54 protein-coding genes and 1 tRNA gene (2 of these 55 running past the window's edge) are annotated in these 55,995 nt (G+C 61.1%); 27 read left to right on the top strand and 28 right to left on the bottom strand.

Annotated features, from left to right (window positions below; all coding sequences use genetic code 11):
* The 3 genes from FHT77_RS15460 to rpsU (FHT77_RS15450) all read right to left on the bottom strand — a co-directional run.
* A protein-coding gene (locus FHT77_RS15460; RefSeq protein ID WP_183755840.1) for an FAD-binding oxidoreductase crosses the window boundary here: on the bottom strand, positions 1-394 show its 5' portion. Its footprint begins 671 nt before the window's first position; the window shows 394 of its 1,065 coding nt (coding positions 1-394); the start codon lies at positions 392-394; the stop codon falls past the left edge of the window.
* A 24-nt stretch (positions 395-418) separates the two neighbouring features.
* Positions 419-1,282: a tetratricopeptide repeat protein gene (locus tag FHT77_RS15455; protein ID WP_016557047.1), complete on the bottom strand. Its 864-nt coding sequence runs from the start codon at positions 1,280-1,282 to the stop codon at positions 419-421.
* Positions 1,283-1,417: 135 nt separating this feature from the next.
* Positions 1,418-1,630 carry a 30S ribosomal protein S21 gene (gene rpsU / locus FHT77_RS15450; RefSeq protein WP_003585885.1) on the bottom strand — a complete coding sequence of 71 codons (213 nt, stop codon included), beginning with the start codon at positions 1,628-1,630 and terminating at the stop codon, positions 1,418-1,420.
* A gap of 445 nt (positions 1,631-2,075) precedes the next feature.
* Between rpsU (FHT77_RS15450) and FHT77_RS15445 the strand changes: the two genes are divergently transcribed.
* The 3 genes from FHT77_RS15445 (at position 2,076) to FHT77_RS15435 (ending at position 3,229) form a co-directional block, all read left to right on the top strand.
* On the top strand, positions 2,076-2,285 hold the full coding sequence (locus FHT77_RS15445) for a cold-shock protein (RefSeq protein ID WP_016557048.1): 210 nt from the start codon (positions 2,076-2,078) through the stop codon (positions 2,283-2,285).
* 451 nt (positions 2,286-2,736) lie between these two features.
* Positions 2,737-2,976, top strand: coding sequence for a 30S ribosomal protein S21 (gene rpsU / locus FHT77_RS15440; protein ID WP_007527643.1), 240 nt, complete (start codon positions 2,737-2,739; stop codon positions 2,974-2,976).
* A 34-nt stretch (positions 2,977-3,010) separates the two neighbouring features.
* Positions 3,011-3,229 (top strand): hypothetical protein, encoded by a 219-nt coding sequence (locus FHT77_RS15435; RefSeq protein ID WP_183755839.1) that lies wholly within the window; start codon positions 3,011-3,013, stop codon positions 3,227-3,229.
* A 95-nt stretch (positions 3,230-3,324) separates the two neighbouring features.
* Here the strand turns inward: FHT77_RS15435 and FHT77_RS15430 are convergent, their stop codons facing one another.
* A complete protein-coding gene (locus FHT77_RS15430) occupies positions 3,325-4,761 on the bottom strand; it encodes a DUF1254 domain-containing protein (RefSeq protein WP_183755838.1) in 1,437 nt (478 codons plus the stop codon).
* Positions 4,762-5,184: 423 nt separating this feature from the next.
* On the opposite strand from FHT77_RS15430, the gene FHT77_RS15425 reads away from it, so the two are divergent.
* The 5 genes from FHT77_RS15425 to FHT77_RS15405 all read left to right on the top strand — a co-directional run bounded on the left by FHT77_RS15425 (position 5,185) and on the right by FHT77_RS15405 (position 10,870).
* The gene (locus tag FHT77_RS15425; protein WP_037133489.1) at positions 5,185-6,438 is read left to right on the top strand and encodes a sarcosine oxidase subunit beta family protein; all 1,254 of its coding nucleotides are present in this window, start codon (positions 5,185-5,187) and stop codon (positions 6,436-6,438) included.
* Positions 6,439-6,451: 13 nt separating this feature from the next.
* On the top strand, positions 6,452-6,793 hold the full coding sequence (locus FHT77_RS15420) for a sarcosine oxidase subunit delta (RefSeq protein WP_183755837.1): 342 nt from the start codon (positions 6,452-6,454) through the stop codon (positions 6,791-6,793).
* The gene (locus FHT77_RS15415) at positions 6,790-9,783 is read left to right on the top strand and encodes a sarcosine oxidase subunit alpha (protein ID WP_183755836.1); all 2,994 of its coding nucleotides are present in this window, start codon (positions 6,790-6,792) and stop codon (positions 9,781-9,783) included. The genes FHT77_RS15420 and FHT77_RS15415 overlap by 4 nt, the downstream gene beginning before the upstream one ends.
* Entirely contained in the window at positions 9,776-10,324 is a 549-nt protein-coding gene (locus FHT77_RS15410) for a sarcosine oxidase subunit gamma (RefSeq protein WP_183755835.1), read from the top strand. Before FHT77_RS15415 ends, FHT77_RS15410 begins: the two co-directional genes overlap by 8 nt.
* A 150-nt stretch (positions 10,325-10,474) precedes the next feature.
* Entirely contained in the window at positions 10,475-10,870 is a 396-nt protein-coding gene (locus FHT77_RS15405; protein ID WP_183755834.1) for a VOC family protein, read from the top strand.
* A 36-nt stretch (positions 10,871-10,906) separates the two neighbouring features.
* Here the strand turns inward: FHT77_RS15405 and FHT77_RS15400 are convergent, their stop codons facing one another.
* From FHT77_RS15400 to FHT77_RS15335, 14 genes are all read right to left on the bottom strand, one after another.
* Complete coding sequence (locus FHT77_RS15400) at positions 10,907-11,392, bottom strand: MaoC family dehydratase (RefSeq protein ID WP_016557057.1); 486 nt, start codon at positions 11,390-11,392, stop codon at positions 10,907-10,909.
* Between the two features lie 87 nt (positions 11,393-11,479).
* Entirely contained in the window at positions 11,480-13,447 is a 1,968-nt protein-coding gene (gene glgX, locus FHT77_RS15395) for a glycogen debranching protein GlgX (RefSeq protein ID WP_183755833.1), read from the bottom strand.
* Between the two features lie 7 nt (positions 13,448-13,454).
* Positions 13,455-15,086, bottom strand: a complete 1,632-nt coding sequence (locus FHT77_RS15390) for an alpha-D-glucose phosphate-specific phosphoglucomutase (RefSeq protein ID WP_183755832.1) — start codon at positions 15,084-15,086, stop codon at positions 13,455-13,457.
* A gap of 6 nt (positions 15,087-15,092) precedes the next feature.
* Positions 15,093-16,535 carry a glycogen synthase GlgA gene (glgA, locus tag FHT77_RS15385; RefSeq protein ID WP_183755831.1) on the bottom strand — a complete coding sequence of 481 codons (1,443 nt, stop codon included), beginning with the start codon at positions 16,533-16,535 and terminating at the stop codon, positions 15,093-15,095.
* A gap of 3 nt (positions 16,536-16,538) precedes the next feature.
* A complete protein-coding gene (gene glgC / locus FHT77_RS15380; protein WP_016557061.1) occupies positions 16,539-17,801 on the bottom strand; it encodes a glucose-1-phosphate adenylyltransferase in 1,263 nt (420 codons plus the stop codon).
* 20 nt (positions 17,802-17,821) lie between these two features.
* Positions 17,822-20,029 carry a 1,4-alpha-glucan branching protein GlgB gene (glgB, locus tag FHT77_RS15375; RefSeq protein ID WP_183755830.1) on the bottom strand — a complete coding sequence of 736 codons (2,208 nt, stop codon included), beginning with the start codon at positions 20,027-20,029 and terminating at the stop codon, positions 17,822-17,824.
* A complete protein-coding gene (locus FHT77_RS15370) occupies positions 20,026-22,488 on the bottom strand; it encodes a glycogen/starch/alpha-glucan phosphorylase (protein WP_183755829.1) in 2,463 nt (820 codons plus the stop codon). Before FHT77_RS15370 ends, glgB begins: the two co-directional genes overlap by 4 nt.
* A 275-nt stretch (positions 22,489-22,763) precedes the next feature.
* Positions 22,764-23,951 (bottom strand): vWA domain-containing protein, encoded by a 1,188-nt coding sequence (locus FHT77_RS15365; protein WP_409527458.1) that lies wholly within the window; start codon positions 23,949-23,951, stop codon positions 22,764-22,766.
* A 174-nt stretch (positions 23,952-24,125) separates the two neighbouring features.
* Complete coding sequence (locus FHT77_RS15360) at positions 24,126-25,013, bottom strand: transglutaminase domain-containing protein (RefSeq protein WP_183755827.1); 888 nt, start codon at positions 25,011-25,013, stop codon at positions 24,126-24,128.
* A complete protein-coding gene (locus FHT77_RS15355) occupies positions 25,010-27,427 on the bottom strand; it encodes a circularly permuted type 2 ATP-grasp protein (RefSeq protein WP_183755826.1) in 2,418 nt (805 codons plus the stop codon). The genes FHT77_RS15360 and FHT77_RS15355 overlap by 4 nt, the downstream gene beginning before the upstream one ends.
* 13 nt (positions 27,428-27,440) lie before the next feature.
* Positions 27,441-30,761, bottom strand: a complete 3,321-nt coding sequence (locus FHT77_RS15350; RefSeq protein ID WP_183755825.1) for a DUF2126 domain-containing protein — start codon at positions 30,759-30,761, stop codon at positions 27,441-27,443.
* Between the two features lie 110 nt (positions 30,762-30,871).
* The gene (locus tag FHT77_RS15345; RefSeq protein WP_183755824.1) at positions 30,872-32,254 is read right to left on the bottom strand and encodes a sensor histidine kinase; all 1,383 of its coding nucleotides are present in this window, start codon (positions 32,252-32,254) and stop codon (positions 30,872-30,874) included.
* Positions 32,251-32,928, bottom strand: coding sequence for a response regulator transcription factor (locus FHT77_RS15340; RefSeq protein WP_183755823.1), 678 nt, complete (start codon positions 32,926-32,928; stop codon positions 32,251-32,253). The genes FHT77_RS15345 and FHT77_RS15340 overlap by 4 nt, the downstream gene beginning before the upstream one ends.
* A gap of 71 nt (positions 32,929-32,999) precedes the next feature.
* Positions 33,000-34,853, bottom strand: coding sequence for a TPR end-of-group domain-containing protein (locus tag FHT77_RS15335; protein WP_183755822.1), 1,854 nt, complete (start codon positions 34,851-34,853; stop codon positions 33,000-33,002).
* Positions 34,854-34,973: 120 nt separating this feature from the next.
* On the opposite strand from FHT77_RS15335, the gene FHT77_RS15330 reads away from it, so the two are divergent.
* A complete protein-coding gene (locus FHT77_RS15330; protein WP_183755821.1) occupies positions 34,974-36,041 on the top strand; it encodes an ABC transporter substrate-binding protein in 1,068 nt (355 codons plus the stop codon).
* Between the two features lie 15 nt (positions 36,042-36,056).
* On the opposite strand, the gene FHT77_RS31300 is transcribed toward FHT77_RS15330, so the two are convergent.
* Entirely contained in the window at positions 36,057-36,245 is a 189-nt protein-coding gene (locus tag FHT77_RS31300) for a hypothetical protein (RefSeq protein ID WP_246712607.1), read from the bottom strand.
* Between the two features lie 315 nt (positions 36,246-36,560).
* Here FHT77_RS31300 and FHT77_RS15325 point away from each other — a divergent pair, with 315 nt between their 5' ends.
* From FHT77_RS15325 to FHT77_RS15315, 3 genes are read left to right on the top strand one after another with little or no spacing between them, the layout of a single operon-like run.
* A complete protein-coding gene (locus FHT77_RS15325) occupies positions 36,561-37,505 on the top strand; it encodes a Bug family tripartite tricarboxylate transporter substrate binding protein (protein ID WP_183755820.1) in 945 nt (314 codons plus the stop codon).
* Positions 37,502-37,993: a tripartite tricarboxylate transporter TctB family protein gene (locus FHT77_RS15320; protein ID WP_183755819.1), complete on the top strand. Its 492-nt coding sequence runs from the start codon at positions 37,502-37,504 to the stop codon at positions 37,991-37,993. Before FHT77_RS15325 ends, FHT77_RS15320 begins: the two co-directional genes overlap by 4 nt.
* Before the next feature lie 11 nt (positions 37,994-38,004).
* Positions 38,005-39,522: a tripartite tricarboxylate transporter permease gene (locus tag FHT77_RS15315; RefSeq protein ID WP_183755818.1), complete on the top strand. Its 1,518-nt coding sequence runs from the start codon at positions 38,005-38,007 to the stop codon at positions 39,520-39,522.
* Positions 39,523-39,630: 108 nt separating this feature from the next.
* Here FHT77_RS15315 and FHT77_RS15310 read toward each other — a convergent pair whose 3' ends face one another.
* A complete protein-coding gene (locus FHT77_RS15310) occupies positions 39,631-40,767 on the bottom strand; it encodes a DoxX family membrane protein (RefSeq protein WP_183755817.1) in 1,137 nt (378 codons plus the stop codon).
* Between the two features lie 286 nt (positions 40,768-41,053).
* Complete coding sequence (locus tag FHT77_RS15305; protein WP_183755816.1) at positions 41,054-41,413, bottom strand: NIPSNAP family protein; 360 nt, start codon at positions 41,411-41,413, stop codon at positions 41,054-41,056.
* A 142-nt stretch (positions 41,414-41,555) separates the two neighbouring features.
* On the opposite strand from FHT77_RS15305, the gene FHT77_RS15300 reads away from it, so the two are divergent.
* Positions 41,556-41,723: a hypothetical protein gene (locus tag FHT77_RS15300; RefSeq protein WP_183755815.1), complete on the top strand. Its 168-nt coding sequence runs from the start codon at positions 41,556-41,558 to the stop codon at positions 41,721-41,723.
* Between the two features lie 98 nt (positions 41,724-41,821).
* Here FHT77_RS15300 and FHT77_RS15295 read toward each other — a convergent pair whose 3' ends face one another.
* Both FHT77_RS15295 and FHT77_RS15290 read right to left on the bottom strand, forming a co-directional pair.
* Positions 41,822-42,403, bottom strand: a complete 582-nt coding sequence (locus tag FHT77_RS15295) for a dienelactone hydrolase family protein (protein WP_183755814.1) — start codon at positions 42,401-42,403, stop codon at positions 41,822-41,824.
* A 135-nt stretch (positions 42,404-42,538) separates the two neighbouring features.
* The gene (locus FHT77_RS15290; RefSeq protein WP_183755813.1) at positions 42,539-43,651 is read right to left on the bottom strand and encodes a 2OG-Fe(II) oxygenase; all 1,113 of its coding nucleotides are present in this window, start codon (positions 43,649-43,651) and stop codon (positions 42,539-42,541) included.
* 197 nt (positions 43,652-43,848) lie between these two features.
* On the opposite strand from FHT77_RS15290, the gene FHT77_RS15285 reads away from it, so the two are divergent.
* A complete protein-coding gene (locus FHT77_RS15285; protein WP_183755812.1) occupies positions 43,849-44,016 on the top strand; it encodes a hypothetical protein in 168 nt (55 codons plus the stop codon).
* A gap of 128 nt (positions 44,017-44,144) precedes the next feature.
* On the opposite strand, the gene FHT77_RS15280 is transcribed toward FHT77_RS15285, so the two are convergent.
* On the bottom strand, positions 44,145-45,236 hold the full coding sequence (locus FHT77_RS15280) for a DUF475 domain-containing protein (protein ID WP_183755811.1): 1,092 nt from the start codon (positions 45,234-45,236) through the stop codon (positions 44,145-44,147).
* A 360-nt stretch (positions 45,237-45,596) separates the two neighbouring features.
* Here FHT77_RS15280 and FHT77_RS15275 point away from each other — a divergent pair, with 360 nt between their 5' ends.
* The 3 genes from FHT77_RS15275 (at position 45,597) to FHT77_RS15265 (ending at position 46,925) form a co-directional block, all read left to right on the top strand.
* A complete protein-coding gene (locus FHT77_RS15275; protein ID WP_183755810.1) occupies positions 45,597-45,842 on the top strand; it encodes a hypothetical protein in 246 nt (81 codons plus the stop codon).
* 54 nt (positions 45,843-45,896) lie between these two features.
* A complete protein-coding gene (locus FHT77_RS15270) occupies positions 45,897-46,082 on the top strand; it encodes a hypothetical protein (RefSeq protein WP_183755809.1) in 186 nt (61 codons plus the stop codon).
* A 141-nt stretch (positions 46,083-46,223) separates the two neighbouring features.
* Positions 46,224-46,925 (top strand): hypothetical protein, encoded by a 702-nt coding sequence (locus FHT77_RS15265; RefSeq protein WP_183755808.1) that lies wholly within the window; start codon positions 46,224-46,226, stop codon positions 46,923-46,925.
* A gap of 27 nt (positions 46,926-46,952) precedes the next feature.
* On the opposite strand, the gene FHT77_RS15260 is transcribed toward FHT77_RS15265, so the two are convergent.
* Positions 46,953-47,432 (bottom strand): hypothetical protein, encoded by a 480-nt coding sequence (locus FHT77_RS15260; protein ID WP_183755807.1) that lies wholly within the window; start codon positions 47,430-47,432, stop codon positions 46,953-46,955.
* A gap of 211 nt (positions 47,433-47,643) precedes the next feature.
* Between FHT77_RS15260 and FHT77_RS15255 the strand changes: the two genes are divergently transcribed.
* The 8 genes from FHT77_RS15255 (at position 47,644) to FHT77_RS15220 (ending at position 53,654) form a co-directional block, all read left to right on the top strand.
* Positions 47,644-47,865 (top strand): hypothetical protein, encoded by a 222-nt coding sequence (locus FHT77_RS15255; protein ID WP_183755806.1) that lies wholly within the window; start codon positions 47,644-47,646, stop codon positions 47,863-47,865.
* A 188-nt stretch (positions 47,866-48,053) separates the two neighbouring features.
* Positions 48,054-48,371 (top strand): hypothetical protein, encoded by a 318-nt coding sequence (locus FHT77_RS15250; protein ID WP_183755805.1) that lies wholly within the window; start codon positions 48,054-48,056, stop codon positions 48,369-48,371.
* 181 nt (positions 48,372-48,552) lie between these two features.
* The gene (locus FHT77_RS15245) at positions 48,553-49,230 is read left to right on the top strand and encodes a c-type cytochrome (RefSeq protein ID WP_244919843.1); all 678 of its coding nucleotides are present in this window, start codon (positions 48,553-48,555) and stop codon (positions 49,228-49,230) included.
* Positions 49,227-50,498 carry a cytochrome c gene (locus FHT77_RS15240; RefSeq protein ID WP_183755804.1) on the top strand — a complete coding sequence of 424 codons (1,272 nt, stop codon included), beginning with the start codon at positions 49,227-49,229 and terminating at the stop codon, positions 50,496-50,498. Before FHT77_RS15245 ends, FHT77_RS15240 begins: the two co-directional genes overlap by 4 nt.
* 7 nt (positions 50,499-50,505) lie before the next feature.
* Positions 50,506-50,673, top strand: coding sequence for a hypothetical protein (locus FHT77_RS15235; RefSeq protein ID WP_183755803.1), 168 nt, complete (start codon positions 50,506-50,508; stop codon positions 50,671-50,673).
* Positions 50,673-51,230 (top strand): cytochrome C oxidase subunit II, encoded by a 558-nt coding sequence (locus tag FHT77_RS15230; RefSeq protein WP_183755802.1) that lies wholly within the window; start codon positions 50,673-50,675, stop codon positions 51,228-51,230. The genes FHT77_RS15235 and FHT77_RS15230 overlap by 1 nt, the downstream gene beginning before the upstream one ends.
* The gene (locus FHT77_RS15225; protein ID WP_183755801.1) at positions 51,220-52,842 is read left to right on the top strand and encodes a b(o/a)3-type cytochrome-c oxidase subunit 1; all 1,623 of its coding nucleotides are present in this window, start codon (positions 51,220-51,222) and stop codon (positions 52,840-52,842) included. Before FHT77_RS15230 ends, FHT77_RS15225 begins: the two co-directional genes overlap by 11 nt.
* Positions 52,842-53,654, top strand: coding sequence for a c-type cytochrome (locus FHT77_RS15220; protein ID WP_183755800.1), 813 nt, complete (start codon positions 52,842-52,844; stop codon positions 53,652-53,654). The genes FHT77_RS15225 and FHT77_RS15220 overlap by 1 nt, the downstream gene beginning before the upstream one ends.
* Before the next feature lie 56 nt (positions 53,655-53,710).
* Here the strand turns inward: FHT77_RS15220 and FHT77_RS15215 are convergent, their stop codons facing one another.
* Entirely contained in the window at positions 53,711-53,935 is a 225-nt protein-coding gene (locus FHT77_RS15215; protein WP_183755799.1) for a hypothetical protein, read from the bottom strand.
* Positions 53,936-54,204: 269 nt separating this feature from the next.
* Between FHT77_RS15215 and FHT77_RS15210 the strand changes: the two genes are divergently transcribed.
* Positions 54,205-54,504, top strand: a complete 300-nt coding sequence (locus FHT77_RS15210) for a hypothetical protein (RefSeq protein WP_016557093.1) — start codon at positions 54,205-54,207, stop codon at positions 54,502-54,504.
* A 301-nt stretch (positions 54,505-54,805) separates the two neighbouring features.
* On the opposite strand, the gene FHT77_RS15205 is transcribed toward FHT77_RS15210, so the two are convergent.
* Together FHT77_RS15205 and cpdR1 are read right to left on the bottom strand one after the other, a co-directional pair.
* Positions 54,806-54,880, bottom strand: a tRNA-Val gene (locus tag FHT77_RS15205).
* Between the two features lie 83 nt (positions 54,881-54,963).
* Positions 54,964-55,326 (bottom strand): response regulator CpdR1, encoded by a 363-nt coding sequence (cpdR1, locus tag FHT77_RS15200; protein ID WP_007527565.1) that lies wholly within the window; start codon positions 55,324-55,326, stop codon positions 54,964-54,966.
* Positions 55,327-55,513: 187 nt separating this feature from the next.
* Between cpdR1 and FHT77_RS15195 the strand changes: the two genes are divergently transcribed.
* Positions 55,514-55,995: the 5' portion of an N-formylglutamate amidohydrolase gene (locus FHT77_RS15195; RefSeq protein WP_183755798.1), read on the top strand. The gene runs 400 nt beyond the window's last position; 482 of the gene's 882 nt are visible here — the first part of the coding sequence; its start codon is at positions 55,514-55,516; the stop codon falls past the right edge of the window.

Here is a 55,995-nt window from a genome sequence, read left to right as displayed (position 1 = left end):
GATCGGGAACCTGTGTCAGGTAGGGCTCGCGTGCTGCAATTGCCGCGCCGTCCAACCGCTCGATGCCGTAACCCCACGATGAGTGTTCGACGGCAAAGGCCTCGAGTTGATCGTCCGGCAGATCCCAGCTGATGCCGCCGCACCAGGATAACGGCAGTCCAGGCAGGTCACGGGCCAAGCGCTTCCACTCGGCCATCGCGCGGCGGCGAAAATGAAAATAGAACTCCGGGTTTCCCCAGCTTGCATTGATCCAGGCAAAGGAATTGGGTGTGGCGACACCGCCAATGTCTTCCGCGACCATGGTAACGGCCGCGCCGCTACGGGTCAGGTGCCAGGCAATGGAGGCCCCGACAATGCCGGATCCGACGACGACCACATGCTGTTTCGCTGCCATCGTCGTCTCCGTGCTTTTTATGTCTTAACCGGTCGTCGCAGCGCCCACGCGGGCAAGACCGTCCTTGGCCGGCTGGTACTTCGGATCGAGGCCGATCGCGTGGCGGTAGGAGCGAGCGGCCTTGTCCTTTTCGCCGCGGCGCTCGTAGACCAGCGCCTGGTTGGCCCAGGATTCGGCAATGTTGCCGTTGAGTTCGATCGCATGGTTGAAGTCGGCAAACGCGTTGTCGTCGTCGTTCAGGGCGATGTAGGAAATGCCGCGACCGTTATAAGGCTCCGGCGCGTTCGGCGAGAGCGAGATCGCCTTCGAGAAGTCGTCGATCGCCTTGTCCTGCTGATTGCGCTTCTGATAGATCAGGCCACGATTGTGATAGGCGCGGCCGTCGGTCGTGCCGTTCTGAATCGCCTTGTTGAAATCGTTGAAGGCGGCATCGTCCTGACCGGCGGAGCGGTAGACATTGCCGCGGCCGATCAGGGCCACGTCGTAGTTCGGGTTGATCTGCAGCGCGGAATTGTAATCCTGGATCGCCTGCTGCTGCTGGCCCATGTTGCGGTAGACCAAGGCGCGGTTGGCGTAGGCCTGGTAGAAGCGCGGGTTCAGCTGCAGCGCCGTATTGAAGTCGTTCAGTGCGGCGCGGAAATCGCCGCCACGGCCGTAGGCAGAACCGCGGACGTTGTAGCCTTCCGGATCTTTCGGATTGGCGTTGATGACAGAGGTCAGCGAGGCGATGTTTTCCTGCGAACCCTGTGCCTTGTCGATGCGGATCACGGCATCGGTGGTGTTGCTTGTCGTGCAGCCAGCAAGGCCTAGCGCGGTGACGATTGCGAAAACCGGCAGAACGGCGATTTTCGGCGAACGCAGAGAGCGGGTCTTGGTGATGTCAGCCATGCGGGCTCGTTTTCCCCCAGTGCAGCCGGTCCGTTTCAAGGACGGGCAAGCTTCAGCAGCAAATAAAAAAGCGGTGGCGAACAGATCGCCCCCGCCAACATGCATCTGAAAACGTCGAAATAACGACAGCTACGCTTAGCGTGCGACGAGACCTTCGCGCTGTGCCCGCTTGCGAGCCAGCTTGCGAACACGACGAACGGCTTCGGCCTTTTCGCGAGCGCGCTTCTGCGACGGCTTTTCGTAGTAGTCGCGCATCTTCATTTCGCGGAAAATACCTTCGCGCTGCATCTTTTTCTTGAGAGCGCGGAGAGCCTGATCGACATTGTTATCGCGGACAAGTACCTGCACGAGAATCACGTTCCTTTGGTTTGGTTGATGCCGGCGACGGCAAGACGCCAGAGGCAAAAAAATATACGGTTCGCGCAGCCGGAGCCTTGCGATTGAGGATGCGGATAGCAGAATGGCGGGGGGAAGTCCATATGGTCTCACAGCCTTGCCGCAAAAAACCGCCCGCGGCGCCGCAAAACCACTTTTTTTGAGCGTGGAAGACGGCGACATCAGCATAGCTGGAGCGTCGCCAATGGGGGTTGCACCGCGGCCTTGTGCACGGGGCGGGATCAAAAGCCCGGTTCCTTGCCTTGTTTATTCCGCAGTTTGCCTTATATGTAACCCATCGACTGTTGGTTGTGACCTTTGTCAAAGAGCGCGAAGCTCCGTCAGATTTCCTCTCAAAATCGATCTTAGCCTTGTGAATAAACGCATGGGCAGTAACGACTATTGAAAGGAGATCGTTATGAATTCAGGTACCGTTAAGTGGTTCAACAGCACCAAGGGTTTCGGCTTCATTCAGCCGGACGATGGGAGCACGGACGTTTTCGTTCATATCTCCGCGGTTGAACGTGCTGGTCTAGGAAATCTGTCCGACGGCCAAAAGATCACCTATGATCTCGTTCGCGACAAGAAGTCCGGCAAGAATTCTGCCGACAACCTGCGCTCAGCTTAATTCTCATTCGGCCTGGCTGACCACGGATGTACTGGCAGCCGAGAGCCTGATGGCGAAGGTCGGGATCAAACCCGGCCTTTTATGCTTTTGATGATCAAGACAGTTCGGTGAAACCAAATGGCACCCATGCCAAGATATGCTATCGGCGACAGCATCGTTCTAAAGGGCGGTTTCGTCCGTACCGAACAGGCGAGCAGGACCTGCAGGATCGCGGCGATTCTTCCGTCTGACGGCAGTCGCGCACAATATCGTGTTCGCTTTGAAGGCGAAAACTTTGATCGGCGGATCATTGAGAGCGATATCGACATGAGTCAGTCGGCATCCCCTACGCCGAGAGACGACGCCATTGCGGATATCCAGGGCGGATCCTGGCTGAAAACGTCAAGCCTCAGGGTGAGGAAGTAGTCTCCACTCTGACCAATCGGCAAAGTGCCGCACGAAAGGAAAGAATTTGCAGGTTCTCGTTCGAGACAACAATGTCGACCAGGCGCTCCGCGTCCTGAAGAAGAAGATGCAGCGTGAAGGTCTCTTCCGCGAGTTCAAGGCACGCAGCGCTTACGAAAAGCCCTCCGAGAAGCGTGTTCGTGAGAAGGCCGAAGCCGTTCGCCGTCAGCGCAAGCTGGCGCGCAAGAAGCTTCAGCGTGAAGGTCTTCTTCCGGCTCCGAAGAAGGCAGTGCGCCCGGCCCGCTGACCTGCCGTCTGGCAGGTCTAGACAGAGGAAGCAGATGACTTCAAAAGACGAACTCTTCAATCCGGCCAAGCTCTCTCCGCGCGATAAGGCAGCTGCCACCGATACGACCGCGAAAGCGATCATCACGGCCGAAGCTGCGGCGCGCGAAAAGAAAACGGAGCGACTGAAGGCCTTGCGCCTGCAGCAGGAGGCCGAAGCGCCGCCGGCCGCCGCCCCGGCCAGGAAGCGTCGAACTGCGTCAAAGTCGGCTTAATCCCCAGACAGCCTCGCGCCTTTTGGCGCGAGGGCTCTCATTGGTCGAGCCGAGCTAGGCTCGGAGCGCTAGATGCCGTAGTAGGTGCGGATGCACTACTGTGCGGTAACCTGTTGGAGCGCAGGCACCATTTCTATCGGCGGCGGATTCCATTTCCCCGTGAGCGCTTCGCTTGCCGGTCCGTAAAGGCGCATGGTCAGGTTGAATGACCCGGCGGGTGCCGGTAGCCAGTTCGCTTCCTTGTCCTTGCCTGGGCTCTTGTTCTGGAAATAGAGATCAAGCGACCCGTCGGCGTTGTAGACGAACGGCATCCAGCTGCTGACGGCAAACCGGTTCAGATCGTTGGCGACCTGAAAACCCTCCGGATCATAAAGTGTGACGGACCAGAACGCCTTCACCGGCGGCAGGTTCGACTTGTCGAAGTGAAGCTTGTAGCTGTTCGTTCCGTTCAGCGGGTTTCCCTTCTCGTCGCCGAGGTTGAGGGGATAGATCGCGTCCTCCGGCAGGTTGGCCCCGAGGCCGAGTTGCGCGACAATCGCCCGCTTCAGATAATAATTGCCGTAGACGCCCATCGTGTCGGTGTTCATCGACCAGTTGTTGGCCACGCGCGCAAGCGACGGGACTTTCCATTCCATCAGCTTTTGTGCTGCGGCCGGTACATCCTTCAAAGCGGCGGCGATGTCGGGTGCGATCTTGGTTTTATCGAAGCTCTTTCCCGGTTCGATCCCGATTCGCTTCATCTGGCTGATGATCGGCTGATCGGTGATGTGCGGCGGATTGACCTTCAGCACCTCCGCTGCATAGGCGAAGAAATCCACTGCCGTCATCCCGTCCACTGTCTTCTTTGGCGGGGTTTTCATGTCGATGTCAGGATTGATCGTGACCTTCACCGGCTCAACCGTCTTGCCCCACTGCGACAGCGGCGTCACTGTGTAGCCAGCCTGGATCTTGTGAACGGCGTCGTAATCGGGTGGCCCATCCGTTTTCGTGCGTCCGATGACCCAGACATACGGCGTCGGCGCATCGATGCGTTGTGTTCCGGCGGGAAGCTCTTCGCCTGTCCAGCCAGGCGGGACAACGGCGAAATCGGCCTTCGCCGTTCCTGTTGTGCGCCAACCCGGCGAGGCGAAGACGTCGCTCCACATATCCAGCATGGGCAGCAGATAGAAGCGGCCGTTCGTATCAGGAGCCGAGACGATCATCGGCTCCTTTGTCATATCGAGCCAGGCAACCGAGTAGAGAGTATCGAAGTTGGGCCGAACGACGTCCCTGAAGTCCGCAGTCGGGAATTCGGGGACGTTGACGAACATGTTGGTCGGGCCTCGGCCCATTGTCTTGCCGGCCTCGACGTTGGTTGCCTGCGCGCGGGTGATATCCATGGTGACCAGCGGGTAGAGGTAGAGATAGGCGTCGACGCCGATCGACGCCGCTTCCTCCTTCGTCAGGGCGTCCTCGGCGGCGACGACAGGGCCGCTCAGGCAAGCCCCTGATAAAAGCAGACTAACGGTAAGGGTGATGAAATGCGATTGCATGGCTAATCCTCCCTGAGACCAGACAGCGGGCATCGTGCCGTGTCGGCCGGTTCATTTATGCCAGATCGGACACCAACCCATACGACGCCGGCGTCTGGCCTATGAATGTTGTCATTGCTGCCGACTCGAAACCCTCAACGCGCAAAAGGAGCGCTTGGCAGCAAGTGAACTATGCGCCCAAAAATTGTAAGTGCAAACAGTCTAAAATAACAGAAGTGGCGGGCGAGAGAGGCAACTGCCGGCACTTGCAGCATTCCTGTTCGGCTTGCTTCGACGCGGTGAGATCGCGCGACCTCATTCATTCTTCCCGTCGTGTCAAAACAAAAGCCGGTCCGCGTCGCAAAAGAAACGTTGTGCCGCTTTTGGATTTGCGATTTGTATGCCGACGAGAAGGGACCATTTTCCCGAAGGAGATGAAGGCGGATGCGCAGATACTCGGTTTTTGCCGTGGCAAGGGAGGCCCTCAGAGGCCACAAGGGCTGGGAGAAGCAGTGGACCTCGCCGGAGCCGCGCGCTGAATACGACGTCATCATCATCGGTGGCGGCGGACATGGTCTGGGTGCGGCCTACTATCTCGCCAAGGAGCACGGCATCACCAATGTCGCGGTGCTCGAAAAGGGCTGGCTCGGCGGCGGCAATACCGGCCGCAACACGACCATCATCCGCTCGAACTATCTCTATGAAGAGAGCATGCACATCTACGAGCATTCGATGAAGCTCTGGGAGAACCTGTCACAGGATCTCAACTACAATGTCATGTACTCGCCGCGCGGCGTGATGATGCTGTCGCACAATGTGCACGATCAGCAGTCCTTCAAACGCCATATCCATGCCAACCGCCTCTACGGCATCGACAATGAATGGCTGACGCCGGAGCAGGCCAAGGCTTATTGTCCGCCGCTCGATATTTCCGCCAGCGCCCGCTATCCGATCAACGGTGCGGCTCTCCAGCGTCGCGGCGGCACGGCGCGTCACGACGCGGTGGCCTGGGGCTATGCGCGTGCTGCGTCCGATCGCGGCGTCCACATCATCCAGAACTGCGAAGTGACCGGCATCCGCCGCGGCCCCGATGGGCGCGTCACCGGTGTCGAGACATCGCGCGGCTTCATCGGCGCCAAGAAGGTCGGCGTTTCCGCTGCCGGCCACACGACCACGGTCATGAAGATGGCCGATGTGCGCGTGCCGCTGCAATCGAGCCCGCTGCAGGCGCTGGTCTCCGAACCGCTGAAGCCGATCTTCCCCTGCGTGGTCATGTCCAACACGGTGCATGCCTATATCTCGCAGTCCGACAAGGGTGAGCTCGTCATCGGCGCCGGCACCGACCAGTACAATTCCTACAGCCAGACCGGCGGCCTGCAGATCATCACGCATACGCTCGATGCCATCTGCGAGCTTTTCCCGATGTTCCGCCGCGTCAAGATGATGCGCCAGTGGGGCGGTATCGTCGACAACACGCCGGATCGTTCGGCCATCCAGTCGAAGACACCGGTTCCGGGGCTCTACGTCAACTGCGGCTGGGGCACCGGCGGCTTCAAGGCGACGCCGGGCTCGGCCAATCTCTTCGCGCACCTCATTGCCCGCGACGAGGCGCACAAGTTCAATGCCGGCCTGACGCTGGACCGCTTCCGCACCGGCCGTCTGATCGACGAAGCCGCCGCCGCCGCCGTCGCGCACTGACACGAGGACACCCATGCTTCTTATCTATTGCCCATACTGTCAGGAAGAGCGCTCCGAGCTCGAATTCCGCGGCGCCGGCGATGCGCATATCGCCCGCCCCACCAATATCGCGGACATCTCCGACGAGGCGTTCGAGGAATATTTCTTCCTGCGCGACAACCCGAAGGGGCTGATCTTCGAACGCTGGCGTCACCTCAACGGTTGCGGCCGCTTCTTCAACGCGGCGCGCGACACGATCAGCGACAAGTTCATTATGACCTACAAGGCCGGCGAGCCGAAGCCCACGATCGGCGAGACCGCCGTTCCGCATGCTCCTGTCGAGACCTACGAACAACTCGAAGGAGAGGCACAATGAGCGGCACGAACCGTATCGCTGGCAAGGGCCGCCTGACGCCGGCCAGAACCGCGCGCTTTACCTTCGACGGCAAGAGCTACACCGCGCTCGAGGGTGACACCGTCGCCTCGGCGCTGATTGCCAACAACATCCATCTGGTTGGCCGCTCGTTCAAGTATCACCGCCCGCGCGGCATTCTCTCGGCCGGTGCGGAAGAGCCGAACGCGCTGATCGACGTGGCGCGCGACAGCGCCCGCAAGCAGCCGAACGTGCGCGCCACGGTGCAGGAAGTGTTCGACGGCATGATCGTCGAATCGCAGAACCGTTTCCCGTCGCTTTCCTTCGATATCGGCGGCATCAACAACCTGATGTCCCCCTTCTTCGCGGCCGGCTTCTACTACAAGACCTTCATGTGGCCGAAGGCGGCATGGAAGCATGTCTACGAGCCGATGATCCGCCGTGCGGCTGGTCTCGGCGTCGCGCCCAAGGAAGCCGATCCGGACCACTATGCCAGCCGCTATGCGCATTGCGACGTGCTTGTCGTCGGTGCCGGCGTTGCTGGTCTTTCGGCAGCGCTCGCAGCAGCGCAATCGGGGGCCAGGGTCATCCTCTGCGACGAGCAGGCCGATGTCGGCGGCGCGCTGCGTTTTGACAGCGGCGTCAAGATCGACGGCCTCGATGGTTATGAATGGGCACAGAAGACGGTTGCCAGCCTGAAGGCGATGAGCAACGTGCAGGTTTTGACCCGCACCACCGCTTTCGGCTATTACAATCATAACTTCATCGGTCTCGCCGAGCGCGTGACCGACCATGTCGCAAACCCGAGCCGCCATCTGCCGCGCGAGCGCCTGTGGCAGCTGCGCGCCAAGCGCGTCATCCTCGCCAATGGCGCCATCGAGCGCCACATGGTGTTCCCGAACAATGACCGTCCGGGCATCATGCTGGCATCGGCCGCACGCATGTATCTCAACCAGTACGGCGTCGCCGTCGGCCAGAAGGTTGGCGTCTATACGGCCCATGACTCGGCCTATGAGGCGGCCTTCGACCTGAAGCGATCAGGTGTCGAGATCGCCGCGATCGTCGATTGCAGGCAGACGCCGGGCGCGGCCGTGCTCGCGGAAGCCCGTTCGCTCGGCATCGATGTTCTCGCCGGCCAGTCTGTCATCAACACCTCGGGCAAGCTGCGCATTTCGTCCATGACGGTTGCCCGCAACGGCGGTGGCTCGCCACGCAAGATCGCGGTCGATGCCTTGCTGGTTTCGGCCGGCTGGACGCCTTCGGTACACCTGTTCTCGCAATCGCGCGGCAAGGTCGCTTTCGAGCCGGAAACGCAGCGCTTCCTGCCCGGCACCTATGCGCAGGATTGCCTCTCCGTCGGCGCTTGCAACGGCACCGACGACCTGCAGCAGACGATCGCGGAATCGCTTGCCGCGGGCGAACTGATGGCACAGGCGGCGGGCAAGAAGGCGGGCGGCAAGATCAGCATCTCGTCCGAGCAGGCGCATCAGTGGACGGGTGGCATGATCGGTGCAGCGGAAGGGGCAGGTCCCGAGACCAGCGCCAAGGCGTTCATCGATTTCCAGCACGACGTCTGCGCCAAGGATATCCGCCTTGCCGTGCGCGAGGGGATGCACTCGATCGAGCACATCAAGCGCTTCACGACGAACGGCATGGCCTCCGACCAGGGCAAGCTCTCCAACATGCACGGCCTGGCGATCGCCGCCGAGATGCTGGGCAAGGAGATCCCGCAGGTCGGCCTCACCACCTTCCGCGCACCCTATACGCCGGTCACCTACGGCACGCTGATCGCGCACTCGCGCGGCGATTTGTTCGACCCGACGCGCAAGACGCCGCTGCACCAGTGGGAAGAAGCCCAGGGTGCCGTGTTCGAGGATGTCGGCAACTGGAAGCGTGCGTGGTTCTATCCACGCGCCGGCGAAACCATGCACCAGGCGGTAGCCCGCGAGTGCAAGACGGCGCGTGATGTCGCCGGCGTGTTCGACGCGTCGACGCTCGGCAAGATCGAGGTCGTCGGGCCTGACGCCGCCGAGTTCATGAACCTGATGTATACCAACGCCTGGGACACGCTGAAGCCCGGCAAGTGCCGCTACGGCATCATGACCCGCGACGACGGCTTCGTTTATGACGACGGCGTCGTCGGGCGCCTGGCCGAGGATCGCTTCCACGTGACGACGACGACGGGCGGCGCGCCGCGTGTGCTCAATCACATGGAAGACTATCTGCAGACCGAATTCCCGCATCTGAAGGTGTGGCTGACCTCGGTGACCGAGCAGTGGGCCGTTATCGCCGTGCAGGGTCCGAAGGCGCGCGAGATCATCGCGCCGCTGGTCGAGGGCGTCGATATCTCCAACGAGGCCTTCCCGCATATGAGCGTTGCCGAGTGCACGGTCATGGGCGTTCCGGCACGTCTCTTCCGCGTGTCGTTTACCGGCGAAACCGGCTTCGAAATCAACGTGCCGGCCGATTACGGCCAGTCGGTGCTCGAAGCCGTCTGGGCCAATGCCGAGCCGCTCGGCGCCTGCGTCTACGGCACCGAGACCATGCACGTGCTGCGCGCCGAGAAGGGCTATATCATCGTCGGCCAGGACACGGATGGTACCGTGACGCCTGATGATGCCGGCCTCAACTGGGCGGTATCGAAGAAGAAGACCGACTTCGTCGGCATTCGTGGCCTGAAGCGCCCGGATCTGGTCAAGGAAGGCCGCAAGCAGCTGGTCGGCCTAGTCACCAAGGATCCGAAGATCGTGCTCGAGGAGGGTGCGCAGATCGTTGCCAACCCGAACGAGCCGAAGCCGATGACGATGCTGGGGCACGTCACCTCGTCCTACTGGTCGGAAAACCTCGGAAAGTCGATCGCGTTTGCGCTGGTCGCCGGTGGTCGCAAGCGGATGGGCGAGACGCTCTACGTGCCGATGCCCGACAAGACGATTGCCGTCGAGGTGACGGATATGGTGTTCTTTGACAAGGAAGGAGGCCGCATCAATGGCTGATACGGCAGTTCGCAAGTCGGTGCTTTCCGGCCGTCACGGTGGTTCGGCCACGGTACGGTTGACGGCAGCGCCAGCGGCAACCCGCGTGGCGCTTCGCGCGCCGGCGGAGTCTCTGAAGGCTCTTTCCTCCGCGCTCGGCGTGAAAGTTCCCGCTACCCCGAAAACGTCAGGGCGCAAGGAAGGTCGTGCCGCCCTCTGGCTCGGCCCGGATGAATGGCTCCTTATCGACGAGTCCGGGGCAGACCTGATGGCGCCGCTCGCCAAGTCAGGCGTTCTGCATTCGGCAACCGACGTTTCGCACCGCAACGTCGCGATCATCGTGTCCGGCCCCTGCGCGGAAGCGACGATCTCGGCAGGTTGCCCGCAGGATCTGTCGCTTGAGGCTTTCCCCGTTGGCGCGTGCTCGCGCACGATTTTCGGCAAGGCCGAGATCGTGCTCTTCCGTACCGAGGACGATACGTTCCGCGTCGAGTGCTGGCGTTCGTTTGCCGAATTCGTATTCGGTCTGCTGGCTGAAGGCGCCGAAGACACCGCGCACTAAGCGCAACAAATATGCAATGACTGATCGGAGGCGGTGCTCTTGCGCTGTCCTTCGATCGGCCCACGTTGCGGGACAGCCGACATTCGTGTCATCATCCACCGGGCGCGGTCCTTGTCGGAGCGCCATCGCAACGAATGCGGGGTGTCTTCGATGATGCTGCATCACGTTTCCATTGTCGTCACGGACATCGACCGTTCGGTCGCCTTCTATCGCGATGTCTTCGATCTCGAACAAATTGAGCGGCCAGCGTTCAGTACCGTTGGAGCGTGGTTCGCCTGCGGGGCGCTGCAGGTTCACCTCATCGTCCATCCGACCGGGACCTTCAGGCGCGCAGCCACGATAGACACAGCCGACGGACATTTCGCGTTCCGCACCGATGACTTCGACGGATGCATCCGGGGGCTGATCGCCAAGGGCTTTCGCGAGGATGCGCCCGAGGGCGATCCCTGGCGGCTGCGTCTGAGACGTGACGGGCCGGCAGGTTTTCCGCAAGCCTATCTGCTCGATCCCGATTGCAACATCGTTGAGATCAACGGTGCGCTATAGCCGCGAACCGCGCATGGTCGCTCGTTAAGGTCGGCGCTAGGCGTCCTCAGGCCGGTCCTTTGGGTCGAACTGGATGATGGTGATCCAGCGTGCGGTCAACGCTGGCTTCTTCTCGTTCTCGATCTCGATCGAGACCTCGTAGGTCGTCATCAACATGCCGGCGCCGCGGAAGCGGGCTTCGGCAAGGACGAAGTGACCGCGGATGCGCGCGCCTGACTTCACGGGCGACAGGAAGCGGACGTTCTCGAAGCCGTAGTTGATGCCCATCGTCTGTTCGCGGACCTTGGGCAACCCGTTGTAGTTCATGGCCGAGAGCAGGGAGAGCGTGAGGAAGCCGTGGGCGATTGTGCCGCCAAACGGGCTCGCGGCGGCGCGCTCCGGATCGACGTGGATATACTGATGGTCGTTGGTCGCATGCGCGAACGCATCGATCATTGTCTGATCGACGACGATCCAGTCCGAGAGGCCGGTTTCAGTGCCCACCAGCCCACGGACGTCCGCGAGCGAAATTTCCTTGACCATTGATTCCTCATGAGAAAGCGGCTGCGCAAGCCTTACAATGGGATTGTGACGATTGCGACAAGGAATTGCAGGGTTGAACCCGGCTGATCAACTTTCGAGATAGAAAGCCACCGAACGGCGCGGCACGATGGCCGATGCCACAGACTTCTTGGCGGCATCAGGGGCCAGATGCCGCCAAGAGGCGGAGCCAGGGAGCGTAAAGATTTCCTCGCCGCCCGAGCGATTGAAGAGCACTGCCAAGCGCGTGGCCTTGCCGCCTTGCTGGTCTCGGGTTGCAAGTACCGTGCCGAGCGTCGAAAAATTCGGGGTTTCCCACTCTTGGACGGTCATCGGCTGGCCTGAAGGCGATATCCATTCGACATCGCCGTTGCCGTTGAGGAAGGCTGCTTGAGAGAAGGCCGAGAAGCGCTTGCGCAGGCCGGAGATGAAGGCGGTGTGGGCAACGAGTTCGTCGTCGAGCGCTGCCCAATCCATCCAGGTGATTTCATTGTCCTGGCAGTAGGCATTGTTGTTGCCGCGCTGAGTGCGGCCGGCTTCGTCGCCCGCCGTCAGCATGATGCTGCCGCGGCTAGCAAAGAGTGTCGACAGCAGCGCCTTCAGGTCGTCGCGTCGCCGGCGGATGATATCGGGATAGCGAGTTTCGCCCTCGATGCCGTTATTCCAGGAGTGGTTTTCATTATGGCCGTCGCGGTTTTCCTCGCCGTTCGCCTCGTTGTGCTTGCCGCTGTAGGAGACGAGATCGTTGAGCGTGAAGCCGTCATGCGCCGCGAGGAAATTGACACTGCGCGTCGCCTGTCCGCCGTTGCGGCCGAAGATGTCAGAGGATCCTGCAAGCGCAGTCGCCAATGGGCCGGTCTTCCAGTCGTCGCCGCGCCAGTAACACCTGATATCGTCGCGAACACGGTCGTTCCACTCGAGGAATGGCACCGGGAAATTGCCGAGCTGATAGCCACCGGGGCCGATGTCCCAAGGCTCGGCGATCATCACGCGATCTTTTAGGACCTCGTCGGCGAGCATCGCCGTCAGCGTTTCCCCATTGCCCTCAAAGCCGCTTGCGGTGCGGCCTAGGACGGGGGCAAGGTCGAAGCGGAAGCCGTCTATCCCGGCGCCGAGCACGAAATTCCGCAGGCTGTCGATGATCAACTGCCTGACATAGGGGTGATCGCAGGCGACGGTGTTGCCGGTGCCGGTATCGTTGACCAGATCGCCGGGGCGCTGTGGCAAATGGCGATAGAAGGAGAGATTGTCGAGGCCACGCAGCGACAGCGTCGTGCCAAAGCGATCGCTCTCGCCGGTATGATTGAAGACGAGGTCGAGAATGACGGCAATGCCTTCTCCGTGGAGTTTCGCAACGGTGTCGCGAAGTTCCGCCATGCCGCCCGGCACGAGCCGCGGATCGAGCGCCATGAAGGCGACGGGGTTGTAGCCCCAGCTGTTTCTCAGGCCGAGCGGCGGTAAATGGCGCTCATCGATCCAGGCGGTGATCGGCATGAGCTCGACGGCATCGACGCCGATCCGCTTCAGATGCGCGATCACCGAGGGATGCGCCAAGGCGGCGACCGTGCCGCGCTGGGCTTCGGGTACATCCGGATGCAGCTTGGTAAAGGAGCGAACAGCGACCTCGTAGACGAAGCCACCCGGCTCGAAGAGCGGCTTTGTTTGCTTCACCGGCACATCGCGGGTGACAATAGCCTTCGGCACGAGATGCTGCGTGTCGGCGCCGAAGCTACCGAGCAGCGGATCGTGGCTAAACGGGCGATCGAGTTCCTTGGCATAGGGATCGACGAGAAGCTTCGACGGATCGAACCAGAGGCCGCTATCGGGGGCGTAGACACCGTCGGCACGATAGCCGTAGCGCGCGCCTTCCTTCAATCCGTCGACGAAGAGGCGATGCACGTGGTCATCGCCTCGCTCCATCGGCAAGCGGGCCAGTTCCTTGTCGTCGTCGCCGAACAGGCACAGTTCGATCTGTCCTGAATTATGCGACCACACGGCGAAATCGACGCCGGTCTCAAAGAGGGTTGCTCCGCCTTGCCGGGTCTTGTTCGCCGCCATGTTCCGGTCAGGTAATCACGGAGGGAGCGTCGCGGCCCGTGCGGCTGCGGATATCCGCGATGGTCTCGGCGGCAGCGATAATGTCGGCTAGCGCATGCTGCGTCTCGATGTTGTGACGGGTGGAATCCGCCTCGTATCGCTCGAGATAAACGCGCAGAGTGGCGCCAGATGTTCCGGTTCCGGAAAGGCGGAATACGACACGCGAGCCGCCCTCGAACAGGATGCGAATGCCCTGATGCTCGCTGACCGACTTGTCGACCGGGTCGTGATAGGCAAAATCGTCGGCCTTCTCGACCTTCAGCGGACCGAAGCTCTGGCCTGGCAGCGAAGCGAGCTGGCTGCGCAGATTTGCCACCAGGCCATTTGCTGCCTCGGTGTCCACGCCCTCGTAATCGTGACGCGAATAGTAGTTTCGGCCGTAGGTCTGCCAGTGCTGCATGACGATCTCTTGCACGCTTTCACCACGCACCGCGAGAATATTCAGCCACAGCAGAACCGCCCAAAGGCCATCCTTCTCGCGCACGTGGTTGGAGCCGGTGCCGGCGCTTTCCTCGCCGCAGATCGTCGCCATGCCGGCGTCGAGCAGGTTGCCGAAGAACTTCCAGCCGGTCGGGGTCTCGTACATGCCGATGCCGCGGCGCTCGGCCACGCGGTCGGCAGCGCCTGATGTCGGCATGGAGCGGGCGATGCCGGCGAGGCCGCCAGAATAACCGGGCGCGAGATTGGCGTTGGCGGCGAGAATCGCAAGGCTATCGGAGGGCGTGACGAAGATGCCGCGGCCGATGATCAGATTGCGGTCTCCGTCACCATCGGACGCCGCGCCGAAATCGGGCGCGTCGTCGCCCATCATCTCGTCGTAGAGTTCCTTGGCATGAACCGGATTCGGATCCGGATGGTGGCCGCCGAAATCGGGCAGCGGCATGAAATTGCGGACCGAGCCGGACGGCGCGCCGAGGCGATTTTCGAAGATCTCCTTGGCGTAGGGGCCGGTGACGGCGCTCATCGCGTCGAAGGCGATGCGGAAACCAAGGCTGATGAGGTTGCGGATCGCGGGGAAGTCAAACAGCTCTTCCATGAGTGCAGTGTAATCTTCCACCGAATCGAGCACGGAGAGAATCATGCCGCCCGGCAGTTCGTCCTTGCCGATGCGGTCGAGATTGACGTCTGCGAAATCGGCGATCTTGTAGGTGTCGATCACCTTCGTTCGCGCATAGATCGCGTCGGTGATCTTCTCCGGTGCCGGGCCGCCATTGCTGATGTTGTATTTGATGCCAAAGTCTTCGGTCGGGCCGCCGGGGTTATGGCTGGCCGACAGGATGATGCCGCCAAAAGCCTTGTATTTGCGGATGATGTGCGAGGCTGCCGGGGTGGACAGGATACCGCCCTTGCCGACGATCACCTTACCGAAGCCATTGGCGGCGGCCATCTTGATCGCCTTCTGGATGACTTCGCGATTGTAGTAGCGTCCGTCGCCACCGATGACGAGGCACTTGCCCTGAAACCCTTCCAGCGAATCGAAGATCGACTGGATGAAGTTCTCGGCATAGTTCGGCTGTTGGAATACCGGAACCTTCTTTCGCAGGCCGGACGTGCCCGGCTTTTGATCCTGGTAGGGCGTAGTGGATACGGATTTTATCATTTTCTCTCACTTGCCTTTGGGGGCGAGGCTTGAATAGAGGGCAGCGTAGCGCTCGGCGCTCTTTTCCCACGAGACATCCGATTTCATGCCCTGCTTTTGCAATTGGGTCCAGACTTTTTGATCGGCGTAGAGATGTAACGCACGGCGAATGGCTTGCAACAGGCCCGATGCCGTCACAGGCGAGAATTGTATCCCGGTTGCCACTTTCGCTGCAAGAGCGGCATGATTGGCGTCGATGACAGTGTCGTTCAACCCACCTGTCCGGGCGACGATCGGCACGCAGCCGTAGCGCAGGCCGTAAAGCTGTGTCAGGCCGCAGGGTTCGAAACGCGAGGGGATGATGATGGCGTCGCAGCCGGCCTGCATGAGGTGCGACATCGGCTCGTTGTAACCGATGGAGACGCCGATTCGACCCGGATGGCGGGCCGCGGCGGCAAGCAACGAACCTTCGATTGCTGCATCTCCGGAACCAAGTATCGCAAGCTTTCCGCCCATGTCGACAATCTCATCCGCGGTAGCGGCGATGACGTCCATGCCCTTCTGCCAGGTGAGGCGGCTGATGATGCAGAAAATCGGTGCATTGTCGTTGTGAAGCCCGAAGAACTCGGCAATCGAGGTACGGTTTTCGACGCGGCTCTTCAGCGTCGTGCCATTGTAGTGGGTGTGGACAACTGGATCGGTCGACGGGTTCCAGACGTCGGTATCGATGCCGTTGACGATGCCATGCAAGGAATCAATTCGGCTTGCGATGACGCCCTGGAGGCCCATGCCGAACTCCGGGGTCAGGATCTCGCCGGCGTAGGAGGGACTAACGGTCGTGATGGCGTGGGCGGTTTGCAGGCCGCCCTTCAGGAAGCCGAGATTGCCGTAATATTCGATGCTTTCGGTTGCGAAGGCGTGCGGCGGCAGGCGTAGACCCGGAAAGATATCCGCGCCGAACTGTCCCTGGAACGCGATATTGTGGATCGTCAGAACACTCGGCAACTCCGGCGTCGGGTTGTAGCGCATGTAAACCGAGGTCATCGCCGACTGCCAATCGTGCGTGTGCACGAGATCGGGTCGCCAGCCCGGCATCAAACCCGCGGCAATCTCGGCACCGGCCAGCGACAACGCTGCGAAACGACGCCAGTTGTCGGGATAGTCCCGACCGGTCGCATCGAGATAGGGGCCTCCCGTGCGGTCGTAATAAGCGGGCGCATTGAGCACGAGGATATCGATCCCCTCATGCTCCACTTCGAGGACTGTCGCGGGCTCGCCGAGCAGATCATCGAACTGAAGCCGGACAACCGGATTGCGGATCGCCTTCATCACAGCCGGATAGCCGGGCATGAGGGTCTTGGTCTCGACGCCGAAACGCTTGAGCGCGATCGGCAGGGCGCCCGCCACGTCGGCGAGGCCCCCTGTCTTGATGAGCGGGAAGACTTCGGACGAAACCGAAAGAACTTTCATGTCTCACATACCCAGCTTGTCGATCATCGGCTGCGTAATGAGGCAAATGCCACCCTCGCTGCGGCGGAAGCGCTTGGCGTCGAGGACCGGATCCTCGCCGACGATCAGACCTTCCGGTATGATAACGCCGTGATCGATCACGACGTTGCTGAGTTGCGCGTGCCGTCCGATTTTGACGCTCGGCAGTACGACCGCGCCGTCCAGCTTGGAATACGAGTTGGCGCGCACACCGGTGAAAAGCAGACTTCTGTGAAGGGTCGCGCCGGAGATGATGCAGTCGCCGGCGACGACCGATGACGTCGCCGAGCCACGGCGGCTTTCGTCGTCGTGCACAAACTTGGCCGGCGGTGAGATCTCGGCGTAGGTCCAGATCGGCCAGGACTTGTCGTAAATATCCAGTTCCGGAACCACTGCGGTCAGGTCGATGTTGGCCTGCCAGTAGGCGTCGATCGTGCCGACGTCGCGCCAGTAGGGCTCGTGCTCAAAATCGGAGCGCACGCAGGACTGCGCGAAGCGATGGGCGACGGCCTTACCGTTCTTGACGATGTGGGGGATGATGTCCTTGCCGAAGTCCTTGCTGGAGTTCGGGTCGGCTGCGTCGCGGCGCAGTGCATCGATCAGGAACTTGGTGTGAAAGACGTAGATGCCCATCGAGGCAAGGGCAAAATCCGGATTGCCGGGGATGCCGGGCGGATCCGCGGGCTTTTCGACGAAGTCGATGATCCGGTCGGTTGTGTCGACATGCATGACGCCGAAGCCGACGGCTTCCATGCGCGGCACCTCCAGGCAGCCGATAGTCACATCGGCACCGGAATCCACATGCTGTTGCAGCATGTATTCATAGTCCATCTTGTAGACATGGTCGCCGGCGAGAATGACCATGTATTCGACGCCGTAGTCCTCGATGATGTCGATGTTCTGGTAGACGGCATCGGCTGTACCTTCATACCATTGCGTCTCGGAGACGCGCTGGGAGGCCGGCAGAATGTCGAAGCTTTCGTTTCGCTCGGGGCGGAAGAAGTTCCAGCCGCGCTGCATGTGTCGGATCAGTGAGTGCGCCTTGTACTGGGTGGCGACGCCGATGCGTCGGATACCCGAGTTCAAGGCGTTCGACAGCGCGAAGTCGATGATGCGGGTCTTGCCGCCGAAGTAGACCGCCGGCTTGGCGCGGCGATCGGTGAGTTCCTTCAGGCGGCTCCCCCTGCCGCCAGCGAGAACATAGGCCATTGCGTCGCGGGCAAGTGGCTGAACGCGTTTTTCTACCATTTTTATCCTCCCACCAGTCGTCAGTTCTCAGGTTCAAGCATGATCGTCGCCAGAGGCGGCAAGGTGATCGATGCGGCGATGCTGCCGCCGGCATTGACTGCCTGGACGCGGCCGCCGTTACCCTTGCCGCTGCCGCCGTAGATGTCGGCATCGGTATTCAGGATTTCGCGCCACCGCCCCTCGATCGGCAGGCGCACCGTATAGTTTTCGCGATAAACCGGTGTCAGATTGCAGATGACGGCAACCGGCTTCTCGCCCGGTGCCTTGCGCAGCCAGGCAAAGACCGAATTCTCGTGATCGTCGGCGATCAGCCACTCGAAGCCGTCACCCTCGCAATCGCGGGCGTGCAGTGCCGGCTTGCTGCGGTAGGTGAAGTTGAGGTCACGTACCAGCCGCCGCATGCCTTCGTGCATGCGGTATTGCAGCAGGTTCCAATCGAGAGACGTCGCTTCGTTCCATTCGCTCCACTGCGCGAATTCCTGGCCCATGAACAGCAGCTTCTTGCCCGGATAGCCCCACATGAAGGCGTAGTAGGCCCGCAGATTGGCGAACTTCTGCCAGTCGTCGCCGGGCATCTTGGCGATCAGCGAGCCCTTTCCGTGCACCACCTCGTCGTGTGAGAGCGGCAGCACGAAGTTTTCGGAGTACGCATAAAGCAGGCCGAAGGTCAGCTCGTTGTGGTGATGTTTGCGATGGATCGGCTCGCGGCTCATGTAGCTCAGCGTGTCGTGCATGAAGCCCATGTTCCACTTGAAGCCGAAGCCGAGGCCGCCTTCGTGTACCGGCTGCGAGACCTTCGGCCAGGAGGTCGATTCCTCGGCGATGGTCATGACACCAGGATGTTCGGCGTAGATGCGGGTATTCATGTTCTGCAGGAAGCGCACCGCCTCCAGATTTTCATTGCCGCCGTACTCGTTCGGTATCCATTCGCCATGCTTGCGGGAATAATCGAGGTAGAGCATCGAGGCCACGGCATCGACGCGCAGCCCGTCGAGATGGAACTTTTCCGCCCAGTAGAGCGCATTGTTGACGAGGTAGGAGACGACCTCGGTGCGGCCGAAATTGTAGATCGCCGTGTTCCAGTCGGGATGAAAGCCCTTGCGCGGGTCCTCGTGTTCGTAGAGCGCCGTGCCGTCGAACCAGCCGAGACCGTGTTCGTCGGTCGGGAAATGGGCGGGTACCCAATCGAGGATGATGCCGATACCGACCTTGTGGCAGCCGTTGACGAAGCGGGCGAAACCCTCTGGCTCGCCGAAGCGGGCGGTCGGCGCATAGAGCCCCGTCGTCTGGTATCCCCAGGATGGATCGTAGGGATGTTCGGTGATTGGCAGGAACTCGATGTGGGTGAACCCCATGTCGACGCAGTAGGGAATCAGGCGAGAGGCAAGTTCGTCCCAGGAGAGGAACGAACCGTCGTCGCGCCGCTGCCAGGAGCCCGCATGCACCTCGTAGATCGAGATCGGCTGACGGCGCTTGTCGGTCGTCCCCCAGTGCTTCAGGTGCGCCTCGTCGTCCCATTCCTGCAGCAGTTCAGGGGCCGCGACCGAGGCGGTCTTCGGGCGCAACTCGCTGCGCCGTGCGAACGGATCGGCCTTTAGCGGCAGAAGGACGCCGTCCTGGCCGCGGATTTCGAACTTGTAGGCAACACCGGTGGGGACATCGGGCGCAAAGATCTCCCAGATGCCGGCGCCGGAGCGGAACCGCATGACATGACGTCGGCCGTCCCAGCCGTTGAAATCACCGACCACTGAGACGCGCTGGGCGTTCGGCGCCCAGACGGCGAAATGGACACCCTGTGCGCCTTCATGGTTGATCCAATGCGCGCCCATCTTGTCGAAGAGGCGCAGATCCGAGCCCTCGCGCGCATAATAGTCATCCATCGGTCCGAGGACCGGCCCGAAGCTGTATGGATCGGTGACCGCCCATTCGGCATCGCCGCGCCGCGCCCGATAGCGCACCGGTCGCTGCTTCGTCACCGAGACCGCACCGGCAAAAAAGCCGTCAGGATGTTGTAGCTTCAGTTCGCCAATGACACTGCCGTCGAGCGTCATCGCAGTCACCTCTTCGGCACCCGGAATGAAGCAGCGGGCCACATAGGCGTCGCCTGATTTGTGGACGCCCAGAACTGCGAATGGATTGGAATGCGACCCTGCGAGGATTGCCGCTATCTCGTCTGCCGAAATCTCCCAGGGAAGTCTGACTTCAGGGGTGGCTTTCGGCGTTTTCATCCGGCTCTCCAGATTTCCTTGGCGTATTGACGGATCGTGCGGTCGGACGAGAACCAGCCCATTCGGGCCGTGTTGCAGATCGCCTTCGAACTCCACGTGGACTGATCGGTCCAGAGTTGGTCGACTTCGCGCTGGGCTTGGGCGTAAGCATCGAAATCGGCGGCCACCATGAACCAGTCATGGGCATAGATGCCTTCGATCAACGCGGAGTATCGGTTTCGATCGTCATGCGAGAACACGCCGGAGCTGATGGCTTGGAGCGCCTGCGATAGCTCGCGCGACGCCTCGATGATGGCGCGGGGATTGTGGCCATCGGCACGGGCGGCGGCGACCTCGTCGGCACGCAGGCCGAAGATGATGATGTTGTCCTCTCCGACATGATCGCGCATTTCGACGTTGGCGCCATCGAGCGTGCCGATCGTCAGAGCGCCGTTGAGGCCAAACTTCATGTTGCCGGTACCGGAGGCTTCCATGCCAGCGGTCGAGATCTGCTCGGAAAGGTCGGCGGCGGGCACCATCACCTCGGCGAGCGAGACGTTGTAGTTCGGGACGAAGACCACTTTCAGCAGGCCGCGGACGGCCGGGTCATTGTTGATTGTGCGGGCCACGTCATTGATCAGTTTGATGATCAGCTTGGCGTTGTGGTAGCTCGGCGCTGCCTTGCCGGCGAAAAGCTTGACGCGCGGAACCCAGTCCAGCTCGGGGTGCGAGCGGATCTGGTCATAAAGCGCGACGGCCTCGATGATGTTCAGGAGCTGGCGCTTGTATTCGTGGATGCGCTTGATCTGGATATCGAACATCGCCGACGGATCGAGTTTGATGCCCATGCGGCTGGCGACGAGGTTCGACAAGGCCACCTTGTTGGCGCGCTTCACGGCCGCAAACTTCTCCTGGAAGCTTGCATCCTTCGCGAACTTGTCGAGTGGCTTCAGCTTCTCGGCGTCGTCGAGAAAGTCGTCGCCGATCGTTTCGCGGATCAGCGAGGTCAGGCCGGGATTGCACTGCTGCAACCAGCGGCGCGGTGTGATGCCGTTCGTCTTGTTGTTGATGCGGTCAGGATAGAGCTTGTGCAGATCGGCAAACACCGTGACCTTCATCAGATCGGTGTGGAGCGCCGAAACGCCATTGATCGAATGGGCGCCGACGAAGGCGAGATTGCCCATGCGGACGCGGCGCTCGCCACTTTCCTCGATTAGGGAAATCGAGCGGATTTCCGTCTCCGAAAATGTCTTGGTCTTGCGCGCTTCGACGAGGACCTTCGCGTTGATCGCGTAGATGATCTGCATGTGGCGTGGCAGCAGGCGCTCGAAGAGCGGGATTGGCCAGCTTTCCAAGGCTTCTGGTAGGAGCGTGTGGTTGGTGTATCCAATCGTGCCCCGGGTGATATCCCAGGCCTGGTCGAAGTCGAGGCCGTGAACATCGCATAGCAGGCGCATCAGTTCGGCAACCGAGACGGCGGGATGCGTATCGTTTAGGTGGATCGCCACCTTGTCCGGCAGCGAGGTGAAATCATCGTACTGCTGCAGGTGACGGCGCAAAATGTCCTGCAGCGATGCGGAGGAGAAGAAGAACTCCTGGCGCAGACGCAGCTCCTGGCCGGCGGGTGTCGCATCAGCCGGGTAGAGAACGCGCGTCAGGCTTTCGGCCTTGTTGCTTTCGCGCAGCGCGCCGATGTGGTCACCGGCGTTGAAGGCATCCAGCAAGATCGGGTCGATCGGCTGGGCCGACCAGAGGCGCAGCGTGTTGACCCGCTTGCCGCGCCAGCCAACGACGGGGGTGTCAAAGGCGGCGGCGATGACGCGCTCGGCCGGTTTCCAGACATACCGCGGCTCGCCCTCGGGGTTGTTGACGACATCGACCGTGCCGCCGAAGCCGATTTCGTAGGCGCTTTCCCGGCGCTCGAATTCCCAGGGGTTGCCGTGCGCCAACCAGCTTTCCGGCAACTCTACCTGCCAGCCGTCGGCAAGCTGCTGGCGGAAGAGGCCGTGCACGTAACGGATGCCGTAGCCATAGGCCGGCACATCGACGGTCGCCATGCTTTCCATGAAACAGGCGGCGAGACGGCCAAGGCCGCCGTTGCCGAGCGCGGCGTCGGGCTCGAGGCCGGCAATGACGGAAACATCGACACCGAGCGAGGTCAGTGCATCGCGAACCTGCTCCATCAGGCCGAGGTTCGAGACCGCATCGCGCATCAGGCGGCCGATCAGGAATTCGAGGGATAGGTAGTAAACGCGCTTGTCGCCGGTCGAATAGACCTTGCGGGTCGATTCCATCCACTTGTCGATGATGCGGTCGCGGATGACGAGAATGGTGGCGGTCAGCCAGTCATGCGGCTTGGCGACCTTCGCGTCCTTGCCGATGCGGTAGGTCAGGCGTTCAATGATTTCTTCGGCGAGAATTTCCGGTTTGGAACTGCGGGGCGCGGGGGAGGGGATCGTCGGCTTCGAAACGGTATTCATCGTTAGTCCTCGCCAATTTCGGTTCGGTTTCAGTACGTTATGCCAATTTCAATCGGTTTACCGCGCACTAAAGACGCAGTTTATGCATCGTTACTACGCAGTTGCAACAAAGGAATTACCCAAACGAAAAAATTGGCCAAGCGCGCCGCCCGGCAGCGGAAAGAACTTGATTTCAATCGGTTTTCCGATTTTGATAGGCGCGATTTTGCGGTCAAACGAAAAGCCGCTCCGGTTGTTCCGGAGCGGCTTTTCGTTTGAGGGGGATAGCTTGCCGTCTATTGGGTGACCAGCACCTTGTCCGAGGCAGCTTCCGAGCCGATCGCCGTAAACGCTCCCAGCAGGTCGGTCATGCTTTCCGCCTGGAAGTAGTAGCCGGCACCGCTCGCGCAACTGAGGAGGAGGTTCTTTCCGGCGGTGGGCGCCATGAAGGCTACCGAGTAGATCTTGATGCCCTTTTGCTTTGCGTCCGTGCAGTATTGCAGGGTTTTTGTATCGGACGCCGGGTCGTTATTTTCACCGTCAGTCATTAATACTATGTATTTCGTCAGTTTTTGGTTGCCGGCTTGTTGTTGAATCTGCGTTTCTGACGTGGAGCCGGTGGTTGTCAGCCCGTCAAGCGCCGCTTTCATAGGCGCAGCCGATTCCGTGCCGCCACCCGCCGACAAGACGTTGATTACGCTGCTTCTCGTTTGAGAAGTGCCCCAGGCAAACTTGCTTGATACTTGTACTTTGCTGCTCCAGCCAATCGCGTTGGTGCGGGCATACTTCGAGGTTGGATCGGCCTTATCCAACTGATCCAGAAGCAGATTCGCGGCTGTCTTCAGGGCGTCGATTTTCTTGACGTAGCAGGGGCTATAGTTGCCAATGCTGCTGCCACTGGTGTTGTAGTGGTCGCACTTGTTGTTGTTCAGCTTGGTCGTCGTGTCAGCCTTCATCGAACCTGACTCGTCGAGAGCAAGCGTCATAGACAGAGCACTCTTCACTTCGCTCGTGCCGCTGCTCGTTGAGCTGGAGGTCGCGATGTTGACCGTTTTCTTGCCGAGCACATTCATCAACGGAGTCAAGCTCATCGCATAAGCAGCGTCGACCTTGACCTTATAGCTTTTGCTGGTAGCCGTGGTGGTCGTCGTGACAGAAGCCGTTGTTGAGTTTTTCAGGGAGGCAGCATCGGTACTACTCATATAGTTCGCCATCTGACCGACGACGAAATCTTTCGCCAACGCTTCGGCCGCGGTGCCATCAGCGACCGTACCTTTTGCAAGCGCCGTGGCCGCCGCAAGCGCGGCCGCATCGGAAGCCTCCTGAAGCTGGCGCTGCTGCAGGACCATGTTGGAAAAGTCGATTGCGACGCCGGCGGTCCCGATCAGAACCGGCACGACGATGGCGGTCACCATTCCGAAGTTGCCACTGCGATCTTTCTGTAGCCGAGACAGGCTCGACTTCAGTCCTTGAAAGGTGCTCATCATGTTCACCTGAGTTAGTGCCCCAATAATGCCTCATTCATGCCTGGCAATTCTTGAGTTCACCTTTATCAAGTCGTTAAGATTTTAACGGAATGTCGCTTTCTTGCGCGCCGCTTGGGTAAAATGCGCTTTCTGAGCGATCTTTCGAGTCAACGTGTGCGCTTATGGCGTGTGTCAACTCAGCGGAACGACATCCACCGCCTGCACGGCGCGCTGCCCACCGTAGCTCTTCAGCACGCCAATGACCGGGGCCACGTCCGAATAGTCGCGGCCATAGGCAACGACGATGTGGTCGGTGCCGGCCGGAATGTTGTTGGTCGGGTCGAGTTCGACCCAGCCGATCGTTTCGCCGCACCAGACCCTGACCCAGGCGTGCATGGCGTCGGCGCCCTCCAGCCGTTCCTTGCCGGGCGGGGGGATGGTGCGCAGGAAGCCGGAGACATAGCCTGCCGGAATGCCGAGGCTGCGCAGCGCAAGGATCATGACGTGGACGAAGTCCTGGCAGACGCCGCTTTTCAACTGGAAGGCTTCGAGCGGAGTGCTGTCTACCGTCGTCGCCTCGGCATCGTAGGTGAAGTCGCGATAGATCTGCGTGCAGAGCGCGGTGGCGATCTGCAGCACGGTCAATGACGGCTCTGCACGGGCCTTCGCATAGTCCGAGATGGCGCGGGTTTCAAACAGGCGCGGGCTGTTGCCGAGGAAGTGGTGCGGCGCGTCGGGTTTCAACGACCAGACCCCTGCGACCTCATCCGGAAGCTCCGCAAGCAGGGGAGAAAAATCAGCCGTGATCGAATGGCTCTCCACCTGCACACGGGCGTGCATGCGAATGTCGAGCTTTTCGTGTGGTGCCCTCACTAGGAAGGAGGTTGCCGGATGCTCGAAAAAATCGGTGAAATGCGCTTGCTCGTCGGGTGTCGGCGAGACCTTAATCGAGCCGGCGATCAGCCGCTGTCGGTTTGGCAGCGACAGCGGCATCAGCCGCATGATGTGACGCGCGCCAGACGCCGGCGTGTCGTAGATGTAACCCATGTGCAGCGAGAGATCGTAGAGCACCAGGGTCACCCGAGATATGTGTGGGCAAGAAGGTCGGACAGCTGTTCCAGCTCGCGCTCCAAGCGACGATAGACATCGACGCTCATCGTCTCCGGCGTCATCACGGCAAGGCCGGAATGCAGCCGCATCGCCTCGCGATAGAAGGGTGACATCTGGCCGTTGACTAGGGCGTTCGGCAATTGCTCCACCTCGCGGTGGATCTCGTTCATCTGGAAGAGGATCGAGCGCGGATTGAGCGGATCGAGCGCCAAGAGATCGGTGACCGTCAGGCGCGCGGTGTTAACGTTGTATCGGCGGCGATGGGTCATGACGCTGTCACCGATCTCGAGCAGCATGTCGAGCGCGCCGTCAGGGGCGTCCGGGCCCGACATGTGGCCGAGCAGGCGCGTCATGTGCAGGCCACGTTCGATATGGCGACCAAGCGAGAGAAAGCGCCAGCCGGTGAAGCGATACATGTTTTCGTGCACAAGGCCCGCGAAACCGGCGAGCTTACGCAAGAGCACGGTCATGGCATGGCTGGCGTCGTCGCCGGGCAGGATGGTCTCGTGGAAGCGCCGCGCGGTCTTGGCCAGATCGGTCAGCGCCAGCCAGCCGTCCGGTGAGAAGCGGTCGCGGATGTTGCTGGCGGAATAGACGGCGCTGTCGATGTTGCGCAGGAGATTTTCCGGGACGGCATCTTCCGTGTCGATGTCGACGGCCGCCAGATAGGCTGACACGTCGGCTAGGAGTGGCTGGTTCGGATCGGCAGCTTCGGCGAAGCGGGCGTGCCAGGCGCGCAGGATGCGCAGCGCCCCTTCGGCGCGCTCGATGTAGCGCCCGAGCCAGAAGAGGTTGTCGGCGGCGCGGCTCGGCAGGCTGCCCGGCATGTTGCGGGTGAAGCTGCCCTCGGCCGGCAGCAGCGTATGGCGCTCGACCGGCTTGTCGCTGACGATCCAGACGTCGGCGGCCGCGCCACCCGACTGCATGGCGATCGCTGATACATCGTCGCTGCCGCCAATGCGGGCAAAGCCGCCGGGCATGATCTGCCAGCCATTGGCGGTGCGGGCCGCAAAGACACGCAGTGACATCGGCCGCGGCGTCAGCTTGCCGCCGATCCAGGCCGGTGTTGTCGACAGCGTTACGACCTCCTGGCCGACGAGCTTTGCGCCGTCGGAGTTCAGCCAGTCGCCGATCGAATCCTTGGCGGTGGCGCGCAGGCTGGAGCCAAGCACGGATTCGCCGCTGTCGTCGAAGAAGGGTGCACGCGAATAGGCTGGGCCGATCACCATCTTCTCGATGTTTTCGGCCACGTGCTCGCGCTCGCCCTTCTGGCCGCACCACCAGGTCGCGATCGACGGGAGTTTCAGTTCCTCGCCGAACAGGCGGCGACAGATGGTCGGCATGAAGGCGAGAAGCGCGCGTGTCTCGATGATGCCGCTGCCGAGCGCGTTGACGATCGTCACGCTTTCCGCGCGCAATGCCTCGACGAGGCCGGGCGTGCCGATATGCGAATTCTGGTTCAATTCGAGCGGATCGGCATAGGCAGAATCGAGGCGACGCCAGAGCACGGTGATCGGCTTCAGGCCTGATACGGTGCGCACCATCACCTTGCCGTTGACGACGGTCAGGTCCTCGCCTTCGAGCAGCATGAAGCCGAGATAGCGAGCGATATAGGCGTGTTCGTAATAGGTCTCGTTGGCGGGGCCGGGGGTCAGGACGGCGATGCGGTCGTCGCCGCTGTGCTTCATGCCCTGCAGCGCATCGCGGAAGGCGCCGAAGAAGGAGGCCAGCCGGTGGACCGAGGTTTCCGCGTAGATGTCGGAGAAGGCGCGGGTCGTGGCAACGCGGTTTTCGAGGGCAAAGCCGGCCCCCGATGGCGCCTGGGTGCGGTCGGCCAGAACCCACCAGTTTCCGTCAGGACCGCGGCCGATCTCGAAAGCGCAGAAATGCAGGTAGTGTCCGCCGGCAGGGGTCACGCCGACGAGCGGCCGCTGGTACTCGGGATTGGCGGCGATCAGCGCCGGCGGCAGGACGCCATCCGCGACCAGCCGGTTCTCACCGTAGATATCGGCAACGATCGCCTCGAGCAGATCGGCGCGCTGCACGAGGCCAGCCGACACCGCTTCCCATTCGCGCGCATCGATGAGGACAGGCACATGCGACAGCGGCCAGGAGCGCTCAGCGCTGCCCGTGCTGCCATAGGCGCGGTAGAACACGCCGGCATCGCGGAGATAGCGATCGGCGCGGGCGAAGCGCTCGGTCAGATCCTTCTCGGGCATGCCGCTCAAATGCGCGAAGAAGCGTTGCCAGACGGGCCGGATGGCGCCGTCGGTATCGACCATTTCATCGGCGACGCCGGGCAGCGGGGCATAGTCTGATACCGCATCGTTTCCGGTACGGATCGCGGGCTCTTCCCTCAGTTCTGCCGTCGGTTTCTTGCCCATGTCGCCCTAAAGTCTAGATGCCCGCTGGCCGCCTCAGATCCAGCGTCAGCGGGAACTCCGGCGAGGCGTTCTCGACCGGCGGAATATAGCCGCCCGCCGTATGCCCCCACGGCTCGAATCGCGCCAGACGCCTTGCTTCAGCTTCGTTACCATTGACCGGGAAGGTGTCATAGTTTCGCCCGCCCGGATGGGCAACATGATAGATGCAGCCGCCGATCGAACGCTTCGACCATGTATCATAAATGTCGAAGGTGAGCGGCGTGTTGACCGGCAAAAGCGGGTGCAATCCCGACGCCGGCTGCCAGGCCTTGAAGCGGACGCCGGCGACCGAGACGCCTGACGTGCCGGTCGGCGTCAGCGGCACGGTGCGACCGTTGCAGGTGACGGCGTAGCGCTGCGCATTGCCGGTCTCCAGCCGCACCTGCAGGCGCTCGACGGAACTGTCGACATAGCGCACGGTGCCGCCGATCGCGCCTTCCTCGCCCATGACGTTCCACGGCTCCAGCGCCTGGCGCAGCTCCAGCTTGGCGCCCTCGTATTCGACCTCGCCGCAGAAGGGGAAGCGGAATTCGAGCTGGGCCTTGAACCATTCGGGGCTGAGGTCGAAGCCGTTCTGCTTGAGGTCGGCGAGCACGTCCTGGAAATCGGCCCAGACGAAATGCGGCAGCATGAAGCGGTCGTGCAGCGTGGTGCCCCAGCGCACGAAGCGGCCATCGGCAGGGTTCTGCCAGAAGCGGGCGATGAGCGCACGCACTAGAAGCTGCTGCGCCAGCGACATGCGGGCGTTCGGCGGCATCTCGAAGCCGCGGAACTCGACGAGGCCGAGGCGGCCCGTGGGGCCATCGGGCGAAAACAGCTTGTCGATGCAGATCTCGGCGCGATGGGTGTTGCCGGTCACGTCGATCAGGAGGTTGCGGAACAGGCGGTCGGTGATCCACGGGAGAGGCGTAGGGCCCTTGCCGGGGGCAGGGATCTGGGCGAGCGCGGTTTCCAGCTCGTAGAGGCTGTCGTGGCGGGCCTCGTCGATGCGCGGCGCCTGGCTGGTCGGGCCGATGAACATGCCGGAGAACATGTAGGAGAGCGAGGGATGGCGCTGCCAGTGCAGCACCAGGCTCTTCAGCAGGTCCGGTCGGCGCAGGAAGGGGCTGTCGCCGGGATTGGCGCCGCCGACTACCACATGGTTGCCGCCGCCGGTGCCGGTGTGGCGGCCGTCGATCATGAACTTGTCGGCACCGAGCCGGGTCTGGCGCGCCTCCTCGTAGACAACAGTGGTGATCGCGACGCAGTCCTGCCAGTTGGAGGCCGGGTGGATGTTGACCTCGATGACGCCGGGATCGGGGGCGACGCGGATGACGTTGATGCGCTCGTCCTGCGGCGGCGAATAGCCCTCGATATGGACGGGCAGGCCGAGCTCGGCGGCGGCGTTTTCGGCAGCCGCGATCAGCTCGAGATAATCCTCGATACGCTCGACCGGGGGCATGAAGACGCAGAGCCTGCCATCGCGCGGCTCTACGGAAATCGCGGTGCGTACGGCGCCGCCGATCTCACCGATGGTCTGCTCGACGCGGCTCTGGCCGGCCTCCTCGCTGTGGCGCGACGCCTCGGGCATGGCGCGGCCAGCGGGGACGAAGACTTCGGGCAGGGAGGTGCGCGGGATCGAGGGATCGGCCGGGTGGATATAGGGGAAGCGGGCCGGAGGGACGTAGGGCAGGGTGCCGAGCGGTAGGCGGTAGCCGACGGGGCTGTCGCCGGGCACAAGGAAGATCTTGCCACGTCGGGTTTTCCAGCGCTCGCTCATCCAGCGCTGGCCGGATGCCTTGGCGTTCCAGGCCTGGACGGGGAGGATGTAGCCTGTTGGCGTGGTCAGGCCGCGCTCGAAGACGCGGGCGATGCGGCTGCGCTCCTCGGGGTCCTTCAGCTTGGAATTCGAAGGGTCGACATTATCAGGGAGGCTGCCTTCCTTGATGATCCATTCGGCCGGATCCTCATAGGCCGGAAGCACCATGTCGGTGTCGATCGCCAACTCCCTCGCGATGGCGCTCAAAAGATTGCCGGCATCGTCGGCAACGACGCCGGTGTCCTTGCCTTCGCCGGCGAAGAGATCCGGGTTGCGCCAGATCGGCTTGCCGTCCTTGCGCCAATAGAGCGAGAAGGTCCAGCGCGGCAGGCTTTCGCCCGGATACCACTTGCCCTGGCCGTAATGCAGGAAGCCGCCGGGGGCGAAGCGCTCGCGCAGCTTTCGGATCAGGATATCGGCCTTTTCGCGCTTGGTCGGGCCGACAGCGGCGGTGTTCCATTCCTCGGATTCGAAATCGTCGATCGAGACGAAGGTCGGCTCGCCACCCATGGTGAGGCGGACGTCTTCGGCTTGCAAGATCTCGTCGACCTTGCGGCCGAGCGCGTTGAGTTCGTCCCAGCTGTCGTCTGAGAAAGGCTTGGTGATGCGCGGATGCTCGGCGACGCGCGCGACCTTCATGTCGAAGGCGAATTCGGTGTTGGCGTGGCCGTAGAGCGCGCCGGAGATGGGGGCGGCGTTGCGATAGTGCGGGGTGGCGGCCAGCGGGATATGGCTCTCGCCGGTCAGGAGGCCCGAGGTCGGGTCGAGGCCGATCCAGCCGGCGCCGGGAATATAGACCTCCGCCCAGGCATGCAGGTCGGTGAAATCGACCTCGGTGCCGGAGGGGCCGTCGAGCGCCTTGAGGTCCGGCGTCAGCTGGATGAGATAGCCTGACACGAAGCGGGCGGCGAAGCCGAGGTTGCGCAGAATCTCGACCAGGAGCCAGCTGGTGTCGCGACAGGAGCCGAGCGCAAGCTTCAGCGTCTCCTCCGGCGACTGCACGCCGGGCTCCATGCGGATGACATACTCGATGTCGCCCTTGAGCTTCGCATTGAGGCCGACGATGAAATCGGTCGTGCGCATCGGTGTGCGGTCGATGCCTGAGAGATAGGTCGCCAGCGCCGGCTCCAGCGGCTGCGGCTGCATGTAGATCTTCAGGTCGTCGCTGATGTCCTCGGGATAGGAGAAGGGCCACATTTCGGCGCTCTCCTCGACGAAGAAATCGAAGGGATTGTAGACCGTCATGTCGGCGACGAGGTCGACCTCGATCTTGAACTCGGTGACCGGGTCGGGAAAGACGTAGCGGGCCAGATAATTGCCGTAGGGATCCTGCTGCAGGTTTACGAAATGGTTCGCCGGCGAGACCTTCAGCGAATGGCTGATCACCCGCGTCTTGGAATGCGACGCGGGCTTGAGGCGGATGATCTGGGGTCCGAGGCGGACCGGCTTGTCGTATTTGTAATGCGTCAGGTGATAGATGCTGGCCTTGATCGACATATTTCGCCTTATCCGGCGCCGCGACGTTGCGCGGCATTGCTGTTCCCGGAAAACAGTGTGTGCAATGCAGCGAAAGAATGCAAGGCGGAAAGGCCGAGCCGGCTAAGCCTTTACGTCGCCTTTGCAAACGTGACGGAGGCCTTGAGGCCTCTGCCTGTTATGCCCGGCTCCAAGGTCAGCGCTGCGTTGAAGAGGCCGGCGATCTCCTCGACGATCGGCAGGCCGAGTCCGGCGCCCGGCGCGCCCGAGTCGCTGCCGCGCGAAAAGCGCCGCCTGACGGCGGCCAGCTTCTCCGCCGGGATGCCGGGACCGTTGTCCTCGACTTCGAGGCGCACGGCATCGTCGGTTTCGGATATTCGAACGGTCACCTCGGCACCGTTGCCAGCATAGGCGATGGCGTTTCCTGCAAGGTTGCGCAGCAGTTCGCCGATCAGCAGCGGTTCGGCGCGGATAAGGGCGGGGCGGTCGCCTTCGAAGCCGAGGTCGATGCCTGCCTCGGCGGCCGTTGGGATAAGTTCGCCTGTTATCTCCTGGGCAATGGCCGTCAGGTCGATCGAAGAGGCGGTCAGCGCTTCTTTTGCCGTTGCCGCATCGATCTTCGCCATGAGGAGCAGTTGGGCAAGAATACGCTCGGCATGGGCGACGGCCTGGTCGCCCTTCAGGGCCGAGCCCTGGGCTTCCACCAAGGTGCCTGCTCTGGCCGAGAGGGCAAGCTGGGTGCGGATGATCGCGAGCGGCGTGCGCAGCTGGTGGCTGGCGTTGCCGGTGAAGTTCCTGAGCGCATCGAGAGCCGATTGCAGGCGCACCATGAAGCCGTTGACGGTATCGACGAGTGGCTGCACTTCGCTCGGTACGGACTGTTCGATCGGGTGGAGATCATCCGGGCTGCGCTCGCCGATCGCGTCACGAAGCTTGTAGAGCGGACGCAGCGCAACCGTGACCGAGATCCAGACGATGACGGCGGCGCCCGCGATCATGAATGAGAGGCGGAGCGCTGAACGGAAAAGGATGGCGCGAGCCAGCTGGCGGCGGGCAATCGTCGTCTCCGCGACGGTCACGGCGAAGGGGACGGAGCGGATGCCCGTCGAGGCAGAGCGTTTGAGCGTCGCCACCCGGATCGGCTCGCCGCGAAAGGTGTCGTCGGCAAAGGCGGCGGTGTCGCCCACGGTTTCGGCAAGCACGGGCAATGCCTGGTAGCCGGTGATGAATTTTCCCGGCGGCCCGTCGACGCGATAGAAGACCCGATCCTGTGCCGCCGAGGTCAGCATCTCCAGCGCTACATAGGGAATATCGACCTCAAGCGTGCCGTCTTCGGCAACGACGACGCGTTCGGCGATGGCGAGCGCCGAGCCTGCCAGCACGCGGTCCGAGACGATGTTGGAGGTCTGCACGGCCTCGCGATAAGTGTCCGCGAGCGCGACCATGCCGATGATGGCGGTCGAGATCAGCAGCCAGAACAGCAGCCTTCGTCGGAGCGAATAGGCCGTCGTCATGAGGCCTCGGGCAGCTTGTCGAGATAGTAGCCGATACCGCGCGCGGTCTTCACCGTCAGGCCGTGTGGCAACAGGCGTTTTCTGAGGCGGCTGACGTACTGCTCGATGGCATTGGCCGAAATGTCGTCGTCGAAGGCCGTCAGCGACTGGATGATTGCTTCCTTGGCGACGACCTTGCCGGCGCGCATGAAGAGGATTTCGAGCAGGCCGAGTTCGCGGGCGGGGATGTCGAGCGGCGTCGAGCCTGAAAAAAAGGCGCGCGAGTTAAGATCGAGCGACAGGCCACCGAAACTGACCGTTGCCGAATGCAGCCCGGCCTGGCGGCGCAGGAGGACGCGGACGCGCGCCTCGAATTCGGCGATATCGAAGGGCTTGATGAGATAATCGTCGGCGCCGAGATCGAGGCCCTTGACGCGCTCCTCCGGCGTGCCGCGCGCCGTCAGGATCAGCACCGCCGACTGGTTCTGCCGGGCCCGCATGGCGCGCAGCACCTCGAGGCCATCCATTTCCGGCAGGTTCAGGTCGAGCACGACTAGATCGAAATTCTCGGCTGCCGTCACGGCATTGGCGGAAGCGCCGTCATGCACGACATCGACGGCATGGCCGGTGCCGCGCAGAATGGCCGAAAGCCCGTCGGCCAGCGCGATATTGTCCTCCACCAGTAGAATGCGCACAGATGTTCCCTTTATTTTTGAAAAGGATACAGGGTGGCGCGGCCGATGTCACGGAGGGCTGAGCGCAGCATCTACCGCTGCGCGGCAATGTCCGCGAGCAGCTTCTGAAACCGCGGATCGGACCTGATGTTGTCGAGGTCGGAGTCGTTGGCGAACCATTCGAGCTGGTAAAAAGAGCTGTTTGGGCGCAGCTGCTGCAGGAGATCGATTGCCCGCTCGATGTCTCCCAGGATGGCGTAGGCGCAGGCGGCATTGTAGCGCGTGATCGCGTCGCTTGGATCGAGTGCGAGGGCGCGTTCCGTCCATGACAGGGCCTGCTGGCGATCTCCGAGATGGGCGTAGGCAAGGGCCGCGCGGTGAACCGGCGAAGAGCTGTCGGGGCTTTGCTCGGCTGCCCGGTTGCAGCGCCGGACGGTCTCCTCCGCCCATCGTTGCTCCGTGTCCGGCTGGCCGAGAGACCGGTACGCCGCTGCCAGCAGAATGGGGGAAACGTAGTCGTTCTCATAAAGTGCTGCCGCATGCTCGAAATAGACGGTGGCTTGCTCGAAGGCGCCCCGCCGGAAGAGACTGTGGGCGAAGTAGAAGTTTGCTTCGAAGAGGTCGGGATCGAGGGCGAGGGCGCTTTCGAAGTAGACGAGCGCTTCGGCGTCCTGCCCGTCATGATGGAGCGCCATCGCGCGGGCGGCGTGCGCCTCTGCGAGGTTGGGATCTAGGGCCAGCGCCTTGGCGCTCATCGCCAGGATGTCGTTGATCGGTAGCTGCGCGGCATACCAGATGTGCAGGGCGGAATCGCAATCGGCAATGCCGGCATAGGCACGCGCGTAAGAAGGGTCCAGTTCCACGGCTTTCGCGAACATGCGTCTTGCCAGGTTGAGATATGGCATGGTCATCGTCCGCGCGAATTTGCGACCTTGCAGATAGTAGGTATAGGCCTCGGCGCTCGTCGTCGGATCGCTTTCGATCGCCAGCCTTTCCTCAGGGCGGAGCTTGATTTTCAGCTGGTGGACGATTGCGTGAGCGATCTCATCCTGGATCGCGAAAATGTCGGTGAGGTCCCGGTCGTAGCGATCGGCCCATAGATGGTTCTCGTTTCCGGCATCAATCATCTGGGCGCTGATCCTGACGCGCGCACCCGCCTTGCGAACGCTGCCCTGCAGCACATAGCGCACCGACAATTCCCGCGCGATCTGCCCGATCTTCACCTGCTGGCCCTTGTAGGTGAAGGTCGTGTTGCGCGGCGTGACGGCGAGGTCGGAGATTTTCGAGAGGTCAGTGATGATGTCTTCGGTCAGACCGTCAGAGAAATACTCCTGATCGGGATCGTCGCTCATGTTGGTGAACGGCAGCACCAGGATCGATCGTCTGTTCGATCGGCCGATGCTGGTCGCCGGCGCCGGTCGCTCCGCTGGCCGGTCTAACAGTACGGCATAGACGCGTACCGGCTGTCGGATGTTCTTCAGCGTCTGGTGGCCCATGTCCTCGAAGCGCAGGTCGAGCTTCGAGCCGACCTGGTCGTTCACCGAGGCGGACACGGCGATGCCGCCCGGCGCGGCAATGCCTTCGAGCCGTGCGGCTATGTTGACACCGTCGCCGAAAATGTCGCCATCCTCGACGATGACGTCGCCGAGATTGATGCCGATCCGAAGCTGGATCCGCTGCTCCTGCTCCACCCCGATATTGCGCTGCTGCATTCCGCGCTGAATGTCGACGGCGCATGCCACGGCGTTGACGACGCTGGAGAATTCCGCCAGCAGACCGTCGCCGATCAATTTGACCAGCCGGCCTCCATGCCCGGCGAGAGCAGGTTCGATCAGTTCCTTTCGGTGACGGTTGACCGCGGCAAGCGTCCCGGTCTCGTCGATGCCCATCAGCCTGCTGTATCCAACCACATCGGCGGCAAGAATGGCGGTCAAACGTCGTTCCAAGGTGCTCTCCGGTCGAACCCACAGAACTCTAGCGTGTTTTGCGCCGCCGGACGAGGAGCGATCGGCTACGCAATTGGCGGGTGCCTTGTGTCGCACTTCGCGGTCATGCATCTTAGGGGGATGAGGAGACTGTTTTTACTTGCGTGCCTGTTGCTTTGTCCGGGCTTGGTCCTGGCCGATGAGGTGTTCTATCCGGCGCCGTCAGGCAATGCTGCGGCTCCGACGCTGGTCGTCTATTCCTCGCTCGACGAGCCGCTTGCGCAGCCGATGATCCGCGGATTTCAAGAGGCCAATCCAGATGTCGCGGTCAAGTATGAGGACATGCTGACCGGGGAAATCTACGACCGCATCGTGCGCGAGACGGATGCCGGCAAACGCACCGCCGATTTCGCCTTCTCTTCGGCGATGGACCTGCAGGTGAAGCTCTCCAACGACGGCTATGCGCAGGTGAGCAACCTGCCGATGAGCGCGCGCTGGCCGAAATGGGCAAACTGGCGCAACACCGCCTATGCGCTGACCTTCGAGCCGGCCGTGTTCGTCTATCACAAGCCAAGCTTCGTGAACGAGCCGCCACCGAGTTCGCGCGCCGAGTTCGTTGATTACCTCAAGCGGAAGGGCGATGCGATCCATGGGCGGATCGGCACCTATGACATCGAGCGTTCCGGTGTCGGCTTTCTGTTCATGGCCCGCGACCAGGAGCAGTTCGGAGATATCTGGTCGGTCATCGGCGCCATGGGAGCCGCGGGCGTCAAGCTGTATTCGACGAGTTCGGCCATTCTGGAGCGCGTGTCGGATGGCCGCTTCGTTCTCGGCTACAATATTCTTGGTTCCTACGCCGCCGATTGGGCCAAGCGTCACCCGGATGTAGGGATCGTGCTGCCGAAGGACTATACCGTCGTGATGTCGCGCATAGGCCTCGTGCCGCAGGCGGCGGGCGAGCCGGAACTCGGACGGCGCTACCTCACCTTCTTCATGTCGAAAGAGGGCCAGACGATCATGGCGCGCGAGCTGCAGATTCCGGCCGTCAGCCCGGAAGTCGCCGGCGAGAATACGGCCAATACCATGCAGGAACTTCTTGGTGCGCAACTCCGTCCAGTGCCCGTCAGCCCTGGGCTTATGGTGTATCTGGATCAGGTCAAGCGTGCGCGACTGATCGCGCACTGGAATGAAGTGCTGCGTACACAATAGGAACTGCGGATTGAGTTATCGGAAAGAGCAGGGCCGCTGAGCGTTGGCCAGCAATTCCTGCTTCGTCGCGAAGGATCCGAAGAGCGCGAGGAGACGTTTTTCCTCCTCCTTATCCAGCCGGTGTCGGCGTGCGAAATCGCGCACACTCCACACCTGGCGCAAGCCCTCATTTTCGATTTGATTGGTATCGACGTGAGAACTCATGGGGCAATCCTCCTCAGCGCTCTTAACGCTGGAATGGCACTCGGGTTCCATCGGCTCTGAAGTTTTATCTTTTTTGCATCTGGCCAAGATTGCGGCAAAAAAGTGTCTTTACGGGGTGGATACCTAAGCAATGTCAGCTAAATGACAGCTTGTTGTGGTCCGCTTTGCAGAACTTCAGCTCCGTGGAGGCGGAGAGGTGAAGTTTCGGGAGGAGCTTGCCAGCGTATCGGACCTCGGAGTCCGTCTGCGGTGTCCTTCCCGATTCCATCGAGAACAATGCGCGGTTTCTCAGCCGTGCCCACGGAGGACACACTCGTGAAGCATACTCTTCTTGCAACTATTTTCGCGGCCGCCGTCGCGCTGCCGGCTTATGCGGCCGACTACACCATCATGGCGCCCGCCGCTCCCGGCGGCGGTTGGGACCAGACGGCCCGCTCGCTGCAAACGGTCATGCAGAAGGAAGGCATTTCGGGCAATGTTCAGGTTCAGAACGTTCCGGGCGCCGGCGGCACCATTGGTCTGGCGCAGTTCACTGGCCAGAATAACGGCAATGCAAACGCGCTGATCGTCGGCGGCTACGTCATGGTCGGAGCGATCCTGACCAATCAGTCGCCGGTGACGCTCAAGGACGTTACGCCGATCGCCCGTCTGACGGGTGAGTATGAAGCGATCGTCGTTCCGGCCGCGTCCGACATCAAGACCATGGCCGATCTCGTTGCTAAGCTGAAGCAGGATCCGGGCTCGGTTTCCTGGGGCGGCGGTTCGGCGGGCGGTACCGACCATATCGCGGTCGGCTTGATCGCCAAGGCTGCCGGCGTTGATCCGACGAAGATCAACTATGTCGCCTTCTCCGGCGGCGGCGAAGCGCTCGCCGCGATTCTCGGCGGTCAGGTCACGGCTGGCATTTCCGGCTACGGCGAATTCGAATCGCAGGTAAAGGCCGGACAGTTGCGGCTTCTGGCCGTATCCGGCGAGCAGCGTATCGACGGCGTCGACGCTCCGACCCTGAAGGAATCCGGCCTCGACGTGTCGGTGCAGAACTGGCGCATGGTTGCCGCTGCTCCCGGCCTTTCGGCTGAGCAGACGGCGGCGATTACGGCCGATTTCGACAAGCTTTCGAAGTCCGCCAGCTGGCAGGAAATCCTGAAGACCAAGGGCTGGGCTGACACCTACCTTGCCGGCGACGCCTTCAAGGCGCAGCTCGACAAGGATGTTTCGGCAACCGAAGGCATTCTCAAAGAGATCGGACTTGTTCAATGAGCAGGGTCAATGAACCCTTGGCAACGAAGCGCCGCCCTGATTGGGCGGCGCTGGTCATTGCCATCTGTCTTTTCGCCGTCGCTGCCGTTATGCTCTGGGATGCCTTCCATATGAAGGCGATCGCGCAATATGCCCGGATCGGCCCGGCAACGGCGCCGAAGGTCGTGGCCTTCGGGTTGATCGGCCTCGGCGTCTGGACGATCTTCGAAGCCTGGCGCGGTGAGTTTCCGGAGCGCGAGCACCAGGAAGTCGCCCCTGTCGTATGGGTGGTCGCCGGTCTCGCCGCGCAGATGCTGCTCCTGAAGACCGCAGGTTTTTCGATCGCGACCGGCATTCTGTTTGCGTTCACCGCCGCTGGCTTCGGACGTCGCAAGCTCTGGCTTTCGATCCCCGCCGGCATCGCCTTCAGCTTCGTGGTCTGGGTGATCTTCGCGAAGCTCCTGCAGCTGACCCTGCCTGCCGGGCCGTTCGAACACATCTTCTTCTAGGATTGGATGCGATGAGCACCTTCGAATTCCTCTTCCAGGGCATCCTGGTCGCCATGCAGCCGATGAACCTGCTCTATGCGCTCGTCGGCGTGACGCTCGGCACCGCGGTCGGCGTGCTGCCAGGTATCGGCCCAGCGCTGACCGTCGCCCTTCTTCTTCCCGTTACCTACAAGCTCGATCCGGCCGGCTCGCTGATCATGTTCGCGGGCATCTACTATGGTGGCATGTATGGCGGGTCGACGACGTCGATTCTTCTCAATACACCCGGCGAAAGCGCCTCGATCGTGACGGCCTTGGAGGGCAACAAGATGGCCCGGGCCGGCCGCGGTGGACCGGCGCTCGCGACCGCCGCCATCGGCTCATTCGTCGCCGGCCTGATCGCAACACTCGGCCTTGCCTTCATCGCCCCCTATATCGTCAAGCTCGCACTGGTCTTCGGGCCACGGGAATACTTCGCGCTGATGGTTCTCGCCTTCGTGACGGTCTCCTCGGCCTTCGGGGATTCGGCCCTGCGCGGTTTGACCTCGCTCTTCATCGGCTTTGCCCTTGCGATGGTCGGCATTGACCAGCAGACCGGGCAGGCGCGCCTTTCGTTCGGCGTTCCCGACCTGCTCGATGGCGTCGAGGTGACGACGCTTGCGGTCGCGATGTTTGCGATCGGTGAAACCCTCTATATCGCCGCTCAAGGCAATCGTGGCGAGGAGAAGGTCGAGGCGGTCAAAGGCTCGCTGTGGATGACAGCGGCCGACTGGGGTCGTTCGTGGAAGGCATGGCTGCGCGGCACGCTGATCGGTTTCCCGATCGGCGCGATGCCGGCGGGCGGCGCCGAGATCGGAACGTTCCTGTCCTATGCCACGGAAAAGCGTTTGGCGAAGAACCCCGAGGAGTTCGGCCACGGTGCGATCGAAGGCGTTGCCGGTCCGGAGGCTGCGAACAATGCATCGGCCGCTGGTACGCTGGTGCCGCTGTTGACGCTCGGCCTGCCGACGACGGCGACGGCGGCGATCATGCTCGCCGGCTTCCAGCAGTACGGGCTGCAGCCAGGACCACTACTGTTTGCGAACAACCCGCAGATCGTCTGGGGCCTGATCGCCAGCTTGCTGATCGCCAATGCGATGCTGTTGGTGCTCAACCTGCCGCTGATCGGTCTCTGGGTGCGGCTGCTGACGATCCCGAAGCCATGGCTCTATGCCGGCATCCTGTTGTTTGCGACGCTCGGCACGATCGGCGCCAACCCGTCGGTGTTCGAACTCGGCATGCTGCTCGGCTTCGGCGTCCTCGGCTACATCATGCGGCTCTTCGGCTATCCGATCGCGCCCGCGGTCGTTGGCTTGATCCTTGGCCCGCTGGCTGAACAGCAATTGCGTCGCGCGCTCGCAATCAGCCAGGGAGATGTGACGACGCTGGTGATGTCCCCGATCGCGGCCGGACTGCTGATCGTCGCAGCTGCCGCCTTCATCATCCCACTGATCCTGCGCCTGCGTGGACGCGGCGAGGTTCTGTCGCAGCTTGCGGCAAACGAGGATTAAAAGAAAAGGACTGCCCGAACCTCTCCTACTGTGGCCGGCGATGAGAAACCTTCGCCGGCCTTTTCACCTGGTAAGGGGGATGCAGGAGCGTGTCGACCCGCTTTTGGCCTAGTGACCATAGAGCGCCATATGCAGGCTCCAATAGGTGGGTGCCAGGATCGCCAGAGCCGCCACAAAGCCGGCGGGAACACCGACAATGGCCCTTTTGAATGCGGGTGCGACCTGTGTATCGCGTGTCGGGTCAACGGTCGCAATCACCAACATCATGATGATCAGGCTGTGGCCCACCAAGTCCAGCCTTCCGAACGGCACCACCGCCGCGCTGAAGATGACAATCAATGCAATGGCTGAAGATCGGCGGATAAGTGGTGTCCAGAGCAATCCAAGGCCAAGGGTGAATTCGACGACACCGGCCATCGGCAGAAATACATCGATAGGCATCCCGAAGGTCAGGAACGGCTTTTGCTGCGCCAGCGGCTGGAACCATTCAGGATAGGCGAATTTTTCAAAGCTGGAGCGCATCAGCGTGACGGCGATCGCCCAGCGTAGAACGTTGAAGCGCTGTTTGTGCCACCGGGACTCGTTGACCGAAAACAACACCAGATAGCCGGCAACGCCGACCCCAAGCACAACATAGTCGAGAAGATGAAAAATCTGATACTGATGAAGAGCGGCAATCCAAAGCCCGAGTACACCGATGGCAGAAAGCCACATTGTTCGGCGGGAGAAGAGACCGGCTGCAATTGCCAGTTGGCTCCATGAAACCCACTCCGAAGGGGTCGGAAGATCAGGGGTGAGGTAGACGCCACCAATGACGAAGATGGCGACAAAAAAGGCTCCGGTTATGGCGCGAACAAAGTCGTCCGCCCGATTCCACAGCGGTTCTGACAGGCTATCCATCAGCATTAGAATTCTGGTGCCGATGACGGTCCGTTCAACGACGGCGGTCATTGCGAAAAGTGGGACCGCGATGGCGATGGCAAGCCAGAACCAGGGGCTTGCCAGCGTTTCCGAAAATGGTCTCGCGGGCGTAGCGATGTCAAATGATGTGAACCATTTGACGTGGGCTTCGGCGGGTGTTGACCACACCATCAACGTCCCTATCGCGAGAAGGCAGAGGGTTGCCTCCAGGAGAAGCGGGGTGAAATAGGCCCTTATGCTCGCCACCTGAGGGGATGGCGGACCTTCGTCGGTCCGTGCTGTGCTGAATATCGTGTCCTGAACGTTGACCTTGAACGTAGCCATTTCTGCTCTCCGGATTTGGACGCAGCAAACCGCTCGGAAGGCGGTGGCCCTCCGCTCAGCAACGAGGTTTTTTGAAACGCTGCCGGTATTTCAGCATCGCTCGCGCGATCCTTGTAGAGAACAAGGTCCCGCGGTCTTTGCGACCAAGGAGTGAGCGGTCTGGCACCTTGGTCGCGGCAAACCTGAGACCAAGGTCGACCCCCAGGGGGAAGGCAGCTACGTCGACAAGGCCAAGCTCTTGTCTCGCGGGGCTTCGCCAATTGAGCGCATTTGCGAAAAATGTCACTTATTCAAGTGGTTGAAGGAAAACACGCTCATAGCTGCTGAACGGCGGATTTTTCCCATACCGTGCGTTTGCCTCGTTACCGTCGGGGTCGATGGCGACTGCATCACGATACCGAAGATAGGTTGCGTCGTCTGGAAAAGTGAACAGCGCGATAGCTATGTCGTTACCACCGTCCTGTCCTAGGCCCCGGAAGCTCACCCCGGCCCCGTTCGGCGGCTCACGTGAAATGAAGTATCCGTGGTGTGTCCCGCCGTGACGTTCGATAAGCCTGATCCAGGTTTGCGCATAGGCTTTGAATTCGCTGAGCGCGCTCGCATCGATGCGATAACGAACCTCGCATGTTATCGGATCTTCGGACATAGCGCCTCCTCGCCTCCATTATGCACCGGTGGCATGGCTGATCACGAAAGTCCATCGAGACGAACGATCAGATGACATGCACGCTGATGCCTCGCGTTAGCAATGGGGGTCCAATCGATCCTTGCGCTCTATGTTGGGGAATATGGATGCGATCTATGCCCTGCTTTTCTTTGCTACGGTTATTGCGATCATCTATCTGGCCGGCAGATGGAACACATCGGATGTCGATCACTACATGGGCTTCGACAATCTGCGCCAGCCCCGGAAGCAGAAGGCATCGACGGGTGAAGGGGATGCGGAAAAAGAATGAGACGCCTCCTTCAATGCCTTTCGATAGGCACGGGTGATATCTGTTTCCAGCATCCGGATGGCATATCTCGTATTCGCCCGACGCGCCGTCCACGCGCGTTACAGGCACTCTAGGAACGAAAGCACCCGCTGCGTCAGCACTGCGGTGGCCTCGGCATCGTAGGATGGTAGCGAGCAGTCGGCAAAATAGTGCTGGTCGCCGTGGTATAGAAAGAGCGAGGCATCCTTGACTGTTGCGACGATTTCGCGGGCCGCATCGATATCGCCTTCGCCGACGAAGATCGGATCGGCGTCCATCCCATGGATCTGAACAGGGACGCCCTCCGGCCATGGTCCGAACGACCACTCGCCGCTGATCGGCAGGCAGGAATAGAAGAGCAACGCTCCCCGCGCCCCGGATCGCGTCTGTGCGAGCTTCTGTGCCGGCAGCACGCCAAAGGAAAAGCCGGCGTAGACGAGCCGGGAGGGCAGTTCCTCCGCCAGGCGGACGCCGCGCTCGCGCATTTCCTCGAACCCGATCTCGTTGATGTAGGAAAGCCCTTCGTCGATGCTTCGGAAGGTCTGCCCATCGAACAAGTCCGGCGCATGAACAATATGCCCGGCGTTCCGCAACTGCTTAGCGAAGGCGTGCACGCCAGCGGTCAATCCCTGTGCGTGATGAAACAGCAAGACCTCAGCCATCAGGCGCCTCCTGACGCATAAGCTATGGCAGGCATTGGATAAATCCACGAGCGCAGGTACCGGATGACTTGCCGCCTCGTCAAGACGGACGGCTTTGCACTCCCCTTTATTGGTGTTCGGCGGATTTCGCCGCGGTCACGCCGTAGCGTTGGCGCCATCTTCGATGTTTGCGCTGTTTTCCTCTCTCACTTTGGCGGCAGCCTCATCATAGAGGAAGGGCAGGAACGCATAGCGGCGGCCACGGGTGACCTTTGATACGGCATGCAGGAGCGAGCAGGAAAAGACCACCGCGCCGCCCGGAGGGGCCTTGTAGGTTCGGTTGCCATACTCGGGAAAACTGACCTCGCCGCCGTCGAAATCATTGTTGAGATTGACCGAAACCGCGAAGCGTCGATGCGCGGTACCTTTCGTGGTGTTGTCACGATGCGGCCTGAAGTGAGCCTCTTCATCGGCATCGTAGCAGGAGACGATGTATCGCTCCATTCGCGTGGCTTCGAATTGGTGGACCTTCTTGATTTCGGGAATGATGCGCCGGATGAACCGCCCACGCAATTCGGCCATCAGCGCATCGTCCTCGATCGTGTGATCTCTGCGGCGCTTGTGATTGTGGTCCGAGACGAGCACGGTTTTTCCGTTGATCTCGCGCATGAATCCTGACTCCTGGCCGCCATGTCGTTCGTAAAGGTTGATCAGTTCGTGGCAGAGATCGGTCTCAAAGACATCGGGAAGCACGATGACCGGGGCATGCATTTCCAGGCCGCTGGACCGCTCCACCGGCGGCAGCGTTTCTAGATAGGCGATCAATTCGTCTATGCCGCTTCCTTCCTTGCCGGGCACGAAGGTCGCCCGCACTCGCATCGTCGGATCCAGAACCACGCATACCTGACGGTAGGTCACGCCGACGCCGCCTTGCTGCGCGTCGGCGCTGACTGCGCCGTAGAGCTTGCTGACGCTCAAATCGAAGTCGAGAAAGAACTTGATACCGGGCTTCTGATCGGCAATGCGCTGATGGGTTTCGTCTTTCGGATCGACTGTTACCCCGAAGAAGGCAACCTTGCTTCCGTTGAAGACTGCCGGTCTCGACCGGATCTTTTCCAGCGCTTGGGTGACGTTGGGACTTGCCGTGGAGCCAAAGAAATAAAGGACCATGTATCGCCCGGCAGCGACGTCGAAAACATAACGCGGGTTGGAAAGTGTACGCTGAATAAAGCGCGGCGCCGGGTCTCCGGCCGCTAAGTGCAACGTCATAGATTAACTCCCCTTATTGTAGGGATGCTAAAGTAATAAATTCCATCTGGCTAGATTCGTATCCGCTGAGCGCGCTTGTCGCGTTCCTATTCTGATCGCCTATTCTTGCATGGCAGGGGTGAATTCCCGCCGCTTGTCGGCCAGCCGGTGCCTCGCCATATGTGAGCAGTCAATCATAAAGAAAAGCGAGAAAGAAAATGTCCTTCCGTAAGTCCATTCGCGATGGTTTCCTTGGCCGCGCTTTTGCGATGATCGGTGCTGCAAATGCTGTAAGCGCCTCCGTCGAATCTGGCCGCCGTCCGAAAGCACGCGATCTGCGCGAGCTCGGCATCGATCCGAGCATGTTCGGCAGAATCAATCACTAGCTTATCCGCGCGCCTCGGCGCGGTTTGGCGATCTGGGATCGCCAGATACGAAACAGCCCGCAACCGGATGGTCGCGGGCTTTATTTTTTTGGTGATGAAGCCGCATCGGCCGATGCGGCTTGCAAGGATTAGGCGTGCAGTTCCTTATGAGTCTCGGCGCGTTCTTCCGCCTGCTCCTTCTTGTTGTAGCGGATCGACGACCAGAGCGAGATGCCGATCAGGGCCGCGCCACCAAGGCCGGTGATCACCTCGGGGATATGGAACATCGTCTGCACGTACATGATCACCGAGAGGATCAGGATCGCATAGAACGCGCCGTGCTCGAGATAACGATATTCGGCAAGTGTTCCCTTTTCGACGAGCATGATCGTCATCGAACGTACGTACATGGCGCCGATGCCTAGGCCGATCGCGATGACGAAGAGGTTTTGCGTCAAGGCGAAGGCGCCGATGACGCCGTCGAAGGAGAAGCTGGCATCCAGCACTTCGAGATAGATGAAGGCACCGAGACCACCCTTGGCCGCAGCGCTCATCGTCTGTTGCGAGGCATCCAGCAGGCCGCCGATCACCTCGACCGCCAGGAAGGTCAGAAGTCCATAGATGGCGCAATGCACGAAGGTCGTGGCTTCTTCCTCGCCAAGGAAGGACGAGAACACGAGGACCAGCGCCAGAACGAAGGCAATCTCGATACCCTTGATCGTGGCCGAGCGGGCCATCAGCTTTTCAAGTCCAGCGATCCAGTGGACATCCTTCTCATGGTTGAAGAAGTAGTTGAGGCCGACCATCATCAGGAAGGTGCCACCGAAGGCCGCGATCTGCAGGTGCGCATCGTTCATGATGCGGGCGTATTCCGCGGGCTCCCGCGCTGCGAGCACCAGGGCTTCCCATGGACCGATCTGTGCTGCGATCGCGACGATCGCCAACGGGAAGACGATACGCATGCCGAAGACGGCAATGACGATGCCCCAGGTGAGGAAGCGATGCTGCCAGACCGGCGTCATCTCCTTGAGCTTGTTGGCATTGACGATGGCATTGTCGAAGGAGAGCGAAATCTCCAGCACGGCGAGCACCGTGCAGATAAAGAAGACGGTCGCCATGCCGCCGATGGTGCCTGTCGTCTGCCAGCCAAGGGCCGCTCCGAGGACAAGGCCGAGGCCGGTGACAATGAAGGCCCAGGTGAAATAGCTGAGCGCCGATTTTTGCGGGATACCGTTGGTCATGGCCGCACCTCGCAGCCAAGAACGATGTCGAACAGAGAATGTGTACGTGAAAAACGCGACATACCACAAAGGGCATGCGCGTAAGGCATGGTGAGCTTTTTCATCGATGAAAAATCCGCCGGCTTAAGCTGCAGGCGGTACCGACATCACGAGAGCGCCGTAAAAACTCTCGCCAGAGGGGCCCGGCACCAGGTTGACCCATCGGCCGATGTCCGAGGCCGCGGGATAAGGCGAAGGTAGTGATCTTGCCACGCCAGTCAAGGTCGACGCCATGGGCTTTGTTCTTTTCTTTGGAACCATCCGACGGCGCGGTCGTTAGTCTTAGGTTCCCCAGTGTCACGCGCAATAACAAGGAGGCCGATGATGCATCCCTCGACCCATACCCCCGACAAGCGCACGGAAAAATCCGACCGAATGAAGCGGGCGCGCCCGAACCGCATGCAGAAGGCGCAGGTATTGCCGCCGCATCACGTCGACCTGACACTGCCACATGGCGTTTTCGATGACGTCCACGTTCCCGCCCACGTCACCGGCGGCGACCTTTCGAAGGGCGGCCCAAAGCCGGTAACGGATGGCGATTCCACGATCGCCAAGCCGACCCGCTGAGGTCTCGGTGTTCCCAACTTCGACGCTTCCACTCGCGACAACCGGTGAGAAAAGATGAAAACGACTTTGGTGCCGCACGACATTTACATGAAGCATGAAATCGAATGGCAGGCGCTTCGCGCAGCCGCAGATATTCAGGTCGATCTGGAAAGAATCGAGATCACGAATTCACTGGGCTCGCGTTGGGAGCCGCCAACAAGTTTGAGGCCGGACACGGCATCTGCGGCGGTGCGGCTTTAAAGCCGTGGCGACGCGTACGGCCGTGTCGTCGCAGCACTCGTAGCATAGCATCGTCAAATCAGTGCTGGAAATGAAACGGCTGCCAACCTTTCGGAAAGGATTGCCCGGCGATAATCCCGTGCGTTCACGGGAATCGGACAGATGGCAAAGACTGCGACACGCCGCCGCAAATCATCGGCACGATCAAAGGGAAGGGGAGGAGGCGGTAGCGCGCTCCCCTGGGCCGTCGTCGGCGTCATCGCCGTTGGCAGCATTGCGACCTACGATAATTGGAAGAGCGTGAAGCCGATGCTGGCCGCGCATGCGCCGGCCTCGATTGTCTCCCGCCCGGTCTCGAACGCGCGAAGCGAGCCTGCGAGCGATCCCAGCCCACGGCAGACGGCTTCGATCACCACGGCGACGCGAATGGTGCCGCCTGCTGCGGTCCCCATTCCCGCGAAGGCACCCGTCGTGCCTGAAAAGGCAATCCCGGTCTCCATCTCGCCGGCACAGGCACAGACCGGCCGCGCGGCCTTCGGCTATTGTGGGCAGGGCGAGCACATCAACTGCGTCGCCGATGGAAGCACGTTCTGGTACAAGGGCGAGAAGGTCGCGATCGCCGACGTCGTCAGCCCCGCCATCGAGACAGCCCGTTGCGACAACGAGAAGCGGCTGGGGTTCGCCGCCAAACTGCGGCTCCTCAACATTCTGAACTCCGGATCCTTCTCGATGAATCCCGCCGGGCAGCCCGGCAAAGCAGGCGCGCCGCATGTCGTGTCGCGCGAGGGTCGGTCGATCGGCGTGCAGATGATCAACGAGGGATTGGCCCGCAAACCCGGAGCGAGCAACAGCTGGTGCGCCTGAGCGCAGCCAGCAATTGCGAACGTTGGCCTATTTTTGCTTCGGCGCTTTACCGTTGGTGCGGAAGCTGCCGGTAAAGGCGGTATCCTTGCTTTCGGCGGTGCATTCGATCGCGACCGGCTTGCCGCCGTACGGGTTGCCCATCGTGCAGGTTCCGGCGACCTTTACCTGACCTGTCATCTTCTGGCCGACGCCCGTCACCACGAGGTTGAGCGGCATGCGGGCGTTGCCGTTGGAGGCTGGCTTGATGGCAGTACCATCGCCCTGGAAGCCGAGCATCTTGCCGCCTGAAGTGAAGATGAAGGTGACCTGGCCGTTTACCAGCGTAACACTTGCGAGTTCGCCTTCGCAGCCCTTCGTCGCATCGAGCTTGCCGACGACGAGCTTGGCGCACTTGCCGGCAAGCGTCAGCGCCCCCGGGGCGCCAGGGAAATTCTGCGGCGCCGCGCCCGCCGTCGTGGTCAGTGTTGCGGCGAGCAGCGAAGCAGCGGCCAAAGTTGCCAGTCTCATGTGTTTACCTCGTAATGCATGTCTCAGCAGTGCTGTTGTATCGGCAGCGACTTGCCACTCTTCTGTGTTCGAAATTGGTCGACAGGCAGGACTCTAGATCTCGGTACCCTGGGCATGCGGTGAAATGACGCTTGGTCAAAGCCAGCATGCGCGATAGCTACCGGTTGGACCGGCAGCAAGACCGCCGGTCTAGCTAAGATGGAGGAATGCGATGATCAGGAAGATTGCTCTGAGTGTTGCCATCCTTGCCTTTGGCGTCGCTCCGGCGCTGGCCGCAAGTAGCCACTACTATGTGGAGCACGCTGCAAATAGCAACAAATGCAGCGTCGTGTCGAAACGTCCTGACGGCAAGAACGCGATGGCGGTCGGAAGTGGGTACAAGACGAAGGCGCTTGCCGAGGCGGCCATGAAGACCGCATCCGCCTGCATGTAGTGCGGCTCGCATTGCGTATGAAATCGAACGAAGCGCCCGCGCATTGGCGGGCGTTCTGCTTTCTGCGATCGGCCGGCATCGCCGGCGAGCCTCGAGCCTTGTCGCGACTTCGGGGATCCTTCAGCCGATTTATCGGCTCGCCAAAAACGAGTATAGTCTTCCCGCCATGCTCATTCTCGGAGGGTGAAATGGGCGCCGCATCCCGCACTATCAATGCCGCGATACTAACCACTGTGTTATTGATGCCGTCGACAGCCTTTTCGGCCGCGGCGCTGAACGTCGATGCGCGCTCGTACACCTGTAGCCAGATCTCGCAGATCATCCGCCAGAACAAGAAGGTGTTCGTCCGGTCCGGTTTCGGCGGCAGCAGCTTCCGCTATCCGCCCGCGAAATGCGGCTTGGGCTATGCGCGCACCACCGCCAGCTTCCGGGATGCGACCGGCAAACAGTGCGTCCTAGATAACGCCTGCACCTACGACAGCGGGTCGTTTTACAACAACCCGTAGCGCGCCGACGAGGCGTGCCACCACTTTGGCGTTTGGGCTACTTCGTGCCGGCGATTGCCTCTTGCAGCTTTACCGGAAGGGAATATTGTTACGGCTCAAGCCTGAAAATTTCATGTGATACTGCTACGGAGGGTATGCGGTGTTCGTGAAGACGTTGCTTCTGACGTGCTGTCTCAGCTTCCTGGGTCTTGACGTAGGACTTGCCCAGGAAGGCAAGAGCTATCCTGCCGACATGGCGGATCGGGTGCAGGCCTGCACCCCGTGCCACGGGCAGGAAGGCAGGGGGACGAACGACCCGTACTTTCCACGTCTGGCCGGGAAGCCCGCCGGATACCTCTACAACCAGCTGGAAGCGTTCAAGAGCGGCAGGCGGAAATACCCGCCGATGAACTACCTGTTGGCCTTTCTGACTGACGACTATCTCCGACAATTCGCCGACTACTTCGCCGATCAACACCCCGCGCTGCCCGGCCCCCCCGCCACCGACGCGAGCAAAAGCGTCCTCGAACATGGGCAAGCGCTAGTCACCCAAGGGGATCTGGACAGGGCCATTCCAGCCTGCGTCAGCTGTCACGGTGGGCCGCTAACAGGTCAGTCTCCGGGAATTCCCGGTCTTCTCGGCCTGCGCGCGAGCTATATCAGCGCCCAATTGGGTGGCTGGCGTTATGGGACCAGAACGGCGAACGCGCCCGACTGTATGCAACTCGTGGCCGGGAGGCTTACCGAGGACGATGTCAGGGCTGTTGCCGCCTATCTCGCCGGGCAGCCTCTTCCGACAGACCCGGTGCCAGCACCTGCCGGTTCGTTCGCCTTGCCCTTTGCTTGTGGCAGCCAGCCAGATGGGGGACACAAGCCATGAGCAGGCAAAATCGACGTTGCCAACTGTTGCTCACCACGATTTCAGCGATTGTTGTCGGAACGCTAGTTCCCGCCGGCGCACAGAACTCGGAAGCCCAGCAACCGCCTGCGGCCATCGTCAAGAAAGGTGAGTATCTCGCGCGTGCAGGGGATTGCATCGCCTGTCATACCGCACCAGAGGGCAAACTGTTTGCCGGCGGTCGTGGCATGCCAACCCCGTTCGGGACGCTCTACACCTCCAACATTACTCCGGATCCGGAAACCGGAATCGGCAAATGGACAGCAGACGACTTCTACAAAACCATGCACGACGGCCGCTTCCCGGATGGAGGACTGCTCTACCCGGCGATGCCGTTCGGGTCCTACACGAAAGTGACGCGCGAAGACAGCGATGCCATCTTTGCCTACTTGAAGACCGTCCCCGCCGTGCGGCAGCCGGACCACCCCCACGAGTTGCAGTTCCCTTACAACAACCGATCGCTGATCCTTGGCTGGAGGACGCTGTTCTTCACGGAAGGGGAGTTCCAGCCGGACCCGAAGCAGTCGGATGAATGGAACCGTGGAGCCTATCTGGTCGAAGGGCTAGGACACTGCGGAATGTGTCACACACCGATCAACGCCTTGGGCGGTAGCTCGGAATCCAAAGCCTTTCAGGGTGGACTGATACCCATGCAGGACTGGTACGCCCCCTCTCTGACCTCCAACAAGGAGGCGGGTTTGGGCGATTGGTCCATCGAGGAAATCTCCGACCTGCTGCAGAAGGGCATTTCCGCGCGCGGTGCGGTTTACGGCCCTATGGCCGAGGTAGTCTACAACAGCCTTCAATACATGACCGACGAAGATACACGCGCGATGGCCGTCTATCTTAAGAGCATAGCGCAAGACGAACCGAAGCCGGCGCGCGCCTCCGTCCGATCGCAGGAAGCCAGTCTGCTTCGAAGCCTGGGGAAGACCGTCTACGACAAGCAGTGCGCCAGCTGCCACGGCGCGGAAGGCGAGGGCAGGCCGCCGCATTATCCGCCGCTCGCCGGGAACCAGTCGATCCAGATGGAATCCTCCGTAAACGCTGTGCGGATGGTGTTGAACGGTGGGTACCCACCCGCGACCTACAAGAATCCGATGCCGCATGGAATGCCGCCGTTTGCGGTCAGTCTGTCGGACGACGAGGTCGCCGCAGTGGTTTCCTACATCAGGACCGCCTGGGGCAACCGAGGGACGCCCGTCAATGCGGCGGAGGCAAACAAGCTTCGATCGGCTCCACTTCAGTGAGGACGCGATGATCAATTCGGAAGAACCAAACGCTGGTCCAGATGATGCCACGGTCGAGCGCATCGTGTCAGAGGGACCGAGCGGAGCCATTGCACTTGCGGGTATCGCGACCGCTATCGTGGTGCTGATCTGGGTGCTCTTCTATCTGTTTGTTTTCATACCGAGGAGCGGCTGATGGCCAACGGTCACAATCCCTCCGCCGGCGTCGCTGAACGGGTCGAGCGTCGATGGGCATCGGTGTCGGTCCTCATAATCGTCTTTTTGGCCGGGATGGCCGCATTTGCGGGCATCCATCAGGCGACGATGCCGCAGGCAACCGTTGAAACGATCGACCCGACCAGCATTCACTTGGCCGGAGAATTTATCGAATCCAACCTCGGGAGCGCCGTCGAGGGCGATGGCACGGTGACGGTGCGAGCGATCGGGCAGCAGTATTCTTTCTCGCCGCCCTGCATTCTCGTTCCCGCGGAAACGCCGATTACCTTCCGCGCGACAAGCGCCGATGTCGTCCATGGCTTCCTCGTCCAAGGCACCAATATCAACACGATGCTGGTCCCGGGCTACGTGTCGGTTCAGAAGGCGACGTTTGACGCGCCCGGCGAGCATCTGATGCCTTGCCAGGAATTCTGCAGCGTTGGCCATGAGGGCATGTGGGGCAAGGTCCAGGTTGTCACGAAAGAGCAGTTCCTTTCACAGATGGGGGACAAGAGGAGGCTTTCCTGTGCTCCATAACCGGAAATTGATCCTCGCACATTTCTGGCTGGCATTCGCGGTATTCGCGCTCGCGCTGGTGCTCGGCGCATGGCAGATGTATATCCGCAGCCCGCTTTCCCCGTGGATCAGCAATCCGGAATGGTACTACCGGTCGTTGACTGCGCATGGCACCGTCATGGGTTATGTCTTTCCGACGCTCGTTGCCATGGGCTTCGGATATGCGATCAGTGAAGCCGCGCTCCAGCAGCAACTCGTCGGAGGGCGGTGGGCTTGGGCAGGTTTTTGGCTGATCGCCGTCGGTGCTGTCGTCGCGATGATCCCGGTGGCACTCGGTCAGGCTTCGGTCCTCTATACCTTCTATCCTCCGCTAATCGGCAACCCGTTTTATTATATCGGCGTGGTGATGGTCGTGGTGGGTTCCTGGTTCTGGGTTGCCCTGATGTCCGTCAACCTCAGGATATGGAAGCGGGCGAATCCGGCAAAGCCGGTGCCGCTGGCCATGTTTGCGAACGTCGCGGGATCGTATCTCTGGGCCTGGACCGCTGTCGGCGCGGCGCTCGAACTTCTGCTGCAGATCATTCCTGTCGCGCTCGGCCTTAGATCCACCATCGATGCAGGGCTTGCGCGTGTCTTCTTCTCGTGGACGCTGCATGCGATCGTCTATTTCTGGCTGATGCCCACCTACATCGCCTACTATACGATCGTGCCGCGCTCCATTGGCGGACGCATCTACAGCGATACAATGGCGAGGGTCTCCTTCATTCTGTTTCTTATCGTGGCGATGCCGATCGGCATCCATCATGCGTTCGAGGATCCGCAGGTCGGCGCCGGCTTCAAGTTCATCCATTCGGCGTTCACGGCGCTTGTCGCGCTTCCGACGCTTCTCACGGTCTTTACGATTTGCGCATCGATCGAGATCGCCGCAAGGCTGCGAGGAGGGAAGGGGGCGTTCGGCTGGATCAAGGCGCTGCCGTGGCGAAATCCTATCATGCTCGCGATGGCCTTTTCGTTCATCATGCTCGGGTTCGGCGGAGCAGGTGGTCTCATCAACATGAGCTACCAGCTCAACACCTCGATACACAACACGCAGTGGATCACCGGGCATTTTCACCTCATCTTCGGCGGCGCGATCGTGATCATGTATTTTGCGATCGCTTATGATTTCTGGCCCCACCTCACGGGCCGGCCTCTCGCGAGCCTGCACCTTGTCCGCCTGCAGCTTTGGCTTTGGTTCATCGGAATGATCGTCACGACCTTTCCTTGGCATTGGGTCGGAATCCTTGGCATGCCCCGCAGAATGTCGTATTTCGATTACTCCGATCCAGCGCTCGCTATCGACGCCATTTCTGTCGTGCTGTCGGCATTCGGTGGCTTCATCCTCGTGGCGTCGGGTATCCTGTTCATCGTCGTCCTGGTGAGGTCGCAGCTGGGGGCACCTGACAAAATCGAGGAATACCGCTTCGCCGTAGCCGTCCATCCGCCGGTCCGTGTGCTCGCGGCCTTGAACAGCCATGGGATCTGGATTGCATTAATGGTCGGACTGACCGTTACGAATTACGGCTATCCGATCCTTCAACTGGCCGTTCGCAACGATACATCGGTTCCGGCAGTCTACGTTGGAGAACGCTGATGGGAGATAGCCGCAAGGTCACGACATCGCGGGACCGCTGGACAACCACTAGTGTTGCCATCACGGCCGCAATCTTCCTAGTGTCCGCAGTCCTTGGCTTTGTGTTGCTGCCCCGATGGGAGGCCGGGGCCCAGGTCGCCGGTATTTGGGACTCGATTTGCCGGGCTGCAGGCCTACCGCGGCAACGGGATCCGGGCGAGGTTGTAACCGCAGACTATAAGACATCATTGGTAAAACTTGCGACTGCGGTGTCTCACAAGCGCGACGAGGAGGCGATCGGTCGAGGCGCAACCTTGGCGCAACAATGTGCCATTTGTCATGGACCGACGGGTGTCAGCCGCGCCGACTCGCCCAATCTCGCCGGGCAGTACGCAAGTGTGGTCTATAAACAGCTCCGCGATTTCAAGGATGGCGTGCGCGTCAACGCCGTAATGACTCCTTTCGCCCTGAAATTGTCGGAACAGGACATGCAGGATCTGGCCGCCTACTACGCCTACCTGCCGAGACTACCGGGGTTCCATCCACCGGAAAGCATGGAGGTGCCGAGAATTGTCGAAAGCGGCGCTCCGCTGCGTGGCATTGCTCCGTGCGGATCATGCCACGGCAATATCGAGAACAAACTTGGCAGCCCATGGCTGGAGGGGCAGTCCGATCTCTATCTCAAAACGCAGCTTGAGGCGTTCGTGTCCGGATCCAGGCAGAACGACATCAGCAAGCAGATGCGCAACGTCGCTCGCGCAATGAGCGCGGAAGAGATCGAGCAGGCGGCCAAATACTACGCCAACAAGCCACCGCCCTTTCTGACCCAATAGGCCCGCCAAGCATCTCCAACGGTTTACCGCATTCCATCGGATGGAATGGTCGGTCATCAGTCCCCAAGATTGAACAGAACGGATGGATCCGGTGTGACGGGTGACACGAAGAACGTCAGGCGCACCGCTTCCATGACGAGAAGGGCGCGTCTCATTTCAACAGCAAGCGCCGTTACCCGGCCCTGCAGGTCAGCATTGCCATCGGCAAGATTGGTGGTTTCGGATTTATCCTTGGAAAGATCAAACAATTCGACGCTTGGAGGCAGCGATGCCTTCCGCACCAGTTTCCAATCGCCGTCACGCACTGCACCCGCAATCGGTCGACCCTCGCTGGTTGTCGGCCATAGGTGTCGAGTGGTTGCGTATGGTCGAGCTTGGCCCCGGCGAGAGCAGCAAGAGTAGGGTACATGGCGACGACGTGGACCATGCCTTCGACTGGGAATGCTGGATCGGGCAAGCAATCGAAAGTCGTTGGGTTGTGCAAAGTTTGGGTTGACCGCTTTCGACGGCGAGGAGACACTTCGACAACAGCAAGGCGGGAGGAAAAACGATGGACGAGCCAGACCGGTGGCGCCACATGGCAAGCGCGCCGAAAGACGGCAGTCGGATCCTCGTCACGGTCCGCCCATCCGAACAGGGGCCGGCGGAAGTTGACCTCGTCTACTGGTCGAATGGCGATCAGTTCGGTGCTGACGGCTGGCGTGCCTCCGATTCCTCCCCCGGTCGCGTCGTTGAATATGCCGAGCCGGAGTTGAAGTGCTGGATGCCGATGCCATCGGTGAGCCGAGCCTCCACGCCTACTCCATGGGAAGGCGACGACGACCAGGAACTCGACGGGTCGGGGATTTAACGACCCCGGTCCGCCGTTTGACGTACACTCTCACCTCGCAAGCCAACTCATCGAAACTGTGATTGGTAGCAGGCGGGTCCTTTGACGAGGCAAACGTCGTCGACGGCACTGCTACGGATTCTTCGCGGAATGGGGAGTTGTCAAACAAGATCGTGGGGAAGACATGCTTGGGATAAAGCATGGGATGCTTAGATCGCGCTCCAAGGTGGGGCTGATCAGTTCGCGCCTCTTCCCCGTGCTTTGCTTGCTAGCTGCTCACTAAAAAGGCCTAGCGATTTCTCGCTAAGCCTTTGAATTCGAATGGTGGGCGTGACAGGGATTGAACCTGTGACCCCTACGATGTCAACGTAGTGCTCTCCCGCTGAGCTACACGCCCATCCGATGGCGGCGCATAGACCACAAACCGTTTTTGTCGTCAATAGACTTTTTTCGGTTTTGTGACACGCGCTGCCGGAAGCCTTAGGCGGCAAGCATTTTGTTCACTTCCTCGACGAGGTCGCGGAGGTGAAAAGGCTTGGAAAGGACCTTCGCATCCTTCGGTGCCTTCGAATCAGGGTTCAATGCCACGGCCGCGAATCCAGTGATGAACATCACCTTCAGGTCCGGATCGAGTTCGGTCGCGCGGCGCGCCAGTTCGATTCCGTCCATCTCAGGCATGACGATATCGGTCAGGAGCAGCGAGAAGGGTTCTTCGCGAAGCCTGTCATAGGCGCTGGCGCCGTTGTCGTAGGAGAGGACCTTGTAGCCTGCCTTTTCAAGCGCCTTCACAAGGAAGCGGCGCATGTCGTTGTCGTCTTCTGCAAGAAGTATCTTCTGAGTCATTATCCAGACCGCTAATCAGTAATTTATGCGTGGGGCTCCAGCCAATTACACTAGAATTCGGCCAGTAAACAACCAGTGAAGAGGCTGTCCGGGCCGTCATCCCCATGAGATAGTATGGACTTGCCGTGCGGCAACTGGCAACATAAGCAAAGCAGCGATCGGCAGGCATGGTAAAGAGGGAAAAAGGGTGCACGAAATCCCCGAATACGCACTTTTCGAGGTCCGGGAGCCTTTGTCGCACACCATTCCATTCGTCTACAACTCGCCGCATAGCGGCCGCATCTATCCTCCGGAATTCATCGCTCAGTCTCGGCTCGAGGGCGTTTCCATACGCCGCTCCGAGGATCATTACGTCGACGAGTTGTTCGCGGATGCGAGCGCCCTCGGTGCGCCGCTTCTGCTTGCCAATTTTCCCCGCGCCTACCTCGACGTGAACCGCGAGCCCTACGAGCTCGATCCGCGCATGTTCGACGGGCTGCTGCCGCCCTATGCGAACATCAATTCGCTGCGGGTTGCGGGCGGGCTCGGCACCATTCCGCGCATCGTTGCCGAGAACATGGAAATCTATACTCGCCGGCTGTCGGTGCAGGAGGGGCTGGACCGCATTGAGGCCGTCTACAAGCCTTATCATGCGGCGCTGCGACGGCTGATCGCCCGCACGCATGTTCA

Origin of the sequence: Rhizobium sp. BK181 (assembly GCF_014193305.1) — a bacterium.
Classification (GTDB): Bacteria; Pseudomonadota; Alphaproteobacteria; order Rhizobiales; family Rhizobiaceae; genus Rhizobium.
This window is presented reverse-complemented; position numbering and strand designations above follow the sequence as displayed.

What these genes read in the sequence shown, in the direction of transcription:
- FHT77_RS15455 (WP_016557047.1), bottom strand. Translation starts at nt 1,282, where the DNA reads ATGGCTGACATCACCAAGACCCGCTCTCTGCGTTCGCCGAAAATCGCC.
- FHT77_RS15445 (WP_016557048.1), top strand. Translation starts at nt 2,076, where the DNA reads ATGAATTCAGGTACCGTTAAGTGGTTCAACAGCACCAAGGGTTTCGGC.
- FHT77_RS15435 (WP_183755839.1), top strand. Translation starts at nt 3,011, where the DNA reads ATGACTTCAAAAGACGAACTCTTCAATCCGGCCAAGCTCTCTCCGCGC.
- FHT77_RS15430 (WP_183755838.1), bottom strand. Translation starts at nt 4,761, where the DNA reads ATGCAATCGCATTTCATCACCCTTACCGTTAGTCTGCTTTTATCAGGG.
- FHT77_RS15425 (WP_037133489.1), top strand. Translation starts at nt 5,185, where the DNA reads ATGCGCAGATACTCGGTTTTTGCCGTGGCAAGGGAGGCCCTCAGAGGC.
- FHT77_RS15420 (WP_183755837.1), top strand. Translation starts at nt 6,452, where the DNA reads ATGCTTCTTATCTATTGCCCATACTGTCAGGAAGAGCGCTCCGAGCTC.
- FHT77_RS15415 (WP_183755836.1), top strand. Translation starts at nt 6,790, where the DNA reads ATGAGCGGCACGAACCGTATCGCTGGCAAGGGCCGCCTGACGCCGGCC.
- FHT77_RS15410 (WP_183755835.1), top strand. Translation starts at nt 9,776, where the DNA reads ATGGCTGATACGGCAGTTCGCAAGTCGGTGCTTTCCGGCCGTCACGGT.
- FHT77_RS15405 (WP_183755834.1), top strand. Translation starts at nt 10,475, where the DNA reads ATGATGCTGCATCACGTTTCCATTGTCGTCACGGACATCGACCGTTCG.
- FHT77_RS15400 (WP_016557057.1), bottom strand. Translation starts at nt 11,392, where the DNA reads ATGGTCAAGGAAATTTCGCTCGCGGACGTCCGTGGGCTGGTGGGCACT.
- glgX (WP_183755833.1), bottom strand. Translation starts at nt 13,447, where the DNA reads ATGGCGGCGAACAAGACCCGGCAAGGCGGAGCAACCCTCTTTGAGACC.
- FHT77_RS15390 (WP_183755832.1), bottom strand. Translation starts at nt 15,086, where the DNA reads ATGATAAAATCCGTATCCACTACGCCCTACCAGGATCAAAAGCCGGGC.
- glgA (WP_183755831.1), bottom strand. Translation starts at nt 16,535, where the DNA reads ATGAAAGTTCTTTCGGTTTCGTCCGAAGTCTTCCCGCTCATCAAGACA.
- glgC (WP_016557061.1), bottom strand. Translation starts at nt 17,801, where the DNA reads ATGGTAGAAAAACGCGTTCAGCCACTTGCCCGCGACGCAATGGCCTAT.
- glgB (WP_183755830.1), bottom strand. Translation starts at nt 20,029, where the DNA reads ATGAAAACGCCGAAAGCCACCCCTGAAGTCAGACTTCCCTGGGAGATT.
- FHT77_RS15370 (WP_183755829.1), bottom strand. Translation starts at nt 22,488, where the DNA reads ATGAATACCGTTTCGAAGCCGACGATCCCCTCCCCCGCGCCCCGCAGT.
- FHT77_RS15365 (WP_409527458.1), bottom strand. Translation starts at nt 23,951, where the DNA reads ATGAGCACCTTTCAAGGACTGAAGTCGAGCCTGTCTCGGCTACAGAAA.
- FHT77_RS15355 (WP_183755826.1), bottom strand. Translation starts at nt 27,427, where the DNA reads ATGGGCAAGAAACCGACGGCAGAACTGAGGGAAGAGCCCGCGATCCGT.
- FHT77_RS15350 (WP_183755825.1), bottom strand. Translation starts at nt 30,761, where the DNA reads ATGTCGATCAAGGCCAGCATCTATCACCTGACGCATTACAAATACGAC.
- FHT77_RS15345 (WP_183755824.1), bottom strand. Translation starts at nt 32,254, where the DNA reads ATGACGACGGCCTATTCGCTCCGACGAAGGCTGCTGTTCTGGCTGCTG.
- FHT77_RS15330 (WP_183755821.1), top strand. Translation starts at nt 34,974, where the DNA reads ATGAGGAGACTGTTTTTACTTGCGTGCCTGTTGCTTTGTCCGGGCTTG.
- FHT77_RS31300 (WP_246712607.1), bottom strand. Translation starts at nt 36,245, where the DNA reads ATGAGTTCTCACGTCGATACCAATCAAATCGAAAATGAGGGCTTGCGC.
- FHT77_RS15320 (WP_183755819.1), top strand. Translation starts at nt 37,502, where the DNA reads ATGAGCAGGGTCAATGAACCCTTGGCAACGAAGCGCCGCCCTGATTGG.
- FHT77_RS15315 (WP_183755818.1), top strand. Translation starts at nt 38,005, where the DNA reads ATGAGCACCTTCGAATTCCTCTTCCAGGGCATCCTGGTCGCCATGCAG.
- FHT77_RS15310 (WP_183755817.1), bottom strand. Translation starts at nt 40,767, where the DNA reads ATGGCTACGTTCAAGGTCAACGTTCAGGACACGATATTCAGCACAGCA.
- FHT77_RS15305 (WP_183755816.1), bottom strand. Translation starts at nt 41,413, where the DNA reads ATGTCCGAAGATCCGATAACATGCGAGGTTCGTTATCGCATCGATGCG.
- FHT77_RS15300 (WP_183755815.1), top strand. Translation starts at nt 41,556, where the DNA reads ATGGATGCGATCTATGCCCTGCTTTTCTTTGCTACGGTTATTGCGATC.
- FHT77_RS15295 (WP_183755814.1), bottom strand. Translation starts at nt 42,403, where the DNA reads ATGGCTGAGGTCTTGCTGTTTCATCACGCACAGGGATTGACCGCTGGC.
- FHT77_RS15290 (WP_183755813.1), bottom strand. Translation starts at nt 43,651, where the DNA reads ATGACGTTGCACTTAGCGGCCGGAGACCCGGCGCCGCGCTTTATTCAG.
- FHT77_RS15285 (WP_183755812.1), top strand. Translation starts at nt 43,849, where the DNA reads ATGTCCTTCCGTAAGTCCATTCGCGATGGTTTCCTTGGCCGCGCTTTT.
- FHT77_RS15280 (WP_183755811.1), bottom strand. Translation starts at nt 45,236, where the DNA reads ATGACCAACGGTATCCCGCAAAAATCGGCGCTCAGCTATTTCACCTGG.
- FHT77_RS15275 (WP_183755810.1), top strand. Translation starts at nt 45,597, where the DNA reads ATGATGCATCCCTCGACCCATACCCCCGACAAGCGCACGGAAAAATCC.
- FHT77_RS15270 (WP_183755809.1), top strand. Translation starts at nt 45,897, where the DNA reads ATGAAAACGACTTTGGTGCCGCACGACATTTACATGAAGCATGAAATC.
- FHT77_RS15265 (WP_183755808.1), top strand. Translation starts at nt 46,224, where the DNA reads ATGGCAAAGACTGCGACACGCCGCCGCAAATCATCGGCACGATCAAAG.
- FHT77_RS15260 (WP_183755807.1), bottom strand. Translation starts at nt 47,432, where the DNA reads ATGAGACTGGCAACTTTGGCCGCTGCTTCGCTGCTCGCCGCAACACTG.
- FHT77_RS15255 (WP_183755806.1), top strand. Translation starts at nt 47,644, where the DNA reads ATGATCAGGAAGATTGCTCTGAGTGTTGCCATCCTTGCCTTTGGCGTC.
- FHT77_RS15250 (WP_183755805.1), top strand. Translation starts at nt 48,054, where the DNA reads ATGGGCGCCGCATCCCGCACTATCAATGCCGCGATACTAACCACTGTG.
- FHT77_RS15240 (WP_183755804.1), top strand. Translation starts at nt 49,227, where the DNA reads ATGAGCAGGCAAAATCGACGTTGCCAACTGTTGCTCACCACGATTTCA.
- FHT77_RS15235 (WP_183755803.1), top strand. Translation starts at nt 50,506, where the DNA reads ATGATCAATTCGGAAGAACCAAACGCTGGTCCAGATGATGCCACGGTC.
- FHT77_RS15230 (WP_183755802.1), top strand. Translation starts at nt 50,673, where the DNA reads ATGGCCAACGGTCACAATCCCTCCGCCGGCGTCGCTGAACGGGTCGAG.
- FHT77_RS15220 (WP_183755800.1), top strand. Translation starts at nt 52,842, where the DNA reads ATGGGAGATAGCCGCAAGGTCACGACATCGCGGGACCGCTGGACAACC.
- FHT77_RS15210 (WP_016557093.1), top strand. Translation starts at nt 54,205, where the DNA reads ATGGACGAGCCAGACCGGTGGCGCCACATGGCAAGCGCGCCGAAAGAC.
- cpdR1 (WP_007527565.1), bottom strand. Translation starts at nt 55,326, where the DNA reads ATGACTCAGAAGATACTTCTTGCAGAAGACGACAACGACATGCGCCGC.